Source organism: Pantoea sp. X-Soil-OKNW-556 (assembly GCF_059730695.1).
In genome coordinates this window covers 344,488-400,092 of sequence record NZ_AP035991.1, presented here as the reverse complement: position 1 = coordinate 400,092, position 55,605 = coordinate 344,488, and the positions used below count along the sequence as shown (strand labels likewise).

At 55.4% G+C, this 55,605-nt stretch carries 56 protein-coding genes (2 of these 56 cut by a window edge); 36 read left to right on the top strand and 20 right to left on the bottom strand.

The window, feature by feature from the left end:
- On the top strand, positions 1–467 hold the end of the coding sequence (locus AC6I8T_RS22520) for a YncE family protein (RefSeq protein WP_208725691.1). It extends 622 nt beyond the left edge of the window; 467 of the gene's 1,089 nt are visible here — the last part of the coding sequence; its start codon lies off the left edge, out of view; it ends in the stop codon at positions 465–467.
- 43 nt (positions 468–510) lie between these two features.
- Here the strand turns inward: AC6I8T_RS22520 and AC6I8T_RS22515 are convergent, their stop codons facing one another.
- Positions 511–4,203, bottom strand: coding sequence for a hypothetical protein (locus AC6I8T_RS22515; protein WP_497834436.1), 3,693 nt, complete (start codon positions 4,201–4,203; stop codon positions 511–513).
- 154 nt (positions 4,204–4,357) lie between these two features.
- On the opposite strand from AC6I8T_RS22515, the gene AC6I8T_RS22510 reads away from it, so the two are divergent.
- The 13 genes from AC6I8T_RS22510 (at position 4,358) to AC6I8T_RS22450 (ending at position 16,966) form a co-directional block, all read left to right on the top strand.
- Positions 4,358–5,101: a 2-phosphosulfolactate phosphatase gene (locus AC6I8T_RS22510; RefSeq protein ID WP_497834435.1), complete on the top strand. Its 744-nt coding sequence runs from the start codon at positions 4,358–4,360 to the stop codon at positions 5,099–5,101.
- A 326-nt stretch (positions 5,102–5,427) separates the two neighbouring features.
- A complete protein-coding gene (locus tag AC6I8T_RS22505) occupies positions 5,428–5,967 on the top strand; it encodes a sugar dehydrogenase complex small subunit (RefSeq protein WP_208725685.1) in 540 nt (179 codons plus the stop codon).
- A 19-nt stretch (positions 5,968–5,986) separates the two neighbouring features.
- A complete protein-coding gene (locus AC6I8T_RS22500) occupies positions 5,987–7,615 on the top strand; it encodes a GMC family oxidoreductase (protein WP_497834434.1) in 1,629 nt (542 codons plus the stop codon).
- Complete coding sequence (locus AC6I8T_RS22495) at positions 7,615–9,000, top strand: c-type cytochrome (protein WP_208725681.1); 1,386 nt, start codon at positions 7,615–7,617, stop codon at positions 8,998–9,000. Before AC6I8T_RS22500 ends, AC6I8T_RS22495 begins: the two co-directional genes overlap by 1 nt.
- Positions 9,001–9,022: 22 nt before the next feature.
- Positions 9,023–9,526 (top strand): sugar dehydrogenase complex small subunit, encoded by a 504-nt coding sequence (locus tag AC6I8T_RS22490; RefSeq protein ID WP_208725679.1) that lies wholly within the window; start codon positions 9,023–9,025, stop codon positions 9,524–9,526.
- A 21-nt stretch (positions 9,527–9,547) separates the two neighbouring features.
- Entirely contained in the window at positions 9,548–11,152 is a 1,605-nt protein-coding gene (locus tag AC6I8T_RS22485; RefSeq protein WP_497834433.1) for a GMC family oxidoreductase, read from the top strand.
- A complete protein-coding gene (locus tag AC6I8T_RS22480) occupies positions 11,145–12,470 on the top strand; it encodes a cytochrome c (RefSeq protein ID WP_497834432.1) in 1,326 nt (441 codons plus the stop codon). Before AC6I8T_RS22485 ends, AC6I8T_RS22480 begins: the two co-directional genes overlap by 8 nt.
- Before the next feature lie 186 nt (positions 12,471–12,656).
- Complete coding sequence (locus AC6I8T_RS22475; protein ID WP_208725671.1) at positions 12,657–12,803, top strand: hypothetical protein; 147 nt, start codon at positions 12,657–12,659, stop codon at positions 12,801–12,803.
- 102 nt (positions 12,804–12,905) lie between these two features.
- Entirely contained in the window at positions 12,906–13,463 is a 558-nt protein-coding gene (gene pagP, locus AC6I8T_RS22470) for a lipid IV(A) palmitoyltransferase PagP (RefSeq protein WP_208725668.1), read from the top strand.
- Positions 13,464–13,478: 15 nt separating this feature from the next.
- Positions 13,479–15,005: an alpha/beta hydrolase gene (locus AC6I8T_RS22465; protein ID WP_497834431.1), complete on the top strand. Its 1,527-nt coding sequence runs from the start codon at positions 13,479–13,481 to the stop codon at positions 15,003–15,005.
- Positions 15,006–15,095: 90 nt separating this feature from the next.
- Positions 15,096–15,632 carry a tetratricopeptide repeat protein gene (locus AC6I8T_RS22460; RefSeq protein ID WP_208726594.1) on the top strand — a complete coding sequence of 179 codons (537 nt, stop codon included), beginning with the start codon at positions 15,096–15,098 and terminating at the stop codon, positions 15,630–15,632.
- 12 nt (positions 15,633–15,644) lie between these two features.
- Positions 15,645–16,175 carry a sigma-70 family RNA polymerase sigma factor gene (locus AC6I8T_RS22455; RefSeq protein ID WP_208725666.1) on the top strand — a complete coding sequence of 177 codons (531 nt, stop codon included), beginning with the start codon at positions 15,645–15,647 and terminating at the stop codon, positions 16,173–16,175.
- On the top strand, positions 16,172–16,966 hold the full coding sequence (locus tag AC6I8T_RS22450; protein ID WP_497834430.1) for an anti-sigma factor family protein: 795 nt from the start codon (positions 16,172–16,174) through the stop codon (positions 16,964–16,966). Before AC6I8T_RS22455 ends, AC6I8T_RS22450 begins: the two co-directional genes overlap by 4 nt.
- Before the next feature lie 22 nt (positions 16,967–16,988).
- Here AC6I8T_RS22450 and AC6I8T_RS22445 read toward each other — a convergent pair whose 3' ends face one another.
- Complete coding sequence (locus AC6I8T_RS22445) at positions 16,989–17,750, bottom strand: dimethylarginine dimethylaminohydrolase family protein (protein ID WP_497834429.1); 762 nt, start codon at positions 17,748–17,750, stop codon at positions 16,989–16,991.
- Between the two features lie 128 nt (positions 17,751–17,878).
- On the opposite strand from AC6I8T_RS22445, the gene AC6I8T_RS22440 reads away from it, so the two are divergent.
- A complete protein-coding gene (locus AC6I8T_RS22440; RefSeq protein ID WP_497834428.1) occupies positions 17,879–18,826 on the top strand; it encodes a bifunctional helix-turn-helix transcriptional regulator/GNAT family N-acetyltransferase in 948 nt (315 codons plus the stop codon).
- Here the strand turns inward: AC6I8T_RS22440 and AC6I8T_RS22435 are convergent.
- Positions 18,813–19,562 (bottom strand): DeoR/GlpR family DNA-binding transcription regulator, encoded by a 750-nt coding sequence (locus tag AC6I8T_RS22435; RefSeq protein WP_497830757.1) that lies wholly within the window; start codon positions 19,560–19,562, stop codon positions 18,813–18,815. The two genes, AC6I8T_RS22440 and AC6I8T_RS22435, sit on opposite strands and share 14 nt — an antisense overlap.
- 82 nt (positions 19,563–19,644) lie before the next feature.
- Between AC6I8T_RS22435 and AC6I8T_RS22430 the strand changes: the two genes are divergently transcribed.
- Together AC6I8T_RS22430 and AC6I8T_RS22425 are read left to right on the top strand one after the other, a co-directional pair.
- Entirely contained in the window at positions 19,645–20,244 is a 600-nt protein-coding gene (locus AC6I8T_RS22430; RefSeq protein WP_208725661.1) for an NUDIX domain-containing protein, read from the top strand.
- A complete protein-coding gene (locus AC6I8T_RS22425; protein WP_497834427.1) occupies positions 20,238–20,597 on the top strand; it encodes an NUDIX hydrolase in 360 nt (119 codons plus the stop codon). Before AC6I8T_RS22430 ends, AC6I8T_RS22425 begins: the two co-directional genes overlap by 7 nt.
- Positions 20,598–20,680: 83 nt before the next feature.
- Here AC6I8T_RS22425 and AC6I8T_RS22420 read toward each other — a convergent pair whose 3' ends face one another.
- Positions 20,681–21,256, bottom strand: coding sequence for a cytochrome b/b6 domain-containing protein (locus tag AC6I8T_RS22420; protein ID WP_208725659.1), 576 nt, complete (start codon positions 21,254–21,256; stop codon positions 20,681–20,683).
- 202 nt (positions 21,257–21,458) lie between these two features.
- Between AC6I8T_RS22420 and AC6I8T_RS22415 the strand changes: the two genes are divergently transcribed.
- Positions 21,459–22,109: a LysE family translocator gene (locus tag AC6I8T_RS22415; RefSeq protein ID WP_208725658.1), complete on the top strand. Its 651-nt coding sequence runs from the start codon at positions 21,459–21,461 to the stop codon at positions 22,107–22,109.
- A gap of 23 nt (positions 22,110–22,132) precedes the next feature.
- Positions 22,133–22,954 carry a substrate-binding domain-containing protein gene (locus tag AC6I8T_RS22410; protein WP_497834426.1) on the top strand — a complete coding sequence of 274 codons (822 nt, stop codon included), beginning with the start codon at positions 22,133–22,135 and terminating at the stop codon, positions 22,952–22,954.
- Positions 22,955–23,033: 79 nt separating this feature from the next.
- Here AC6I8T_RS22410 and AC6I8T_RS22405 read toward each other — a convergent pair whose 3' ends face one another.
- On the bottom strand, positions 23,034–23,819 hold the full coding sequence (locus AC6I8T_RS22405) for an SDR family oxidoreductase (RefSeq protein ID WP_497834425.1): 786 nt from the start codon (positions 23,817–23,819) through the stop codon (positions 23,034–23,036).
- 53 nt (positions 23,820–23,872) lie between these two features.
- On the bottom strand, positions 23,873–24,769 hold the full coding sequence (locus AC6I8T_RS22400; RefSeq protein ID WP_497834424.1) for a GntR family transcriptional regulator: 897 nt from the start codon (positions 24,767–24,769) through the stop codon (positions 23,873–23,875).
- Between the two features lie 185 nt (positions 24,770–24,954).
- On the opposite strand from AC6I8T_RS22400, the gene AC6I8T_RS22395 reads away from it, so the two are divergent.
- From AC6I8T_RS22395 to AC6I8T_RS22365, 7 genes are read left to right on the top strand one after another with little or no spacing between them, the layout of a single operon-like run.
- A complete protein-coding gene (locus AC6I8T_RS22395; protein WP_208725654.1) occupies positions 24,955–25,767 on the top strand; it encodes an ABC transporter substrate-binding protein in 813 nt (270 codons plus the stop codon).
- Between the two features lie 30 nt (positions 25,768–25,797).
- The gene (locus AC6I8T_RS22390; RefSeq protein WP_208725653.1) at positions 25,798–26,523 is read left to right on the top strand and encodes an amino acid ABC transporter permease; all 726 of its coding nucleotides are present in this window, start codon (positions 25,798–25,800) and stop codon (positions 26,521–26,523) included.
- Entirely contained in the window at positions 26,520–27,266 is a 747-nt protein-coding gene (locus AC6I8T_RS22385; protein ID WP_302474916.1) for an amino acid ABC transporter ATP-binding protein, read from the top strand. The genes AC6I8T_RS22390 and AC6I8T_RS22385 overlap by 4 nt, the downstream gene beginning before the upstream one ends.
- 13 nt (positions 27,267–27,279) lie before the next feature.
- Complete coding sequence (locus AC6I8T_RS22380) at positions 27,280–28,455, top strand: M20 family metallopeptidase (protein ID WP_208725652.1); 1,176 nt, start codon at positions 27,280–27,282, stop codon at positions 28,453–28,455.
- Positions 28,452–29,552, top strand: a complete 1,101-nt coding sequence (locus AC6I8T_RS22375) for a mandelate racemase/muconate lactonizing enzyme family protein (RefSeq protein ID WP_208725651.1) — start codon at positions 28,452–28,454, stop codon at positions 29,550–29,552. Before AC6I8T_RS22380 ends, AC6I8T_RS22375 begins: the two co-directional genes overlap by 4 nt.
- Entirely contained in the window at positions 29,539–30,708 is a 1,170-nt protein-coding gene (locus tag AC6I8T_RS22370; protein WP_208725650.1) for a M24 family metallopeptidase, read from the top strand. Before AC6I8T_RS22375 ends, AC6I8T_RS22370 begins: the two co-directional genes overlap by 14 nt.
- 9 nt (positions 30,709–30,717) lie before the next feature.
- Positions 30,718–31,641: a dihydrodipicolinate synthase family protein gene (locus AC6I8T_RS22365; protein WP_208725649.1), complete on the top strand. Its 924-nt coding sequence runs from the start codon at positions 30,718–30,720 to the stop codon at positions 31,639–31,641.
- Here AC6I8T_RS22365 and AC6I8T_RS22360 read toward each other — a convergent pair.
- Positions 31,625–32,701 (bottom strand): glutamine amidotransferase-related protein, encoded by a 1,077-nt coding sequence (locus tag AC6I8T_RS22360; protein WP_208725648.1) that lies wholly within the window; start codon positions 32,699–32,701, stop codon positions 31,625–31,627. The genes AC6I8T_RS22365 and AC6I8T_RS22360 overlap by 17 nt on opposite strands.
- Before the next feature lie 67 nt (positions 32,702–32,768).
- Between AC6I8T_RS22360 and AC6I8T_RS22355 the strand changes: the two genes are divergently transcribed.
- Positions 32,769–33,977, top strand: a complete 1,209-nt coding sequence (locus AC6I8T_RS22355) for a pyridoxal phosphate-dependent aminotransferase (RefSeq protein WP_208725647.1) — start codon at positions 32,769–32,771, stop codon at positions 33,975–33,977.
- Positions 33,978–34,538: 561 nt separating this feature from the next.
- Positions 34,539–35,738 (top strand): formaldehyde dehydrogenase, glutathione-independent, encoded by a 1,200-nt coding sequence (gene fdhA / locus AC6I8T_RS22350; RefSeq protein ID WP_208725646.1) that lies wholly within the window; start codon positions 34,539–34,541, stop codon positions 35,736–35,738.
- 133 nt (positions 35,739–35,871) lie between these two features.
- Here the strand turns inward: fdhA and AC6I8T_RS22345 are convergent, their stop codons facing one another.
- Complete coding sequence (locus AC6I8T_RS22345) at positions 35,872–36,708, bottom strand: oxidoreductase (RefSeq protein ID WP_208725645.1); 837 nt, start codon at positions 36,706–36,708, stop codon at positions 35,872–35,874.
- A gap of 105 nt (positions 36,709–36,813) precedes the next feature.
- Here AC6I8T_RS22345 and AC6I8T_RS22340 point away from each other — a divergent pair, with 105 nt between their 5' ends.
- Together AC6I8T_RS22340 and AC6I8T_RS22335 are read left to right on the top strand one after the other, a co-directional pair.
- On the top strand, positions 36,814–37,749 hold the full coding sequence (locus AC6I8T_RS22340; protein WP_208725644.1) for an AraC family transcriptional regulator: 936 nt from the start codon (positions 36,814–36,816) through the stop codon (positions 37,747–37,749).
- A gap of 43 nt (positions 37,750–37,792) precedes the next feature.
- Positions 37,793–38,320: a GNAT family N-acetyltransferase gene (locus AC6I8T_RS22335; protein WP_497834423.1), complete on the top strand. Its 528-nt coding sequence runs from the start codon at positions 37,793–37,795 to the stop codon at positions 38,318–38,320.
- A 46-nt stretch (positions 38,321–38,366) separates the two neighbouring features.
- Here AC6I8T_RS22335 and AC6I8T_RS22330 read toward each other — a convergent pair whose 3' ends face one another.
- The 6 genes from AC6I8T_RS22330 to AC6I8T_RS22305 all read right to left on the bottom strand — a co-directional run bounded on the left by AC6I8T_RS22330 (position 38,367) and on the right by AC6I8T_RS22305 (position 44,481).
- On the bottom strand, positions 38,367–39,488 hold the full coding sequence (locus tag AC6I8T_RS22330; RefSeq protein WP_497834422.1) for a M20 family metallopeptidase: 1,122 nt from the start codon (positions 39,486–39,488) through the stop codon (positions 38,367–38,369).
- Positions 39,485–40,243 (bottom strand): glutamine amidotransferase, encoded by a 759-nt coding sequence (locus AC6I8T_RS22325; RefSeq protein WP_208725641.1) that lies wholly within the window; start codon positions 40,241–40,243, stop codon positions 39,485–39,487. Before AC6I8T_RS22325 ends, AC6I8T_RS22330 begins: the two co-directional genes overlap by 4 nt.
- Before the next feature lie 11 nt (positions 40,244–40,254).
- Entirely contained in the window at positions 40,255–41,334 is a 1,080-nt protein-coding gene (locus tag AC6I8T_RS22320; RefSeq protein ID WP_497834421.1) for a phosphotriesterase family protein, read from the bottom strand.
- 3 nt (positions 41,335–41,337) lie between these two features.
- Positions 41,338–42,348: an ABC transporter permease gene (locus AC6I8T_RS22315; RefSeq protein WP_208725639.1), complete on the bottom strand. Its 1,011-nt coding sequence runs from the start codon at positions 42,346–42,348 to the stop codon at positions 41,338–41,340.
- Between the two features lie 10 nt (positions 42,349–42,358).
- Positions 42,359–43,105, bottom strand: coding sequence for an ATP-binding cassette domain-containing protein (locus AC6I8T_RS22310; RefSeq protein ID WP_497834519.1), 747 nt, complete (start codon positions 43,103–43,105; stop codon positions 42,359–42,361).
- A gap of 353 nt (positions 43,106–43,458) precedes the next feature.
- On the bottom strand, positions 43,459–44,481 hold the full coding sequence (locus tag AC6I8T_RS22305; RefSeq protein WP_208725638.1) for a LacI family DNA-binding transcriptional regulator: 1,023 nt from the start codon (positions 44,479–44,481) through the stop codon (positions 43,459–43,461).
- A gap of 293 nt (positions 44,482–44,774) precedes the next feature.
- Here AC6I8T_RS22305 and AC6I8T_RS22300 point away from each other — a divergent pair, with 293 nt between their 5' ends.
- The gene (locus AC6I8T_RS22300) at positions 44,775–45,722 is read left to right on the top strand and encodes an ABC transporter substrate-binding protein (protein ID WP_208725637.1); all 948 of its coding nucleotides are present in this window, start codon (positions 44,775–44,777) and stop codon (positions 45,720–45,722) included.
- Between the two features lie 16 nt (positions 45,723–45,738).
- On the opposite strand, the gene AC6I8T_RS22295 is transcribed toward AC6I8T_RS22300, so the two are convergent.
- A complete protein-coding gene (locus tag AC6I8T_RS22295) occupies positions 45,739–46,617 on the bottom strand; it encodes a PfkB family carbohydrate kinase (RefSeq protein WP_497834420.1) in 879 nt (292 codons plus the stop codon).
- 24 nt (positions 46,618–46,641) lie between these two features.
- Between AC6I8T_RS22295 and AC6I8T_RS22290 the strand changes: the two genes are divergently transcribed.
- Both AC6I8T_RS22290 and AC6I8T_RS22285 read left to right on the top strand, forming a co-directional pair.
- Entirely contained in the window at positions 46,642–47,484 is an 843-nt protein-coding gene (locus AC6I8T_RS22290; protein ID WP_497834419.1) for a BtpA/SgcQ family protein, read from the top strand.
- 2 nt (positions 47,485–47,486) lie between these two features.
- Positions 47,487–48,128: a TenA family protein gene (locus tag AC6I8T_RS22285; RefSeq protein WP_497834418.1), complete on the top strand. Its 642-nt coding sequence runs from the start codon at positions 47,487–47,489 to the stop codon at positions 48,126–48,128.
- On the opposite strand, the gene AC6I8T_RS22280 is transcribed toward AC6I8T_RS22285, so the two are convergent.
- Positions 48,125–48,631 (bottom strand): phenolic acid decarboxylase, encoded by a 507-nt coding sequence (locus AC6I8T_RS22280; RefSeq protein ID WP_208725633.1) that lies wholly within the window; start codon positions 48,629–48,631, stop codon positions 48,125–48,127. The genes AC6I8T_RS22285 and AC6I8T_RS22280 overlap by 4 nt on opposite strands.
- 99 nt (positions 48,632–48,730) lie before the next feature.
- Here AC6I8T_RS22280 and AC6I8T_RS22275 point away from each other — a divergent pair, with 99 nt between their 5' ends.
- Positions 48,731–49,633, top strand: coding sequence for a LysR family transcriptional regulator (locus AC6I8T_RS22275; RefSeq protein WP_415174437.1), 903 nt, complete (start codon positions 48,731–48,733; stop codon positions 49,631–49,633).
- Here AC6I8T_RS22275 and AC6I8T_RS22270 read toward each other — a convergent pair.
- A complete protein-coding gene (locus AC6I8T_RS22270; RefSeq protein ID WP_208725631.1) occupies positions 49,604–50,119 on the bottom strand; it encodes a GNAT family N-acetyltransferase in 516 nt (171 codons plus the stop codon). The two genes, AC6I8T_RS22275 and AC6I8T_RS22270, sit on opposite strands and share 30 nt — an antisense overlap.
- A 98-nt stretch (positions 50,120–50,217) precedes the next feature.
- Here AC6I8T_RS22270 and AC6I8T_RS22265 point away from each other — a divergent pair, with 98 nt between their 5' ends.
- Positions 50,218–51,102 (top strand): LysR family transcriptional regulator, encoded by an 885-nt coding sequence (locus tag AC6I8T_RS22265; protein WP_208725630.1) that lies wholly within the window; start codon positions 50,218–50,220, stop codon positions 51,100–51,102.
- An 87-nt stretch (positions 51,103–51,189) separates the two neighbouring features.
- Here the strand turns inward: AC6I8T_RS22265 and AC6I8T_RS22260 are convergent, their stop codons facing one another.
- The 3 genes from AC6I8T_RS22260 to AC6I8T_RS22250 all read right to left on the bottom strand — a co-directional run bounded on the left by AC6I8T_RS22260 (position 51,190) and on the right by AC6I8T_RS22250 (position 55,394).
- Positions 51,190–53,289, bottom strand: a complete 2,100-nt coding sequence (locus AC6I8T_RS22260) for an FUSC family protein (protein WP_497834417.1) — start codon at positions 53,287–53,289, stop codon at positions 51,190–51,192.
- A 352-nt stretch (positions 53,290–53,641) separates the two neighbouring features.
- Complete coding sequence (locus AC6I8T_RS22255; protein WP_208725628.1) at positions 53,642–54,355, bottom strand: substrate-binding domain-containing protein; 714 nt, start codon at positions 54,353–54,355, stop codon at positions 53,642–53,644.
- Entirely contained in the window at positions 54,324–55,394 is a 1,071-nt protein-coding gene (locus AC6I8T_RS22250) for an ABC transporter substrate-binding protein (protein WP_497834416.1), read from the bottom strand. The genes AC6I8T_RS22255 and AC6I8T_RS22250 overlap by 32 nt, the downstream gene beginning before the upstream one ends.
- Before the next feature lie 173 nt (positions 55,395–55,567).
- Here AC6I8T_RS22250 and AC6I8T_RS22245 point away from each other — a divergent pair, with 173 nt between their 5' ends.
- Positions 55,568–55,605 carry the beginning of a TonB-dependent receptor gene (locus AC6I8T_RS22245; protein WP_208725626.1) on the top strand. 2,074 nt of this gene lie beyond the right edge of the window, so the window shows 38 of its 2,112 coding nt (coding positions 1–38); the start codon lies at positions 55,568–55,570; its stop codon lies off the right edge, out of view.

The window sequence follows — 55,605 nt, the reverse complement described above, 5'->3', positions numbered from 1 at the left end:
TTTATGCTGCCAATGGCGCAGGTGAGATTGTGGTGATTAATCCGCGTACGCATAAAATCGAGCAGCGCTGGACAGCGGGTGATGGCAAGGAATATCTGTTCCTGAATATGGCCGAAGATCCGGCCACCGGTCGTCTGTTCGTCACCGACGATTCCAAAGGCAAAACCACCCTGGTATTCGACGAACACAGCGGCAAAGTGATCAAACGTATTCCGGGCGATGCGCTGGGTATCAAATTCAACGCCAAACGCAATGAGATCTATATTTCTCAGCGTGAGTCGAAGAAAGTACTACAACTGGATGCCACCAGCTACGCAGTGAAAAACAGCTGGTCATTCGATACCAACCCGAACAGTTTGCTGGTTTCGGCTGATGGTCAAACGTTGTATGTCTCTCTGAAGCAGGCGTTTAATAAAGACAACTCCACGCAGGGCAAAGACAGCGTGGCGCGGATTGCGCTGAAGTAAATCTACCAAGGGAGGCTTGAGTGCCTCCCTCTTTTGCAAAATGCTAAAGCGGGGAAATTCTTCGCCAGATCACATTATCGACCAACCCGCTGGCATTCATTGCTGCTGAAACATCACTGCTAACCATTGCTGCACAAGGAAAAGTGGTTTTATTGGTGGGTAAAAGACGCTCCTGCCAGTCTTCAACACGTCCTCTGGTTTTTAATTGATCGTCTTCCCTATATTGTGCCAGGCCAAATGAGGCTACCAACTCAGGCCATAAATGACGCAGATCGCCAAGAAAAGCATGAGCCAGCGCACGGAAAGGGGTAGGTGATAAATATTCAGAACCACAATAATAGTTTGAAGCGAGTTTTATTAAGAAGTCAGCGATACTCAGGGATAAAATGGCCTTTTGTTGGGTAACACTCAATCTATCACCCGCGATGTTTAATGCTGGATGCTGACAGGCAGTTGCCAGAAGCGTATCTCGCCTTAAACGGGAGTTATCTTTATCGTCAACATCAAAATATAAGTGTAATGCTTTTTTTAACAGGATTTCATCCGCCAATGCCGTAAGTTCCATTTTTGTTGTTGGTTTATGGTGAACCAGGGCGTTGATATGTGAATGTATAACTGTAAGGCGGAGAATATCTGAGCTGGTGAGTGTTTCCGTTACTGTCATGGGAAGATTATCAATATTCAGGAGTGCGTCGAGAATATGATATGTTTCCTTATCAAGTTTAAAATGCCGAATCATAAACGGAAATCTTGCACAAATACTATCATTGAGGCTTTTTTCTGCCGGAAGATACAAAACGCGCATCTCTTCATCAACACCAATCGGAATGATGTGGCTGTAATCAAACGCGTCATGATGTTGCAATGAATGCACAGCATCAGACGACAAATAAAAGCCATTCACCCCGGTTTCTGAACGCCAGCGGGGATGGATGAAAACCCAATGAAAATCATCCGGTTCATCAATGCCAAGCGTACCAGAAATATATTCTCTTGCTGCCTGTATCTGTGGTATTTCGATGCTGAATTTTTGTTTGAGTTCAGGATGCTGCTTATACAATTGATAAGCCAGAAATTGATATTTAAGGCGATGATTGCTTTTTGCAGAAAGCTTCATCAGGTAATCAGCACAGACAGACCTGAAATGATCTGGGTAATCTGACAATAAACGATCTCTCAACGGATGCAACATAACTGAGATGAGATTATCGCAGAAATTACGAATGCATTCGACATCCTGATAGTCTGGTTGGGTCAGATGCTGAAGTAACCCATTTGCCACAGGCGACGGGATAATGGTTCTGCCATTGACGAAAAAATGTTCAATGAGTGCCTGGACCATTTGCTGAGCAAAATCTTTTTTAACTTTAATATTATTAATACTGTCAAACATCGCAGGGATATCTCCTTGCGCACCCTCTTGTCGACTATACATTCTCTCCCAATTGTTAAACTGTTGCTTATTAAGTTTTATATCGCCCGCCTCGTAATCATCATCAAAATAGGCGTCAGAAAAATCACAACGAATGGCGATAAAATCTTGAAATTTTGGTTTATAAAAAAAGGTTTTCTTAAATTCAATGTCAGCGAAGACCAGATGATCAGATGTAATATGATTGAATTCAATATTCATCATGGATTTTCGCATGTTGCGTAAAGAACTATCAATCATGCCGAAATTATTTTTTCTGACAATCTCTGCGGGTAACGAGGAAAAAAGCACAGAGTCCAGGTTGGAATGATTAAAGGAAACATCTGACATAACATCATTAGTAGGAAGAATAAAATCGACGCCGCGCCAGGTGTTTTTACTGGCATTGACATGCTTGAAAAGCGCAGGGGCGACTCTGATTGGCTGAGTTGATGAGCCGTCAAGCTGTAGGTTCTGCATCTGAAAATCTGAAAAAAAACCGGATATTTCAGCAGAATGCCTGGTGTTCGGGTAACTGATGCTGCAATCAGTCAATGTTGTCACCACGTTGCCAATGGCACCCGCCAAATTACAATTCATAAAACGGAACCCTCCTGACGCAAAACTATCACGGGGGAAATGTGCAATATGCCTGGCATTCATATTCTTACTATTGATTTGAATCTGATTAATGTCCTGCATTGGAACACAAGATTGCGGCCAGGTTTTCATCATGTCGGTGCAAAAATTCTTGTGACTGGCATTGGCTAAGTACATCGCCGTTGCATCAAGCATGTCTGCGAGGTTCAAATCTGGCGCGCCAGGGTTCCTGTATTGCTGGGCGGCATAGCTATACAAGATGTCATGGTCTTTTTTATCGGTAACCTGCGTTGCTAAATGGGTTAAATCAGTAATGTAAGGCGATAGTAACCTGTTTATAACTGTTGAAAATTCCGGGCGGCGTTTGGGGAGGGAATCAAGGCAGGATGTTATTTCTTCGCAATAGGGAAAGTCACAGACATTGATGTTTACCTCAAATATTTTTTCCCATATAACTCCCATGTTATATACGTCAGTTCTGGCGGTAAACTTTCCTCTCCTGAGCTCAGGGGAAAGGCACGTTATACTCAACATGCCGATTGAACTAAGATGGCTAACTGCCACATCATTATTTACTGTCAATTTTAGACGCTGAAGTAACTGCCAGATTATTGGTGTGGGATTTAGATGGATGTTAAGGTCGCATGTCCTTAACATGATATTATCAAGATTAAGATAACCATATGATTCTGTTTTTAATTCAGGTGTGAGGCGAAGTTTCTGACGAAATTCAGCGACTGCTGCCAGGATTTTGATAAAAATATTCTTTTTATTGACATAGGTAACAACGGCTGAAGGGAAGCCGCGCTTAATCCGGTTGTTCTCTTTTTCACACCATTCTCGCAGTGTGGTAAGTCCATCTGTTTCCATCAGCGTAATGATAACGGTGCGTGATATTCCGTTGTTGTCGGGGAGGTTCAGTCCGGCGACAGTTATTCTCTCGTCGTCTGCGTACAAAGTCTGAAAAGGGGTAACGATCGAACCGAGATCTTCATGTGATATAGACTTTTTTATATCAAATAATGTGGCTTCAAAACATCGGTGTCTTTCACCTGTCAGGTAATAGGTTTCAATCGGCAATCCGGCCTTGTAATTAAATATTCCAGTTTGAATCCCCCAGTGTTGACAGGAGGGAAATAATTGTTGCCCTATGAGTTCCAGTGCCAGCGATTTTTCGTTGCGTGCGTTAAAAATCCGTCTAAGGTGTTCTTCATGGTTATCCATAAAGGCTATGATCTGCGGGTAACGTGTTCTCTCCAGGGTGTTTTTGTCTTTAATAAAGGTGGATAATAACCCTTGTTTGTATTTGGGGTGTAACTGTTCAAAAACCGCCTCTATGGCAGGCTTCAGATAAAAAGATAACGATCCCGTTTCCGGTTTTTCTTTGTCGAGAGAGAAAAGCAAGGCTTCAAAATGAGAAAGATGATTCGAACCTCTGCTGACAAAGATATCAATAATTAGCAACAAAACATTGCCTGGTTGTTCGGGGCTTTCAGCAAACCACGCTTTCAGACATTTAATGATTTCCTGAATATCACTGGAACTATATTTCAACAGTCGGTGTAACATCTCACCTCTTTTCGAACCGTTAACATTGTTTGTGGTGCCAGAGGTCGAAGGGCGAATAGAGGTATTATGAAGTGCGGTAACCGGTAAGCCTGAAGTAGCAGCATCTTGCGGTGTGTGAGAGGCAGAGGTGCTGAGGGTATTTACAGAATTAAGCATAGTTATGTTTCGAACTCTTGATCCTAAATGATTCATTTTGAACATGTACAAAAAAATAATTATTAAAAAAAACTGATTTTTATATGAAACACGACATTTGGTTTCTGAATAAGAAAAAAATTATGATGGCGTTCATTGACGGAGGGTAAAGGTAATGCCGCAACACTATTTCTCTCAGCAAAACTTCGATATTCGCCTTGAATGGGGAAGCCTTGCTGCTGAATACCTGGCGCAACATGCAGAATGCGTCATTATCGTTGATGTCATGTCGTTCTCCACTTGTGTTAGCCTGGCGAATGATCAGGGGGCTTTGATTGCCCCGTGGCCGTGGAAGGATGAGTCTGCTCAACGCTATGCCGCTGAAATTGGCGCGCAAGCCGCCAGTGTTGATCGTCGTTTCTCTGAGCACACATTTACCTTATCTCCCGCATCGTTGTTAAAAATACCTTCTGGCTCAAGGCTGGTGCTGCCATCGCCCAATGGCTCAACTGTCGCATTCAAGGCACGAGAGAAGGGGGTAAAGGTGTTTAGCGCCGGGCTGCGCAATTGCCAGGCCACGGCCAATGCCTGTCGGCATTTTCACTCGATCCTGCTCATCCCCTGTGGTGAACGCTGGCCAGATGGCAGTTTACGTCCGGCGATTGAAGATTATGTCGCGGCGGGTGGCATTATTGCGGCCTTGGGTGAACGTTGTCGTTCACCGGAAGCGGAAATGTCGCTGGCGGCGTATCAATCTGCGCGGCAGCATGATTTTGCTGCTCTACGCCAATGCGCATCGGCACTGGAGTTGATTGAAAGAGGCTTTGCCACAGATGTTGACCTCTGTCTGGCACAGGATAAGAGCCAGGTTGCCTGCCAACTGATTGACAACTTTTTTATCCCTCAGCCAGTCCCGTAGCGGCGCGATTTATCGCGCGTCTTTACGTCGCAACATGACAACAAGTGCGCGATAAATCGCGCCGCTACGCCTGCAACGGTTTGTTAGGCTACGTGCCCACTTTCTGACCAATACCGCTCATCTCTGACGCAAAAAGTTCATCTCGTATGGAATTTGTTTAACTTTCATTTAATATATTAATAACTAGCGCAATTATGAGTCATTTAATTAATGTTGCGTTGTGTGATTGTTAATATTCGAAGCAAATCAATAACAGCGAATCATGATGTCTTTCGCCTCCGCACTGGCGGGGGTGTTGAGTAATGTGAAAAAGTCAGGGAAACAACATGTTGCAGTCAGACGATCTTTCCGTCGGGAAGATCCAACTCTCACGCCGGAAAGTGCTGCTTTCTGGCGCGGTGATCATTGCCGGTGGCCTGGTCACCTCCGCGCTGCCGTCATTTGCGATGGCGCAGCCGTCAAAAAGTTTTGTTCCTTTTATGCAAATTTCCCGCCTGCTGGTAAACCATCAACTGGATGACGCAGTGGGGCAACGCATGCTGGCGCTGCTGGAAAGCGAAGAGCAGGGGCTGCCGGATAACATCAAGCAATTGCTGACCATCGCCCGTGCGCACAATGCCTTCAAAGTAGAAGATTTCTTCCCGGCAATCCCGCAGGGCGCGTTGCAGGATCTGGCCCACAAAATCATCTTTGGCTGGTACACCGGCAGCCTTGCCCCCACGCGATCGGCCAAAACCTTCGCCTATGAACAGGCACTCACCTGGCATACCACGCTGGATGTGATCACCATTCCGTCTTACGGCATCAGTGGTCCCAACAACTGGCAGCGTGCTAACACCCCGGTCCTTCCCGTACCGCAATTCTGAATCTGATAAGAAGACAATTATGGCAGCCCCAAATCAGTCACCTGTGGTGATCGTCGGTACCGGCGTGGTCGGTGTGGTGATCGCAGAGCAACTGCTGGACGCCGGTATTCCGGTCCTGATGCTGGAAGCCGGTCCGCGCGTCTCGCGTGCCGAGATCGTGGAGAACTACCGTAATCTGCCGCTGGCAGCCAAAGGTAACCCAATAGAGTGTTATCCCTCGCGCGAATGGGCGCCGCACCCGGAACCGGCGGGTGCAGGCAAAGGCTATCTGCAACTCAGCGGTAATGATTCCTATGCGCAAAGTTATGTGCGTTATGCCGGTGGTTCAACCTGGCATTGGGCGGGTACCTGCTGGCGTCTTACGCCTGCGGATATGCAGCTACACAGTCGTTATGGCGTGGGCCGCGACTGGGCCTTCGACTACGACACGCTCGAACCTTACTACGTGCGCGCCGAGTACAAACTGGGGATCTGTGGCCCGGACGATCCGGCGCTGCAATGGCCGCCACAGCGCTCAAAACCCTATCCGATGCCAGCGCTGCCGTTTGGACCAGGCGAAGCGCGTTTTACTGACGTGGTGCGTGAGAAGCTGGGCCTGCATAACATCCCGACGGCGCAGGCACGTAACAGCGGCACCTCATACGATGATCGTCCAGCCTGCTGCGCCAATAATAACTGCGTGCCGGTGTGTCCGGTTGGGGCCAAATATGATGGCGCCACCGCGTTGTCGCGGCTGGAAGCCAAAGGCGCAACCATTCTCTCGAACGCCGTGGTGTGGCGCATTGAAACCAACGCAAAAAACCACATCGAAGCGGTGCATTACTATGACCAGCACAAGCAAACCCATCGCGTCAGCGGCAAGCTGTTTATCATCGCCTGTAACGGGCTGGAGACGCCCAAACTGCTGCTGATGTCGGCAGATGCCCGCAACCCGCACGGTATTGCCAACAGTTCGGATCAGGTCGGACGCAACATGATGGATCACCCGCAAATCACCATGACGGTGACGCTGGACGAACCTTACTGGGCGGGCGTGGGGCCGGTAGTGAACAGCGGCATTATGGAAACCTCGCAGGGCGATTTCCGTTCCGAGCACGCCGGAGCCTATTTCCGCTTCAACAACTTTGCCCGCAACCGTTTTGTCACCTTTGGCGCGTTACAGAAAGGGCTGGTGGGCAAAGCGCTGGATGAAGAGATCCGCCGCATGACCGCCTGCACCGCCGACATTGTGCTGGCGCATGAGATCCTGCCGGATGCCAACAACCGTCTGACGCTTTCCGACAAAAAGGACTGGCTCGGCTTGCCGAAACCGGCAATTCATTACGACGTTGGTGACTACGTCCGTCGTTCCTATAACGACTACTCAAAGCCGATTGCCGACCGTATCGCGGAGGCGATGGGCGCTATCGATAAGAAGTTTTCCAAACAGTTCAACCAGAGCAAACACATCATGGGCGGCACCATTATGGGCAACGACCCGGCCAATTCGGTGGTGGATAACGTCTGTCGTGCACACGATCACCACAACCTGTTCCTGCCGGGCGGCGGGGCAATGGCGAGCACCGCCTGCGGCAACAGCACCCTGACTATGGTGGCGCTGGCGTTCAGGGCCGCTGATGCCATCGTCAAACAGGCACAGGAGGCGTGATGATGCTGAAGTTCAAACTCAATGCGCTGGCGTTGATGCTGGCACTCGGCTGTGGCGCAGCCCATGCCGCCAGTGATGATGCGCTGATCAAGAAAGGTGAATATCTGGCGGTGGCTGCCGACTGTACCGCCTGCCATACCGCATCAAGTACACAGCCTTTTGCCGGGGGCAAGGCCATTGCTTCGCCGGTTGGCGCTATCATCGCCACCAATATCACGCCGTCGAAAACTGACGGGATCGGCGATTACAGCGAGCAACAGTTTGCCGATGCGCTGCGTAAAGGCATCCGCGCTGACGGTGCACATCTCTATCCGGCGATGCCTTACACCGCGTATGCCACGCTGACTGACGACGATATTCATGCGCTGTATGCGTATTTTATGTCGGGCGTGCAGGCGGTCGATCACCCCACGGCACAGACGCATCTGCCGTTCCCGCTGAACCTGCGGTTTTCCATGATGTTCTGGAATGCGTTGTTCCTGAAAGCGCCAGGTTATCAGCCGGACGCCGCACAAACCGCCAGCTGGAACCGGGGGCGTTACCTGGTGGAAGGGGCGGCGCACTGTAGCACCTGCCATACCCCGCGTGGTTTCCTGATGCAGGAGAAAACCGCTGATGCCTTTACCGGTGCACAGGTGGGTTCGTGGTATGCACCGAACATTACCGCTAATCCGGTCAGTGGCATTGGCCAGTGGTCGCAGCAAGAATTGGTGACATACCTGCGAACAGGTCGTCTGGCTGGCAAGGCGCAGGCGGCGGGTAGCATGGCGGAAGCCATTACCCACAGCTTCCAGCATCTGTCGGATGCCGATCTGACGGCGATCGCCGAGTATATGCAGAGCGTGCCGGATCATACCGCCTTCGCTTCCGGCCCTGCGCGATTCACCCAGGGAACCCCCGGCAACAACCTTGTCGCCTTCCGGGGGCAGGCTTTTACGCAACCGGTCAGTGATGAGGGAGCACGGCTTTTCTCGGGTAACTGCGCCTCCTGCCACGGCAGCAGTGGGCAGGGTACCAAAGATGGTTTCTATCCCAGCCTGTTCCATAACAGCGCCACGGCAGAGCGTAATTCTTCTAATCTTATTGCGACTATTCTGTTCGGTGTCGAGCGTGATACCGCGCAGGGCAACGTGTTTATGCCGCCCTTTGGTGCACAACCGAACGCACTTAACCACCTGAATGATCAACAAGTCGCCACCTTGTCGAACTGGATTCTGCATCGCTACGGCAATCAAGGCGTGACGGTGTCACCTGAGCAGGTGGCTGAAATCCGCGCTGGCGGTCCTTCGTCGCCGCTGGTACTGCTGGCACAGTTCGGGGTTGCTGGCGCTGTGCTGGCCGCGATCATCGTGCTGATTTGGCTGTTATGGCGTCGTAAACGTTAACCCCTTACCACTGGAAAATAGTATGAAGCTCTACTCACGCCGTCGTGTGCTGAAGATGGCCGGCCTGGTGGTCATCACCAGCGCCGCAGGTCATCTGTTGCCGCTCCCGCGTCTCAATGCCGCGCAATCGCTGGCCAATGCATCCGCGCAGGCGGATTTTATTCAGGTTTCTCAATGGCTGACGCAGCAGGAGAACCTCAACAGCGCCGTTGCTCATGCGTTGCTGATTGCCCTGAATCAAACCCAACAGAATTTCATGGCCGGACTGACGCAGCTTAAAGCCTTGCTGCAAAGCCAGCCGGAGCTGCTGCAACAGGAGCAACTGACCTTTGCCGCCAGTGATGCGGCCAGCGAGAAACTGGCGCAAGTGATTCTCGCTGGTTGGTACAACGGCGTGGTCGGCAAAGGCAAACATGCGCTGTACGTCACTTACGTAAATACGCTCGCCAACCAACTGGTGAATGACAAACTGGTGCCACCGAGTTTCTCGTATGGCAAATGTGGCAGCTGGGCGCAACAGCCCTGATTTTTAAGAGCAATGTCGTTAATGAATAATAAAAATTCTGCCGATGTGGTGGTGATTGGCGCGGGCGTCAATGGATCACTGCTGGCAACCCGACTGGCAAAAGCGGGTAAATCGGTCCTGTTGCTGGAATCGGGTCCGAAAGTGGGTCGTGACGAGCTGGTGGCGCGTTTTCGCGCCTCGGCGTTCAAATCCGATTTTATGTCGCCATATCCGTTTTCCGAGCTGGCACCGCAGCCGCGTTACACGCCGGAACCGAATGATTACCTGCATCAACTGGGGCCGCACCCGTTTGCCGCTCAGTACATCCGTATGTTTGGCGGGACCAGTTGGCACTGGGCAGCGCAGTTATGGCGCTTTGTTCCCAACGATTTCCGTCAGCAAACGCAATATGGCGTGGGTAAGGACTGGCCGTTTGGTTATGACGAGCTGGAACCTTACTACTATGAAGCGGAAGTCATTGCCGGAGTGGGTGGATCACCCGATAACGGCTCTCCGCGCAGCAAACCTTACCCGATGGAACGCGTACCGGCCTCCTGGCTGCAACAGCGCGTCACTGCGCGGCTGGCACCGGATTTTACCGTACTGGATGACAGCACCGGGCGTAACAGCCACAGCTATGATGGCCGTCCCGCCTGCTGCGGTAATAACAACTGTATGCCCGTGTGCCCGATTGATGCGCAGTATCACGGCGGTCTGGCGGCACAACAGGCACAGGACAGCGGCGTGCAGGTGATCACCGAAGCGGTGGTGTATCAACTGGAGCATGATGCACAGGGCAAGATTGTCGCCGCCAACTACTACGACTGGAATAAGGTCAGCCATCGCGTAACCGCAGAAACTTTCGTGCTGGCAGCCAACGCCATTGAAACGCCAAAGCTGCTGCTGATGTCGGCCAGCGACAGGTTTCCACAGGGAATTGCTAACGCGCGCGATAACGTGGGGCGCAACCTGTGTGATCACCCGGCCATTGGTGTCACCTTTGATGTGGATGAAGAAATCTGGCCTGGCCGTGGGCCGGTCAGCCCGTGCTCCATCGGTCAGTATCGCGATGGCGATTTCCGTCGCGAACATGCGCCATTCCGTATCGATATCTCCAACGCCTCCCAGGTCGCGGCAGTGACCAAAGAAGTGCTGGCGGAAGGCTTCTTCGGTAAGAAATTGCAGGAGGAGATCCGTTTTCGCGCGGCGCGTCGCCTGAGTATCAAAAATGCGATGGAGCAGCTTCCCGATCCAGAAAACCGTGTCACGTTGAGCAGCAACAAAGATGCGCTTGGCTTGCCGACACCGGCGCTGTACTGGAATGTCAGCGATTATGAGTTGAAGGGGACAGAAAAAACCCGCGCGTGCTATGACGCCATCGCGGCAAAGCTGGGGGCGACCAACATCAAACACAGCAAAAGCGGCAAATTTTCCAACCGTCAACATATCACCGGCACGCTGTCGATGGGGATCGATCCGGCGACCAGCGTCACCGATGCCTGGGGACGCGCGCATGATCATCACAACCTGTTTATGGTTGGCACCGGCGTAATGCCCACGGTCGGCACCTGTAACGTGACACTGACTGCGATGGCGCTGGCGCTGCGCACCGCCGATAAAATTTTGCAGGAGACGCAACATGGCTAAGCAATGGAAAGCATGGCTGGCTGCGGGTGTGCTGGCTGTGGTCGCAGTTCAGGCTCAGGCTGCCGATCAACAGGCGCAGATCAAACGTGGCGAATATCTGGCGATTGCCGGTGACTGCGGCGCCTGCCACAGCGAGGAAGGTAAAGCGCCGTTTAGCGGCGGGCATGCCATCGCCAGCCCGTTGGGCACTATCTTCAGCACCAATATCACGCCGTCGAAAACCGCCGGGATTGGGAATTACAGCGAAGCGCAGTTTGCGGCCGCGTTGCGTCAGGGGGTACGCGGTGACGGCAGCCAGCTCTATCCGGCGATGCCATACACCGCCTATGCGAAACTGAGCGATGAAGATGTGGCGGCGTTGTACGCGTATTTTATGCACGGCGTGCAGCCGGTGGATGAGCAGCCGCAGAAAACCGCGTTGCCATTCCCGTTCAATCTGCGTTTCAGTATGGCGGCGTGGAACTGGCTGTTCCTCGACAAACAGCCCTTCCAGCCTGACGCCACGCAATCGGACGAGTGGAATCGTGGTGCTTATCTGGTACAGGGGTTAACCCATTGCAGCACCTGCCACACGCCGCGTAATTTCCTGATGGCGGAGCAGTCGGCAAAAAATCTTCAGGGGGCTTCGCTGGGTACCTGGTTCGCGCCGGATATCACCGCCGCCACGTTGCAGGGCAAACCGCACTGGACGCGTGAGATGCTGGCTGACTACCTGGCGACCGGCCATGCCAGCAATGGCGCGACGGCGGGTGGACCGATGCTGGAAGCGATCGATAAAAGCTTCTCACGCATGACGCCGGAAGATCGCCAGGCGATCGCCACTTATCTGCTGCCGGCAGAGGCGGCAACCCAGGCGAGCGCGGCGAAACCGGGCCTGACGCCGGTGCAGGGCGATGACACGCCACAGGCCAGCCTCAGCAGTGGTGCCGTCCTGTATCGTAGCAACTGCGCCGCCTGTCATAACCTCGCGGGTCAGGGATTAAATGGTCTGCCCGCGCTGCAAAATCATCCGGTGCTGAATAAGCCAACGGCAGATAACGTAGCAATGGCGGTGTTGCAGGGTGTCTGGCCGGAAAAAGATCAGGGGATGATCGGTTTTGCCGCGTCGCTCAGTGACGCGCAGATTGCCGATATCACCAATTATGTGATGCAGGATATCGGGCACAGTCAGGTGCAGATCAGCGCCGATCGAGTGAAAACCCTGCGGGCGGGTGGAGCCGCATCCCCCTTAATGTGGATGGCGCGAGCGGGTATGGCGCTGGCAGGGGTGGTGATCGTGCTGGTGTTGTGGTGGTGGCGCAGAAAACGCGTGCATTAACAGCACGCACCCGGCAGGGGGCGCGAGCAATCGCGCCGCTATGCCGGGTGCACCTCTTCAAATATTTTGAATGCTTTCAGCAAAAGCCCCCGCTGTTACTCACCACGCGACAGATTTATTCTCCCTCATATCAGGTCACACGATGCCACAACGGCAAAAATATCGCGTCAATCAGAGGGGAATCATATGCATAATAATCATGAAGTCGCAGCTCAGGCGGCGGCATTTGTTCAGTCGCTCAAATCACATCGCCATGCCAATATGCCCGCGATTCGTTTCCGCCACTGGCCGCAATTTATCTCGACGGTGCGCGAATTAATGGAAAAAAATTAACACAACCTGACCAGTGACAATATTTCCTGCTTCTGTATTTGCAAATCCTTCAGAAACTTCCCAGACTTTAAGCTCTATTTAAATGTTTCTTAAGGATAAACCATGCGAAGTTTTCTGGCGGCTTTGTATGTGGTTCTGTTTTTCTCTGTGGCCCCCGTTCAGGCTGAAGGCACCCTCAGCAACGGATGGAACTGGTTAACCAATGATATTTCCCAGACCTGGGAACAACCGCAAAATTACGATCTCTATCTACCGTTTATCGCCTGGCATGCCCGTTTCGCCTACGACAAAGAAAAAACCGATAACTATAACGAAACGCCGTGGGGCGGTGGTTTCGGTGTCTCCCGTTATAATGACGAGGGTAATTGGAGCGCGCTCTACGCCATGATGTTTAAAGACTCGCATAATATGTGGCAGCCGATTGTCGGTTACGGGTGGGAAAAAGGTTGGTATCTCGATAATGCGCATGATTTTCGCCTCGGGCTTGGTCTGACGGCGGGTATCACCGCGCGTGACGACTTTGCGAATTACGTGCCGCTGCCGATTGTGCTGCCGCTGTTCTCGGCGGGTTATAAGCGCGCAACCGTGCAATTTACCTATATCCCCGGCACCTACAACAACGGCAATGTGCTGTTCGCGTGGCTACGTATCGGTTTTTAAATCACGGGAAATTATATGGCGATGTCGCGCGTGCAACAGTGGCTGAACCGGCCAGGGCCAACTCTGATCTCGTTGCTGAAACTTATCCTGGCGGGCATTGTGATCATCGCCGTCATTTTCCTGATTGCGCGTATTTATCAGTCTGAACGTGGTGCACCGCTTCAAAGCTGGCATACCTGGTCAGCGGATGAGATGAACGAAAAAGAGATCGACCACGCCACTTTCGCCGATTATCAGGCGCGGGAAGCGGCGATTTTCGCCGAGATGCAACGCGACATTACCAACACCCTGGACGATGCAGAAAAAACACCGCTCAATCGCTACTACGCACAAAGCCTGGTTTATCCGGCGCGCTTTCAACCAGACTGGAATCGTTCATTTATTCTGATGCCGCAAAGCACGCCGCGCGGCGCGGTGGTTCTGCTGCACGGTCTGACCGACTCCCCCTACAGCATGCGCTATCTGGCAGAAGATTATCGTCAACAAGGATTCGTGGCGGTGGTGCCACGTTTGCCGGGGCATGGCACGGCACCGGGCGCGTTAACCCGCGTCAACTGGGAGCAGTGGCTGGCGGTGACCCGACTGGCGGTGCGCGAAGCGACAAGGCGTGCCGGTACAGCGGTGCCGCTGCACCTGGTGGGATATTCCAACGGCGGAGCGCTGGCAATGAAGTATGCGCTGGATGCGCTCAACGATCCAGCGCTGCGCCAGCCGCAACAGATTGTACTGCTGTCGCCCATGATTGGTGTAACGACCTTCGCCCGTTTTGCTGGCCTGGCGGGCCTGCCTTCGGTGTTACCGGCTTTTGCCAAAGCGGCCTGGCTGAATGTGATGCCGGAGTTTAACCCCTATAAATACAACTCGTTTCCGGTCAAAGCGGCGCGCCAGTCGTGGCTGCTGACGCAGGCGCTACAACAACAAATTTTGTTGCAATCACACCATCAGGGGCTGGCTAGCCTGGCGCCGGTATTAACCTTCCAGTCAGTGATGGATTCCACCGTCAGCACCCGCGCAGTGGTGGCATCGTTGTACCGTCATCTGCAAAGTCGCGGCAATCAGTTGGTGATTTTCGATATTAATCAGGCCGCTGAACTGCGCGCCTTATTACGCCCCGATTTGAACAACGCCGTCAGCAACCTGTTACCGCCTGCACCGCGTCCCTATGCGACAACGGTGATCACCAATGCGACACCCGCCACCGCCGACACGGTGGCGCGCAACACGCCGGCCAATCAACGGACGGAAACGGTGCAGCTGCTACATATCGCCTGGCCGCCTGGGATGTACTCCTTGTCTCATGTGGCGGTGCCATTCCCGCTGACGGATTCGTTGTACGGGCTGCAACCTGCGGAGAAGAACCAATTTGGCATCAGCCTGGGCGCGATTTCATTACGTGGTGAGAGCAATACGCTGAGCGTCGGGCTGGATACCTTGATGCGCGCCAATTCGAATCCGTTTTTTGACTATATGATGGCGCGAATTAACCACCATATTGCCTGTAGTCACCAGCCTGATATCGCAACCTGTTTTGGCGAGCAGTAAAAAAAAGCAAAAATGTTCCGAATAGAAATGGCGGCTGCGCTGTTTACTCTCTGACAAGGTCACTTCGATGCCATTTCGTGAGGATACATGATGAAAACGAACAACAGGGTTCGCTGGTTAATCCTGCCTGCTTTGCTGATGGCGCTACATCTCCCTGCCGCGCTGGCTGCCGGGGACGATAGCAGCGAAAGCAAAACGCCAGATTGCCCGAAAGGCCAGGTGTGGGACAGCAAATCCAAAAGCTGTGTACCGGATAAAACCAGCTCGCTGAGCGATGAAGACAAAACCAATTACGCTTACCATCTGGCGAAAAAGGGGGAGTATCAGGCGGCAATCAACCTGCTGGATACGCTGAAAAATCCCAACACCAAAGAGGCCTGGAATTATCGTGGTTACGCCACGCGTAAGCTGGGACGTACCGACGAAGGGATGAGTTACTATCAACGTTCCATCGCCCTCGACCCGCACTACGCCAAAGTGCGTGAGTATCTGGGGGAAGCCTGGATGACCAAAGGCCGACCGGATCTGGCGAAGGAACAACTGTCCATTATCAAAACCCTGTGTGGCGTGAGCTGCGAGGAGTATCGCGATCTGCAAGCCGCCATTGAAGGGCATCCGGAATCGTGATGTTTCCGCTGCGTGGAGGAGCGAAAAATCACCAGCTCTGAGGTTCGTCAGCAGCTTGCGGCGCATTTGGTCCGTTTGTGGCGGTACGCGATGGTGTTATCGCGGAACCGCGACGTGGCCGAAGAGCTGGTGCAATCCACCTGCGTGCGGGCGCTGGAGCGCAGCGCCCAATTTACGCCGGGAACGCGCATCGACCGCTGGCTGTTTAGCGTGTTGCATTCGGTGTGGATCAATGAACTGCGCGCCCGGCGGGTGCGCATAGGGCAGGGATTTGTCGCCAGTGACGAGTTGATAGCGCCGGATCATCAGCAACATGATGAGGAACGTATGCAGTTTGTGCAGGTGATGCAGCGTGTCGGTCAGTTACCGGAAGCGCAACGCAACGCGGTGTTTCTGGTGTATGTCGAGGGTTTTACTTATCAGGAAGCGGCGGAAACGTTGGCGGTGCCCGTCGGGACCATTATGAGCCGTCTGGCTGCGGCGCGCGCCACGTTAGCAAACGCGGTTAATGGGCGGTCATCGACCCAGGAGAAACGGCTGTGACTGCGATCCGATTTAGTTTTCCTTATCCTGATGAAGCGATCGTGGCCTGGCTCGATGGCGAAATGCGACCGGATGATGCGCAGGCATTTGAAAAAGAACTGAAGCGCAATCCTGAACTCTCCGCCCGTACGGCGGAACTGATGAAAAGCAATCAACCGTTTGCCGAGGCGTTTGGTTTAATGCTGGCACAGGCCCCGGAACCGCGTATGCAGCAGCAGTTGGCTGGCTTGCTGGCACAGACGCCCCCCATCCCAGGGTCGCCCACTGCGCAGGTCAGTCGTCGTGCCTTGATTGCTGCGTCGCTCGGGTTTCTGCTGGTTGGGACGGGTGTCGGCTATCTGGCTCGCCCACGGGTAAAACCGGATGAAAGTGCCGTTATCCGCGAACTGGAGGCACAATATATGTCGCTCTACAGCCCGGAAACCCTGGCGGATGTCGATAACTCACCGCAGATGTTGCAGCACTCGCTGGCGCGCACCGCGCGCGACCTCGACATCCATCTGACGCTGGCGCAGTTAACCTTGCCGGAAGCGGAATTGAAAAGCGTCAGGATGCTGCGTTATGACGATGCGTTGATTTCTCAAATCGCGTGGAATCACAACGATTATGGCCCGATGGCGTTATGCATTTCACGCGAGGAGCAGGCGCAAACCAGCGCGCTGACCGAAGAAAAACGCCACGGGATGAATCTGGTCTGGTGGCGTAATGCGGGATACCAGTTTGTCCTGATTGGCCATAGTCCCAGTGCGCAGTTGATGCGCACTGCCACAAGGTTAAGCCATATCCTGTAACGGCGCGATGTATCGCGCGGGTTTAAAAACGCAGCGACAGGCAGGTCAATCCGCCATCCATCTTGCGAATTTCACTGGTATCCAGCGCGATGATGGGCATATTTAGGGTACGCAACTGCGCCAGCGTTGCCGGGTAACCGGTTGGGGTAATCAGCGTATCATTGATCAGCAGGGTATTTCCGGCGTACATTTCGTCGTCGGGAATAACCAGATGATTGTATTGCGCAAATTGCGGCAGGCGCGCAAATTTTTCTGTGGAAATCAGCGTGTTTTTTCCGACATAGTTTATCGCTGACTTCAGATGCAATCCCTCATCCACCTCAACAGAAGTGACACTGTAACCATAAGGTTCCACCAGACTGGCAAATTCGCGGATCCCGGTCTCATTGGTCCGTGTGGTCAGCCCGATATAAAACGCCTTATCGATCAGCATGACGTCGCCACCTTCCAGCGTGCCTTTGTCACTCATCATCTTCAGTGGGCGAAAATCCTTCAGCACCGCTTTCATCGACTCGACTTCACCCGCGCGGGCGGCGGCACCAGGATGGGTGATCACCGCCAGTTCCGGGATCACCACGGCGGTATCTTCAACAAAATGTGCATCGGGAAAATCCGCTTCGGCGGGTAACAGCGTCACCTTCAATCTGAGCGTTAACATGGCGTTGAGATAATCCCAGAACTGACGGCGGGTGAGTTCAGCGTCCGGTGCGCCCAGAGAGGCGGTGGTCAGGCCCGCCGCGCAGTTTTCAGCCGGGAGTCGAGCAATAATTTGCGTAAAAACCATCTGTTTATCCTTAAGTCGTGGGGTGTCTGACCACAAATCTATCCTTTTCAACTGGCTAAAGACAACTTGACAACGCGGTCCGTATAATGGTTGTATCATACAACCTTATTTAACCGACGTTGATTAACATGACAGAGACCACCCTTATTCAGACCATTCGTGCCGCATCACGCCTGATGGTGCGCGAACTGGGCTTTATGCAAACCACACTGGCGGCGACCAACTATTCCGCTTCGGCGGTGCATACCTTGCTCGAAGTCGCCAACCACCATGCAATCACGGCCGCCCAGCTGGTACACATCCTTGGTCTGGAGAAATCCACGGTCAGTCGGATGTTGGGGAAATTGATCAACGCCGGTGAGCTGGCCGAGTTGCCTTCTGATCAGGACGCCAGGGTGAAGCAACTGGTGTTGACTGAACAGGGCAAGGCCAGTGTCGCCAGAATCAATGTTTACGCCAGCGCGCAGGTGGAACAGGCGTTGGTGCAATTAAATCGGGAGCAGCAGCAGGCGGTCGCCCAGGGGCTATCCGCGTACGCGCAGGCATTACAGGCGCGCCGCGATCATCTACCCACCACGCCGGAGATCGTCATTACCACCGGTTATCAGCCTGGCTTGATTGGCCGGATCGCAGAAATGCACGGCAGCTACTACGCGCGGCAACACGGGTTTGGTCATTTTTTTGAGGGCAAAGTCGCCAGTGGTCTGGCTGAGTTTACCGGTCGCCTGACCTCACCGCGTAATCAAATCTGGGTCGCCAGTCAGCAGGGCCGTATTGTCGGTTCAGTGGCGATAGATGGTGAAGATTTAGGTAACAACGAGGCGCATTTGCGCTGGTTTATCCTCGACGATGGCTGCCGTGGCGCGGGAGTGGGGCGTCAGTTGCTCAATGCTGCCATGATATTTTGTGATGAGCAGGCGTTTGCTGCGGTTCAACTCTGGACCTTCCGTGGCCTGGATGCCGCCCGTCGGCTGTATGAATCCTTTGGTTTCACCCTGACAAACGAATGGCAGGGCGACCAGTGGGGGCAAAGCTTGCAGGAACAGCAGTTTACGCGTCTGGCTAAAGCACGGTAACGTGCTTTTTTGCCAACAGCTGTGCCATGTCAGCCTCCAGCGGTTGGTCCACGATCAGCGTACTGGCGAGGGAGAGATCGCCAATCGCGAAGGCCGAAGCCGAATTCATCTTTTCTTGCGAAACCATCACGACAGTATCAGCAGCCCTGGCGGCCAGTGCACGTTTCACTCCAGCCTCTTCATAATCGCCAGTTGTCAGACCGGCAGTTTTATGTACGCCTGTGACGCCCATAAAAAACAGGTCTGCGTTAATGCGGGCAATTGACTCCAGCATCGCTGCACCGACGGTAACAATGGAGTGCCGAAACAGGCGACCGCCAATAATGATGACTTCCACCCGTGGGTAATTCAGCAACCCCATCGCAATACTTGGGCTGTGTGTAACTGCGGTAAAGGCAAGATCCGCTGGCAGCAGTTTGATCATCTCTGCCGTTGTGGTGCCGCCATCAATAATCACCACCTGGCCCGGCTGAATTAGCTGCACCGCTTTCCGTGCAATCTGTTGCTTTGAACTTATCTGCACGTTTTTGCGTGTTTCGAACGGCGCAATCGCCGCTGAGACGGGCAAGGCTCCGCCATGTACCCGCTGCAACAAACCTTCTGCTGCCAGCTCTCTGAGATCACGACGGATAGAGTCTTCCGATACGGCAAAGCGTTGGCTCAGTTCACTGGATTGCACCTGTTTTTCCTGACTCAGAATGTCAAGAATTTGCTGTTTACGCTGACTGGATAACATGCGCCTTTTTTCCTGATTGTGCTTGTATGTGCACGATTATGCATGCTAGCGTAAAAAATGTCATCTTCAACAGGAATACATCATGAAAGAAACATCATCGCGTGTCAGGCATATCAGAGAACAACTGCTCTCGGATAATTGGTATACGTTGAAAAAATACACTTTCGAGTTTTTACGCGCCGATGGCTGTTGGCAGGAACAAAGCCGGGAAGCCTACGATCGCGGTAACGGGGCGGTGGTGTTGTTATTCAACCGTGAAAAAAACAGTGTCGTGCTGACCCGTCAGTTCCGTTTACCGATTTATCTCAACGGTCACGACGGTTTTCTGATTGAGGCGGCCGCAGGCCTGTTGGACGATGCGTCACCCGAAGAACGTATCATTGCTGAAGCCCAGGAAGAAACCGGCTTTCGCATTCAACGTATCGAAAAAGTGTTCGAAGCCTTTATGAGTCCGGGTTCGGTAACGGAAAAACTCTATTTCTTTCTCGCGGAATATCAGGAACAGGACCGTAACGGCCAGGGAGGCGGACTAGCCGAAGAAGGCGAGGATATAGAAGTTCTGGAATGGCCGCTTACTCTCGCACTTAAGGCGATTGAAACGGGTGAAATGATGGATGCCAAAACCATCATGCTGTTGCAACATCTGGCGTTGCGCCTGCAAGCGGAGAAAACGTCATGCTGATTTTACTGGCGGGACCGGTGCGCAGTGGCACAAATGGCGATCAGGCACTGATTCACGCTAACCTGCGCAAAATGGAACAGGTTGCACTGGCGGTGTATCACAAGGGACATACACCGGTGATCGGCGAGTGGCTGGCATTGCCGCTGGCGCAAATGGCAGGGTCGGAATCGATCGGTGATGAAATCAGCCAACAATTTCTTTATCCGGTCGCCCATCGCTTAATTCATTGCTGCGAGGCGATTCTGCGTCTGCCTGGTGCATCGGCGGGAGCGGATAATGATGTGCGGATTGGGCGGGAGGCGGGCTTGACTATCTTTACCCATATCGATTCTATCCCCACTATTCAGGTTTAATTATCCAGACACACAGAAACGAAGGGTTTTTGTGTGTCCAGTCGTGGTGTTTATCCTTTCCTGCCGATACGGCAATGGCGCTATTATTTTCCTGCTGAATAGCGATGATAACCCTCGAGAAAAATATGTAAAATGCCCATTGCGCCATGTGCATAAAAATAGATTTCAATAAAGGTAGTGAGAAATTTATGCCAGTGGAGCAGGGAATGCGCCAGCGTGGAAGATGCGCCCTGGCTATTATAAACGGCAAACCATAATCCGCCGATAATGGCTACCGCCAACAATGAAACAACACCCAGTCCCTGAATGGTAGCGGCAATTCCACCTGACTGCGCCTCCGGGAGTCGCCCTTTTGCTAACGTCAGTAAATCCTGACGGATAGCGCGAAAGTCGGCCCTTAACCAGGCAAAGTACCAGCTAAATCCGCGTTGGGAAAACATCCACGCCAGCATGACCGCGCCCAGCACAATCAATCCCAGACCAGAAACAATATGCAACCAGGTGATAACCGTTTCCAGCGAGTGGCCGTCTATTGCTTCTCGCTCGGTGAAATTGGAATTAATAATTTGTGCCAGAATCAGGGCGGCCACAATTATATGTAATATTCTAAAGAAAGGGGCATCTTCATGGGGCAGACTGCGCCAGAGATTGATTTTCATACCATAAACCTTTATCAGAGCGGGGAATATTGGCATGAATTCTTTCAGGTGAAGATTAATCGAACCTTAATAAAAAATAAAAACGCGCTAGCATTAGTGTAATTGATAATATTTATCATCCACACTTTCCCCATCCCCACAGGGACGATTCCTGTTATGATTTGGTTAAAATCGGTCGTTGGTTTTATTACAGGAGCGCTCCATGCTGGACATCATGCATTTCCCCCTTTTTCTCGCCTCGGTGTTTTTACTTTGTATTACGCCCGGCCCTGACCTGGCGTATGTGGTGGGGCAAAGCGTGGCGAATGGACGACGTTCCGGGGTGATCTCGGCGGCAGGCGTGGCGCTGGGTAGCTGTACCCATGCGATTGCCAGCGCCATCGGATTGACCGCGCTGATTGCCGCCTCGCCGCTGCTGTTTACGGTGATCAAATATATCGGTGCCGCGTATCTGATTTTTCTCGGCAGCAAAATGGTGTGGAGCACGCTGATGCGGCGACAGGCCGCTTCCGGCGCTGACGAACCGGTCGCTAAATCCACCGCCAGCACCCGCAGCCTGCTGTCGCGTGGCCTGATCACCTCCATTACCAATCCCAAGGTTTTACTGTTTTTTATCGCCTTCTTCCCACAATTTGTGGTGATTGACGGCGCGCATCATGCGCAATCTTTCCTGATTCTGGGCCTGACCTATGCGTTGATTGGTTTCGCCACCGATACCTGTTTTGCGCTGTTAGCCGGTGGGGCTGCCAGCGCGGTCGCGAAAAATGCTGCGATGCAGCGCCTGCTGGATCGGGTGGTGGGCATCACCTTTATTGGTCTGGGGATTCGTCTGGCGTTGACCCGTCGCGGCTAACCTTTTTTCTGGAGAGGCAATTCATGGCAACAGCGGTTATTGGCATCGTCAGTGACGAGTTCACCAATCCCAACAGCGTAAAGATGCTGAATGAAGTGACACGGCAATTGAACGCGCGGGGTTGTCTGAGCCTGCTGCTCAACGTCGATTCACGCGAGCATTACCTGACGTTACTCAATCAGGCTGGCGAGTTGGGGATCACGGGATTGATTTTCCTCACCGCCCTGTATGGCGAAGAGACGACGTCGATCCCGGCTATCTGGCTAAGTGGCGAGCGGGCGCTGCGCGTGGATGGCTACGCGGCGGGGGAAGAAATAGGTCGCCTGTTATTGGCTCAGGGGCATCAGCGCTTTGGTTTTATGCATGGACGTGAAACCCACACGCAACCGCGTCAGATGCAGGGCTTTGCCGCCAGTCTCGAGGCCGCAGATAAAACGCTGGATCAACAATTAGTGGCGGGTAACGACGACCGTGAGTTGGCGTACCAGGCGATGATGGCCTACCTGAAAAAAGCGCGTGCATCAGAACGTATCAATGCGTTGTTTTGCGAGAATGATGTGCTGGCTTTCGGTGCCATGCAGGCGGTGCGGGACTTCGGTCAGGGCGTGCATATCGGCGTGGTCGGTTTTGATGATGTTGACGAGGCGCGTTCCTCAGGCTGGCATCTCACCAGTTGGGCGCAGCGTCGCGATTTGCTGGTGGCGGAGGCGTTAAATCGCCTGCTGGACAAACGTGTCGACAACAGCGGGGCATGGCAACAGGGCGAATTGCAGGTGCGCCATTCGCATCACGGCAAACACGTTCATGGCGAAATGTCACAATGCGGTTGTGCCAGCCGCCATTAATCGGCAAAACCGCGCCGCAGGTTCCGTCGCGGCGCGATTGGAATTGCGTGATAAATCACGCCGCTACAGACCATGACGATTAAATCGCGTCAATCATCCCGCCATCCACCCGTAACACCGTGCCGGTGATATAACTGGCTGCCTGGCTGGCAAGAAACGCCGCCGTCGCGCCGTACTCTTCCGGCGTACCGTAACGACCTGCCGGGATCCCCTGGCGACTTTTTTCCGCTACCGCATCTGGCGTGCTGTTTTCGCGCTTCGCTTTGATGGCGTCCAGCTGGCTGACGCGATCGGTGGCGATACGTCCCGGCACCATCACATTCACCGTCACCCCATCCGCCGCCACTTCGGTTGCCAGCGTTTTTGACCAGCCGAGCAAACTCATACGCAGCGCATTGGACAGCGCCAGATTCGGGATGGGGGCAATCACCCCGGAGGAGGTTGAGGTGATAATGCGGCCCCAACCCTGCTCACGCATGGCGGGCAGCACTTTGTCCGTTAGCGCAATCAGTGAGGACACCATCAGGGCAAACTGCTGCTGCCAGACGGCGGCGGCAGTGCCCTGGGCGCTGGCGGGTGGTGGGCCGCCGGAGTTGTTCACCAGAATATCGACATCGCCCCAGTGCTGACGAATCGCATTCAGCACCGCATCAAAGCTGTCGGGTGCCGCCAAATCCAGTTGCCAGGCGTGTGCAGTGCCACCCTGTTGCTGGATCTGACTGACGGTTTCCGCCAGCTTTTCCAGATTGCGTCCGGTCACTGCAACCTTGACCCCTTCCTGCGCCAGTGACAGCGCCATCGCCCGGCCTAAACCGCTGCCCGCACCACAAACCAGCGCGACCCGATGTTGTATTTGCAAATCCATAAAACCACTCCTGATTGTATTTTCAGGATCGTGATGTGCAAAAATGATGCCGGTTATTTACGTGGCCGCTTAATATTCACCTGGTCATAGGCAAATTGCAGATGTTGCTGCATCAGGCTGGCGGCCAGTTCCTGCTTGTTTTCCCGCAATGCATCAATGATGGCGACATGTTCTTCGCACCACTCTTTCACGCGGCGTTTGTTGTGGTAGCTGCCGAACTCCATCAGGCGGCGTAGGCGGTTCTGCTGCTGAATCGCCTGCAATACAAACAAATTACCGCTGGCCTCCGCCAGCAACTCGTGGAACGAGGCATCGGTTTCGAAGATATCTTTCGCCGGAACCTGGGTGATATCCGGGTGGGTAATCAGCCACAGATGCTGGGCGCGCAGGCGTTTCAACAGCTGGCGATCAACCCGTAGCTGGGGCGTCAACAGGGCCGCGGGTTCAATCATCAGACGGAAGCCGTAACTGTTGCGCAACGCCACCTCGGAGTTGAGCGTTTGCAGGAAACGCCAGCCGTGCCCGGCGTTGCGTGCAATCAGGCCATCCTCTGACAGCTTCACCAGCGTGCGCGTCAATACGCCACGATCAACGTCATAGCGCTGGGTAATTTCGGTCTGGGTAAAGGATTCCGGCAGAGTACCGGCAATGCGATCCCGCACCAGCAATTCATACAGGGTTTGATCATTACTTTTGGTTTGTTCGATGTTGAGTTGTTGCAACGCATCGGCACTTTTTAGCAGGAAGAATCCCTGATTTGGCCGGGCTTCAACCGCCCCCAGCCGCGTCAGTTCTTTCAATCCGGCGCGAATTGGCGTGCGCGACACCCCCAGCGCATCGGCAAGATGTTGCTCACGTAAATGATGACCTGGATCGAATCTTGCTTCATATATCAGGTCAAGGATTTGCCGGGCGATCCGGCGACTGCTCGCAGTTGAGTCAGGCTGCATGGAGAGCTTGTACCTTAAGTGTATTGTTGTGATCTGAATATACAATAACACGGGAAAAGTTTTGCAGCGAAATAAAGCAGGAACTGCACGATAAGCGTGCAAGTGCACCAGGAAGGGACGTGTTCTTGTCATCATGATTGTATTTGTTGATTCACAAAATCCAATATATTAACCAGGAGACGACGATGCCCAGCTCTTATTTCACCTTAAACCGCCTGCGCGGAATGATGTTCAGCCTGGCGTTGCTGCCAGTGGTCAGCCATGCCGCGGTGGAAAGCGTCAGCCCCGGCAAACTGACCTATGGCACGGCAGCCACCTTTATGCCGTTCGAGTTCGTCAAAGACGGCAAGCTCACCGGCTTTGATATCGATTTAATCACCGCGCTGAGCAAACACCTTGATCTGACGCCCGCGCCGATGGCGATGGAGTTCAAAGGCCTGATCCCGGCGTTACAGGGTAAACGCCTCGACATCATTAACTCGGCGATGTACGTCAACCCGACCCGTGCCGCGCAGGTCGATTTTGTGCCTTATCTCAAAATCGGCAGTCGCGTGGTGGTACGTAAAGGCAATCCCGCCGGGATCACCGGTCGTGATATGTCGCTGTGCGGTAAAAACATCGCCGTCACCCTCGGCGGTATCGAAGAGAGCCAGGCGCGTGTGGATAACAAAAACTGCGTCGCGGCCAACAAAGCTGCCATCAATGTGCTGACTTTCCCGGCCGCGACAGACTCCGCCGTGGCGGTGGCACAGGGCCGCGCCGATGCCGAATTCCTCTCCACGCCGGGGACTCTGGCGCTGTTCAGCGAGAAACCCGATGTGTTCGAAGCGGTTGGCCCGGAGTTCGAGGCCGACACCCATATCGCGTTTGCGGTACGTAAAGGCGATGCCGAAACCAAAGCGCAACTGGAGAAGGGCCTGCAAAGCCTGGTGAAAGATGGCACCTACAAGCAACTGATTGAGAAATGGAACTTCCCGGATTCCGTTGCCATTTTCTGATGCGTTTCAAGCCGTTAACCGGAGATAGCTATGTCGATTGATTTAATGTGGCAGTACTTCCTTTCCCCTGAATTTCTTAAGGGCGCCTGGATGACACTGTTAATCACCCTCTGCTCACTGTTGTGTGGCGTGGTGCTGGGTCTGGTACTGGCCCTGCTACAGGAAGCGCCTTTCCGCGCCGGAAAGGGTCTGGCGTTTTTCTACCTGTGGCTGTTTCGTGGCACGCCAGTGCTGTTCCAGATCATCTTTGTCTACAACGTGCTGCCAGGCTTCGGCTTACGCTTCTCCGCGTTTACCTGTGCAGTGCTGGCGCTCTCGCTCAACGAGGGCGCGTATATGGCGGAAATCCTGCGCTCCGGCTTACAGGCGGTGAAAAGCGGGCAACGTACCGCAGGCATGGCGCTGGGGATGACCAACGCGCAGATCATGCGCAAGATCGTGTTGCCACAGGCGGCGCGCATTGTGCTGCCGCCGATGGGGAATCAGATGATCAGCATGCTCAAATCGAGCGCGCTGGTGTCCGTGATTGCGGTACAGGAGCTGCTGCTGGTGGCGAACCAGACCGCCAGCGCCAGCTTCCGTTACTTCGAAGCGCTGTGCGCCGCCGGTATCTACTATCTGCTGCTCACCACGCTGTTCATGATTTTCCAGTCATGGCTGGAACGCACGCTCGATCCGAAACAGCGCCGTCGTAAAAGCCAGAAAGCGCAATCCCACGACCTGAAACTGCCTAAACCCGCCCGGGAGGTGTCATGAACCATGAACGCAAACCGTTGCTGGAGATGATCGGCATCGACAAAACCTTTGGCCGTCAGACCGTACTGAAAAATTGTTCGCTTAGCGTCAATCGTGGCGAAACCGTGGTGCTGATCGGCCCCTCTGGCTCCGGCAAATCTACGCTGCTGCGCTGTGTCAATTTGCTGTCGCCTGCGGATAGCGGTGACGTGTTCTTTGCCCGTCAGAACATCAGCCGGGGAGAGGTGCCGCCGCATCAGCTTCGGCAGCGCATTGGCATGGTGTTCCAGAATTACGAGTTGTTTTCCCATCTCACGGCGGCGGAAAACATCATGCTGGCACCGATGACGGTGCTGGGCGTTAACCGTATCGAGGCACGTAAGCAGGCGGAAGCGTTGCTGGCGAAAGTGCGCATCAACGAACGTGCTGACCACTTCCCGGATGAGTTGTCCGGCGGTCAGCAGCAGCGCGTGGCGATCGCCCGTGCGCTGGCGATGAAACCGGAACTGATGTTGTACGACGAACCTACCTCGGCACTCGATCCGGAGATGATCCGTGAAGTGCTGGATGTGATGGCGGAACTCAGCGCCGAAGGCATGACCAGCATGGTGGTCACCCATGAGATGGGGTTTGCCCGCCGTGCCGCCAATCAAATTCTGTTTATGGAAGAGGGCGAAATTCTCGAACGCGCCAGCGCCCAGGACTTCTTTACCGGCCAGGTCAGCGAACGCGCCAAACGTTTCCTCGACCAGATCTTACATTAATAGCGGAGTACCTATGAGTCGTTACCAGGCAGACAGTGTGCGCATGAAGCGGGATCTTGCCGCACTGGTCGCCATCAATACCGAAAACCCGCCGGGCCATGAACGCGAGGCGGCAGAATGCGTCGCCGGCTGGTTACGTGAGGCGGGTTTTGATCTCTCCTTCAGTGAATACGCCCCGGGACGTACCAACGTCATCGCGTTGCTGAAAAACGGCGACGGTCCCTGCTTCGCCTTCAATACCCATCTCGACACCGTGCCCGCAGGCAGTGGCTGGTCGAGCGATCCCTTCACCCTGACCGAACGCGACGGGCGTTTATACGGTCGCGGTGCCTGCGACGCCAAAGGTCCGCTGGTGGCGATGGTTGAGGCACTGCGCATGTTGGCTGCCAACCGCCATAGCTGGTCCGGCACCCTGATGGGGGTGTTCACCGCCGACGAAGAGGTGGCTAGCGAAGGGGCGAAATTTTATGTGCGCGACCAACCGCCTGCCATCGACTTTGCGGTGATTGGCGAGCCGACCTCCAACGCGACGTTCTCGGCGCATAAAGGCAGCCTGCGTCCGCGCGTGCGGGTCAAAGGGGTGACGGCGCATTCCGGGACGCCGGAGCTGGGTATCAACGCCATTTACCAATCGGCGAAGCTGCTGGGGTTAATCGAAGAAGCCCATCATCAGCAGGTGCGTTGCCGCTGCCATGCGCTGGTCGGGAATGCCAGCCTGACGGTGACCCGTGTACACGGCGGCCATGCCGATAATGTGGTGCCGGACAGCTGTGAACTGCTGCTGGATCGCCGCATGGTGCCGGGGGAAGACGAGGTGGTGGTCAAAGCTGAGTTGCAACAACTGTTGGATCATGCCCACGCGCAATCCGGCGTTGAGGCGGAAATCATCGCCTGGCAGCCCACCACCGGCGCTGCCACCGAAACCGACAGCAGCGAAGCCATTGTGCAGCACAGCCTGGCGGCCTGCCGTCGCCACGGTCAGCCGGAGCCCGGCCCGTTTGGTTTTCAGGGCGGCTGCGATCTGGTGCATTTCCGCACCCTCGGTGCGAAAGGTGTGGTGATTGGTCCCGGTGCGCTGGCGGTGGCGCATAAGCCAGATGAATTTGTCCCGGTGGAAGAGTTTATCGCCGCAGCCAGCATCTACCTGGATATCGCGCTGGCGCTGCTGCCTGTGGAGGTCACCGCGTGAAGGCGCAACTGTGGCGCGGCGACCTGCATTACGCCGGGGTGACGTTGCATACCGCCGCGTCTGGCGCGGTACATGCGCTTGATACCTTGTGGTTGCAACTGAGTGACAACGTCACAACAGGGGTGGGCGAGGTGCGGCTCAATATCGCCTATCTGCACGGCTACAGCGAACAACAGGTGTTAGACAATTTGCTGTCGATGCTGACGCAGTGGGACTGGCGCGCCGATGCCCGCACCCTGCTGGCGGCCGTACATGCGGCTGACAGCCCGTTACTGGCACCGTCGCGCATGTTGCTGGATATGGCGCTGCACGATCTGCTGGCGCGTGAGCAGGGTGTCAGCCTGGCAGCCTGGCTGGGCGCACCGGCGACGATGCCGCGTTTCGCCACCAACCAGACGCTGTTCTGGGGCAGCGAAGCGCAGATGCTGACGCAGGCGCAGGACTATGTCGCTCGCGGTTTTACCCAGCTCAAGCTGCGCACCGGCGTGGCGGATTTCGCCACCGATCTGGCGCGTTTACAGGCGCTGCGTCACACCTTTGGCAATCGCATCTCACTGGCGATTGACGTCAACGGCCAATGGTCGCTGGCCGATGCGCATCACGCGTTGCCGCAGTTGCAAACCCTGGGGCTGAGCTATATCGAGCAACCGCTGGCCCCGGGTGACGACCGTCATCTGGCTGAGCTGGCGCAGTACGGCATCCCGATCATGCTGGATGAAAGCCTCAACAGCGCAGCGGCGATTGATCGGCTGATCGCGGCAAAAGGCGCGCTGTGGGGCCATCTCAAGCTGGTGAAGTTAGGTGGATTAGCCCCGACGCTGGCGGCAGCACGCCGTCTGCAAGATGCGGATATTCCCTTCATGATCGGCCAGATGAATGAAGGCCACGCTGCCACGGCGGCGGCATTGCAGCTGTGCCGCGTGCTGCAACCGGCGTTTGCCGAACTCTACGGCGCGGATGGTCTGATTGACGATCCAGTCAGCGGTCTTTCCTATACCTGCGGCTTGGTTGCCGTAAATGATTCTCCCGGCCTGGGCGTGCAGTTTGCTGCCGCTCGCGCCACTTTCCTCCAGGAGTTTAGTGATGCAACAGCTTAATAATGTGGTTCAGGGCAGTGAATCTGCGTTCAGCGCGGATGAGTACGCGCTGCGTATCCAGCGCACCCGCGAGCGTCTTAACGCCGCCGGTGTTGATGTGATGATCGTCACCGGGCCGGAAAACATTTTCTGGCTCACCGGTCAGCAGACTCCCGGTTATTACACCTTCCAGGCGCTGCTGCTACCGGTCGAAGGGGAACCGGTGTTTGTCATTCGCCAACTGGAATACTTCAACTTTATCGCCAACACCTTTATTTCTGACGCCGCTATTTATCAGGACGGTGATAACCCGGTGGATTTCCTCGTCGGCATGTTGCAACAAAAAGGCTGGTTGAAGAAACGTATCGGGCTGGATAAACGCGGCTGGTTCCTGCCAATCGCCGTGTATGAACTGCTGCAAAGCAAACTTGGCACCATCGCCGACACCGCCGGGGTGATAGAACCGCTGCGCGCAGTGAAATCCGCCGCTGAAGTGGAAAAAATTGCCACTGCCGCCCGCTACGTTGATGCCGGGATGCGTGCTGGCATGGCGGCGATCCGGAGCGGCAGCGACGAGAACGCGCTGGTGTCAGCGATGATGGGGGCGGCGATCGCCGCCGGTTCTGAATATGTCGGCATGGAGCCGCTGGTGTCCAGCGGTCCGCGCAGTGGTGTGCCGCACGGCACCTGGCGTCGTCGCGTGTTGCAGGATAACGAACCGGTGTTCCTCGAAATGGCCGCTGCGCACGATCGTTACCACGCCGCGCTGATGCGTTCGGCGTGGATTGGCCGCCCACCGGCGATTGCCATCGAGATGGAAAAGGTGTGTCAGGAGGCTTTACAGGCCGCGCTGGATGCCATCCGTCCGGGAGCCACCTGCGCTGAGCCGCATCTGGCCTGCCAGAAAGTGATTGATCGCGCAGGCTTTACCGACAACTTCAAAAAACGTACCGGCTACTCCATCGGTGTCTCGTTTGCACCTGACTGGGGCGAAGGCGGCATCCTTAGTCTGTACAGCGGTGTCACCACCGAATTGCAACCCGGTATGACCTTCCATATCCCGCCTGCGCTGCGAATTTACGGTGAATTCACCGTTGGCGTCAGTGAAACCGTGGTGGTGACGGAAACCGGTTATCGCCAGCTTGGCAGTCTCGCTCGTCCATTAACTTTGTTGTAAGGAATTCTCATGAAAGACATTAACGAATGCCGTGAACGCCTGCGTGGCATTTTCAACATCACCGTCACGCCGTTTGATGCCACAGGCGCGATCGACTTCGCTGCGCTGCACGAAAACATTGAGCGCGTCATTGGTCTGGGTTATGACGGCATTCTGATTGGTGGAACCTACGGTGAATTCCCGGTGATGTCGCTGGCGGAACGTCGTGAACTGTTCCATCAGGTGATGGACTGCGTACAGGACCGCATCCCGGTGATGCTGTGCAGCGCCAGTTCCGATCCGCGCGATGCGCGTGAGCTGACGACTCTGGCGGGTGACCTCGGTGGCTTGCCGATGGTCACCGCACCTTACGTCAGTGAAATCACCGATGCGCAAATTCTGGCTTATTTCAAAGAGATGGCCCCGTTATCCAAAACCGGCATCCTGGTGTACAACGCGCCGGGTATTGGCATCACGCTGTCGCCAGCCTTGCTGGAGCAACTGGCTGATGTGGCCGGTGTGGTGGGGATCAAGCAGGGCGATCTCAACCCGACAGCCATTGACCAGATCGCTAACCGTCTGCGCGGTCGCCTGCGCCTGTTCTGTGCTTCGGATCTGGCGTTCTTAGGCCCGATGATGGCCGGTTTTGATGGCATCAGCACCACCAACAGCGGCGCGCTGCCGGAGCTGGTGTTAGCCACCTTCCGTGCCGTGGAAAAAGGCGATGCGGCGACGGCGCGCGATCTTCATCAGCTGTGGTACGACTACCGCGCGCTGGCGCGTCAGCACGGTCAGCCGCAACTGGTCAAGGCAGCGATGGCGCTGCGGGGCTTTAACGGTGGTCGCGTCCGTGCGCCGCTGCTGCCGATCTCTGCCGATGCGCAGGCGCAACTTGCCAGCGTGATGCGTAAGCTGGCAAGCGATGCGCGTACCGGCGTCAGCCTCGCTGACTGAGTGCCGCCCGCAGGAACGCGGTAATCAGCGGGTGTGGGGCATCCGGGCGTGACGCCAGTTCAGGATGCCCCTGCACACCTTGCCAGAATGGATGATCGGGCAGGGTAATCGCCTCAACGATATCGTCGGTGTGGGCGTTAACCTGCACGCCGCTGGCCTTCAACTGCGGCAACAGCGCCGGATTGAAGCGATAACGGTGGTTGTAGTGCATCTCCCCGTCAGCAAACGGCATCACGCCGCAACGATGACGGTGATCGGCAAAGGCCACAAAGCTATGCAAGGCGGCATCGGGTGCCACTTCCGCGAGGATCGCTTCGGCATAACCCGGCTGCTGGCGGACTGCGGCAGTGCTCATGCTCTGCATACCCAGGCACAGGCCGAGGCTGGGGAGTGCGCGGCTTCGGGTCGCTTGCGCCACGCGGATTTGCCCCTGCACCGCCGCCATCGAGGAACCGCCCGGCAGCAGCACGCCATGCAGGCCTTCCAGTTCGTGCAGGTCAACGGATAAGGTGGCAGGCGGCAAAAAACGGATGTCGAGTGTCAGATGCAACGCCGCTGCGGCATCGCCCAGTGCCGCCAGCGTGGCGGGATAAGCCTGGCGGTGATCGGCTTCCCGGCCAATCAGACCAATGCGCAGCTCTGGGGGTGTTTCCACGGTTGGCGTGGCTGACCAGCGACCATAGTGGTCGGCGTGCAGCGTCAGCAGGGTTTGTGCGGCATCGCGCAGCACCAGCGTCTGACCGCTATCGTGGCTGAACAGGCGTTGACCGGGTAAATCGACGATCTCATCGCTGCGTGCGTTGGGTACGACGATCACCGCGTCAGCCGTGGGTAATGCGCTGACTGCGTTGACTTCCTGTCGCAGCGTATCGCTGCGATACAGGCCGCTGGTAACGCAGTAACCGGTTCGCGCCACATGTTGATGGCTATCGGGCACATCGCCGCAGAAGTCAGGGCGCAGGCTCCATAACGGCAGCCTGTGTTGGTTAGCCCAGTGGCTGGCGGTGACACCGTAACGAGCTGGTAAGGGTGAATCATCAAGAATGAATATGAGTGACACGGCAATTTCCTGCTGATGTTGGGTGAATAATTGTATTATTTGAATCATCAGATACAAAAGAGGATTTATGAATATCAGTCAAACGGCCCGGCGTATGCAGCGGGTACGACCTTCGCCCACCGCCACCATTTCTGACCAGGTGCGTGAACTGGAGGTCGCAGGAAAAGCGGTGATCAATTTAGGGGAAGGTGAGCTGGATTTCGCCACGCCAGCAGCCATCAGTTATGCCGGGATTGAAGCGATTATCCAGCAGCAAACCAAATACACCGCGGTGGCGGGTACGGCGGTATTAAAAGCAGCGATTGCCGGAAAGTTTGCCCGTGACAATCAACTGCAATTCGCTCCGGATGAAATCATTGCCGGGAGCGGTGCCAAACAGCTGATTTTCAATGCGTTGCTGGCAACGGTGGATGTCGGGCAGCAGGTGATCATCCCGGCCCCTTATTGGGTGTCCTATCCCGATATGGTGACGCTGGCGGAAGGTGAGCCGGTGATAGTGCCCTGTGATGAACAGCATGGCTGGAAACTGCAACCGGCCGCGCTTGCCGCGGCGCTGACGGCAGAGACGCGCTGGGTGATCCTCAATTCACCCGGCAATCCAACCGGCGCGATTTACAGCGCGCAGGAACTGCGCGCGCTGGCGGCGGTACTGTCCGATCATCCGCAGGTGTTGATTATGGCGGATGATATCTATGAACCGCTGCGTTATGACCAGACGCCATTTGCCACCTTTGCGGAAGTGGCTCCGCAACTGGCGCATCGCACGCTGACGGTGAACGGGGTTTCGAAAAGCCATGCCATGACCGGCTGGCGTCTGGGCTACGCCGCAGGACCACGCTGGCTGATTGCGGCAATGCAGGTGCTGCAATCGCAAAGCACCTCCAACCCCAGCAGCATCGCCCAGGCGGCCGCAGTCGCCGCGCTCAATCAACCGGCGGATTTTCTGGTGGGCTGGCTGGAAAAGCTGGATCAGCGCCGCCAGCAGGTACTGGCGATGGTGGCAGCAGTTGACGGCCTGAGCGCCAGCGCACCGCAGGGCGCATTTTATGTGTTCGCCAATTGCCAGGGGTTGCTCGGACGACAGACGCCGGACGGCGAGCGGATCGCTGACGATAAGGCGCTGGCGTCCTGGTTGCTGGCAGAAGCGCAAGTGGCGGTGCTACACGGTTCCGCATTTGGTACGCCGGGTTATCTGCGTATCGCTTATGCGGTAGATGATGCGCTGCTGGCCACCGCCTGCCAGCGACTGACGGCGGCGTGCGGCAAACTGCGTTAGGTGTATTGCGCGATAAATCGCGCCGCTACGGAATTCTGCACGTACCGTTGCGCAATTCTGCACGCACCGTAGCGGCGTGATTTATCACGCGCCGTTACGCAATTTTGCACGAACCGTAGCGGCGTGATTTATCACGCGCCGTTACGCAATTTTGCACGAACCGTAGCGGCGTGATTTATCACGCGCCGTTACGCAATTTTGCACGAACCGTAGCGGCGTGATTTATCACGCGCCGTTACGCAATTTTGCACGAACCGTAGCGGCGTGATTTATCACGCGCCGTTACGCAATTTTGCACGTACCGTAGCGGCGTGATTTATCACGCATAATTAATGACGGTATAATTAAATTCGGTCCTAATCAGTTTCTCGCTGAAATTATCCACAAGTTGAATGATGATTAATTTAATTGTGACGCCTTGCACACATCACAAATAATAACAGGATAAATATCGTTCGTTAGCGGGGGGAGTTATTAAGCTTAAGGGCGCAGAGTATGTCTCTATGCTCAACTGCGACATTCAAAACTTAATAACCAGCCAACTATCTGAAAGGTACTCACATGTCTGAAAATCGTGGAGTGGTCTACATAGGTAAAGGTAAAGTTGAAGTCCAGTCGATTGATTATCCAAAAATGCACGATCCCCGAGGGAAGAAAATAGAACACGGGGTGATCCTCAAAGTGTTATCCACCAATATCTGCGGTTCCGATCAACATATGGTGCGTGGGCGAACTACCGCCCAGGAAGGCCTGGTACTCGGCCATGAAATCACCGGCGAGGTGATTGAACTCGGGCGCGATGTCGAAAGGTTCGCTCTCGGTGATGTGGTGTCGGTGCCGTTCAACGTGGCCTGTGGCCGTTGCCGTTCCTGTAAAGAACAACATACCGGTGTCTGCCTGACGGTCAACCCGGCCCGGGCCGGGGGCGCGTATGGTTACGTGGATATGGGCGATTGGGTCGGCGGCCAGGCGAAGTATGTGCTGGTACCTTATGCCGATTTCAACTTACTCAAGCTGCCGGATCGTGAGCAGGCGTTAGAGAAAATCAAAGACTTAACCTGTCTTTCCGATATTCTGCCGACCGGCTTTCATGGCGCAGTCACCGCTGGTGTCGGCCCCGGCAGCACCGTCTATGTGGCCGGGGCCGGTCCGGTGGGGATGGCGGCTGCGGCGTCAGCCCGTCTGCTGGGGGCGGCGGTGGTGATTGTCGGTGATATGAATGAGGCGCGCATTAAACATGCGGCACAACAGGGTTTCGAAGTGGTTGATCTCAGTAAAGATACCCCGTTGCATGAGCAGATTGCTGATATCCTCGGCGAGCCAGAAGTGGATTGCGCCATCGATGCCGTTGGTTTTGAGGCGCGTGGACACGGCCATGAAGGCGCGCAGCATGAAGCCCCGGCCACGGTGCTTAACGCGCTGATGCAGGTGACACGGGTGGCAGGAAAAATCGGGGTGCCCGGTCTGTACGTCACCGAAGATCCGGGTGCGGTCGATCAGGCTGCCAAAATGGGTAGCCTGAGCATTCGTCTCGGACTGGGCTGGGCGAAATCACACGCCTTCCAGACCGGCCAGGCACCGGTGATGAAATATAATCGCCAACTGATGCAAGCTATTCTGTGGGATCGCATTCCGATTGCCAAAATAGTGGGTGTTGAAGTGATTTCTCTGGAAGATGCACCGCGCGGTTACAGTGAATTTGATTCTGGCGCACCGAAAAAATTTGTTATTGATCCGCATTTTTCTTTCTCGAAACCCTAGCCAGAGAACCTATTTATTGTGTGAGAATGTCATCGGGTAATTGTTAGAAAACTGCGCCAGTATTTAGCAGAGAAATAGGGTGCTGGCGCAGGGTGAGATTCAGGTTAAATAATTTACCTTTCCTGACAATTTATTATTCGCCATCGGTGGAACGGGTTAATTCTTCCCAGCGATCCATCTCCTCATGTAACGTTGCCAGCTTATTTCGCACCAGCGTCAGCGCATCACTGCCCAGTAACAAATGCGACGGCGGATTGTCGCTGGCGATAATGGCCAGCATCGCCTGTGCGGCTTTTTGCGGATCGCCCAATTGTTTGCCGCTTTTCTCCACGCGCGCCTGGCGGATAGGATCGAACAAGGTATCGTAATCAGGGATGCTGCGCGCGCTACGTACCATTGAACGTCCCGCCCAGTCGGTGCGGAATGAGCCGGGTGCCACGGCAGTGACGAAGATGCCAAAAGGCTGGAGTTCTTTGCCCAGCGCTTCGGAAATGCCTTCCAGCGCAAATTTGCTGCCGCAATAATACGTAATGCCGGGCATGGTGATAAATCCGCCCATCGATGTGATGTTGATAATGTGGCCGCGACGGCGCTGGCGCATATACGGCAGTACCGCTTTGATCACCGCCACGGCACCAAACACGTTGACGTCAAACTGACGGCGCATCTCCTCCAGCGAGGACTCCTCCATCACCCCTTCATGGCCGTAACCGGCATTGTTCACCAGCACATCAATCGCTCCCTGGTGGGACTCCACGGCATTGATGCAATCTTCAATGGCGGAGAAATCGGTCACATCCAGCAGGCAGGCGCTGGCATAGCCAGGTTTCAGCGCTTCAAACGCCTGCTTTGCCTCCTGATTGCGTACGGTGCCAATCACCCGATGGCCCTGGCTCAATGCCTGTTGTGCCAGCGCACGACCAAAGCCGCTGCTGACGCCGGTGATAAACAAGGTTTTGGTTGATGACATAAGATTCGCTCCCTATAAACGTGAAAATGCATAATATTCTCAACCATGACTTGTATTGAGGCCGTATCTTCTGTTTTTATTGCCTAATCTTATGAGGGGTGGGTTATGAGCGATAATACCCAGGCGCAGATGGTGACGTTACTGCGGGCGCTGGCTCCGCAGGAAGGCTATAACCTGACCGCGCTGGAGCAGGTACGTATCCTGCGTTCTGACCGTCCGCTGGCGCGCACGCCGGTGCTGTACGATCCGGGCATCGTGATTGTTTGCCAGGGCAGCAAACGCGGTTATCTGGGCCATCAGGTTTATCTTTATGACGAGCAGCAATACCTGGCGGTATCCGTACCGGTGCCTTTTGTGATGGAAACGACGGCGTCAGCCGAACGGCCATTGCTCGCCATCTACCTGCATCTGGATTTCGCGGTGGCGGCGGAGCTGATGCTGCAACTTGATCAGCAGGGCGGTACGCAGCCGATCCCTGCGCCGCAAAGTATGATGTCCAGCCCGATGGATGCCGTAATGAAAAGCACCGTGTTGCGTTTTTTGCAGGCGCTGCATGACCCGCGTGATGCGGTGATCCTCGGGCCAGCATTGATGCGTGAGTTGTATTATCGCGTATTGACCGGCGCGCAGGGCAGCGTATTGCGCGCTGCGTTAAGTCAGCAGGGGCAATTTGGTAAAGTCAGTAAAGCGTTGCGCCATATCCACGCCTGCTATGCGCTGCCGCTGCAACTGGCGCAACTGGCCGCCGCCGCGGGGATGAGTGTGCCAACTTTCCACAGCCATTTTAAAGCGATAACCGGCGTTGCCCCCATGCAGTACGTGAAGTCAGTGCGGCTGCATCAGGCGCGGATGTTGATGGTGCGCCAGACGCTGACCGCGGCAGCGGCCAGTTTCGCCGTGGGATATGAAAGCCCGTCGCAGTTTAACCGTGAATTTAAACGCCTGTTTGGCCTGCCGCCCGCCGAGGAGAGCCGCAGGATGCAGCAACATTTTGCCGTGCCGCCGGAACAGCCGGACGCGATATTTATTTCATCGCATTAACCACGCTACGGGGCATCATCGTTTAAAAAGGGACTCAGAGGATATGTCGTTGAACGAAAACGTGTCTGAAAACTATCTCATCCGGCAGGCCACCATTCAGGATGTTCCCCGGATACTGGAACTGCATTTTGCCGGTTTAAAAGAGACAAACTCCTGTTCTACCGATACCTCCTTAGATGCTGATCTTTATCATTTTGCCGAACACTATCAACGCGTTGATACACGCTTTGTGGTCGCTGTTTCCCGGCTGGAGGCGATCGTTGGCATGGGGGCGCTGGTCAGCCTTTCTTCTGACCACTATGAGATCAAAAGAATGCGGGTAGCGAGTCACTGCCGTCGACAGGGAATTGCGCAGCAAATACTGGATGAGCTGCTGACATTTGCGGCCAGACAACATCCCCAACGGGATATCCTGCTCGACAGTTCGCAAACACAAACTGCTGCTCACCGGCTGTATGAAAACAACGGTTTTGTTTGTTACGGCGAAGCGCTGATTGGTGGGGATATCCCCAGTTATTTGTTCAGGAGGCCCGGCAAGGCGGCTAACTGCCTGGAGCGTGAAGCGCGATAAATCGCGCTGCGCCGCTACGGACCGGTTTGCGTAGCGGCGTAATTTATCACGCCCCGTCCGTCATCCACTGCACAATAATCTCCCCGTATAACGCCTCCGCTTCCGCCAGCCGTGACAGCAGGCAATATTCATCGGTCTGATGCGCCAGGGTCGGTTCACCCGGCCCCAGGATCACGCAGGGCGGTGAACCGAGTGCCGGCAGCAGCAGCGAGGCATCGGTAAAGTAAGGCACAATGCGTGGCGTAAGGGGGTCGTCGTGCAGCGGCTGACATAACTGGAAAATCTGCTGTATCCAGCGTTGCTGTGCGGCACTCAGCACCGCAGGCAGATCCACCAGGGTGGTGATAAACACCGTTTCACCCAGGGTGGTGGCCAGGCGCTGGCGGATCTCAGCATGTTGCAGATTCGGCGCGGTGCGGATATCCACATCAAAGGCGGTGCGGTCCGGTACCGAGTTGATATTTAATCCCCCCTGAATGCGGCCGACGTTGAGCGTCGGTTGCTTCATCAACGGATGTGGCGCACCCGGTGAGAAATGCTGAATCTTGCCCAGCGCCTCGGCTGCGAGGTAGATGGCGTTGATACCAAGATGCGGCATCGCGCCATGAGCGGTTTTGCCGCGCGTTTCACAACGTAGCCACAACGCACCCTTATGCCCGATCACCGGATAGTTGGCGGTCGGTTCACCGACAATCAACGCCCCCGGCTGGGGCAGCGTTTGGCTGGCAATCAAGGCGCGAGCGCCGTCACAACCGGTTTCTTCGCCGCCGGTGAGGTACAACACCACGCCGCTGCCCGCCATGATGGCATCTTTATGTCGGACGCAGGCGAGGATAAACGCGGCAATCGCCGCTTTCATATCGCTGCTGCCTCGACCATACAGGCGGTCATCGCGCACATCGGTACCAAAAGGATCGAACTGCCATTCGGCGTTACCGAGTGGGACGGTATCCAGATGGCCGGTAAAACCGAGTGGCGCTCCACCCGCTGCACCGGGCAGGGTGGCGATGAGATTGGCGCGCCGATCGCCGAAGCTGTGGCGCTGCACGGTAAATCCTGCCTGTTCGAGGTAATCTGCCAGCCAGGCCATGCAGGCGGCCTCGTCACCCGGTGGATTGATGGTGTTAAAACCCAGCAATTGCTGGGTTAAAGCGACAACTGCGCTCATGCATGTGCCCCGGTGAGCCAGTCGAGACAGTTGATCCACAACTGACGAAAACCGGACCATTGGGCAAACTCTGGTGGCAGCCAGTGGGCCGACATATCGCTGGTCCACACCAGGGTGCGTCCCTGTTGGTACTCACGCACCGCCAGCAGCGGATGGGCGGTGCCCGCCACCGTCGCCAGCAACTGACCTTCCGGCTGCATCTCCACTTCGTTGTAGCCCAGCAACCACGGCATATCGCCCGGCAGATTCTCCAGCACCGCATGGGGGGTGGTCTGCTCCAGATAACAACCTTCCGGTCGCTCCACCCGGTCATCCCAGGCGAGACAACGTACCGGCAAGGTCTGCTCCACCGCGGTGTTGCGATAACGCGCGCCACCGTTAATGCCCTGGAAGCTGTAATAACCACCAATCATCATCAGTGCGCCGCCCTGTGCGACATAATCATGCAGCAGCGTCAGGCGATTGGCGGTGCGCTGGCTTTTCAGCCAGGTGGCCGGATGCAGCAACAGGGTATTGGCCCCGATATCCGACAGAATAATCACATCCCACGCCTGCAAAGCTTCCAGCGTCAGCGGAAACTGCTCCGGCGCTTCATGTACCGGCATATGGGTGATCTGATAAGCGCTATCCGCTAACGCGGCAAGAAAATCTACCGCGCCGTTGTGCCAGGTGGCGGTAGCAAACTGATCAAAGCCTTTGATATGTGTCGCGGTGCTGGTCCAGGATTCACCTACCAGCAAAACCTTTTTCGTCATGATTTTCTCCATTACGCGCCAAATACCCGCTGCGGGTTGGCGATCATCAACGTTTCTAACTGCTCGCCGCTGACGCCATGACGGCGCAAACGCGGTACGAAGTTTTTCAGGATATGACCGTAGCCGTGCCCGCCGTAACGGGTCAGCATGGTTTTCAGGAACACATCCTGCGATAACAGGATCTGATTGATGTAACCGTCGTCGATCAGGGCACAGATGGCGAGGGCGTTCTCTTCATCCGATGGCGATTGCGCCTCTTCATCGGCGTAGTAATAGCCCATGCCAATCATGTCGTACTCGAGATACGCACCGCGATCCGCCAGCTCACGCTGATAGGTTTTATCGGCGTGGCTGGGGTTCATATGGCACAACACGGTATGCCGCAGATCGGCCCCTTCCTGTTCCAGTATGTCCAGCACCTTGTGGCCCAACCGTTCCCAGCCGGGCAGATGCACCTCAATGGGCACGCCGGTCGCCGCGCTGGCGCGCCCGGCAGCACGCAGGGATTTCTCCTCGTCTCCCGTGAAGCGGCTGGACACGCCAATCTCGCCAATCAACCCGGCCAGCACTTCGGGTTTCTCCGCCAGGCCACCCAGGTCATAAATCAGTTTCTCGGTGAGTTGTTCCACGCTGGTGGTTTTCACCCACTCCGGGTGCGAGGGTTGCAGATACAACCCGGTGCCCATCACGATATTCAGGCCGGTCAGACGCGCGATGCGTTGCAGGGCTTTGGGATCGCGTCCAATGCCGATATTGGTGGGGTCGACCACGGTTTCCCCGCCCAGCGCGCGGAACTTCATCAGCTCCTCGATCGCCACGTCGACGTCAAACAGCTGGCAGTTATCTCGGCTCATTAGCGGATTCAGTGACAGATCACCGAGATTTTCGATGCGAACCGGCATCTCGGCGATATGGCGATCGCTGCAACAGCAGGGCGGTACCCACTTGCCCGAGGCATCGAGCAAAATATGTTCATGCATCAAGGTGACGCCCATCTGATCCAACGGCAACGGGCCGAGGACGGTCATCACGTAACCACTTTGCACGCCGAGCGGCAGGGGGTCGGGATGACGGAAAATCGAACCTTTCATCAGCTATCCTTTGGCGGTGGCGCGGGCAGGGTTGAGAATGCGCGTGTTAATCCAGATGGCGAGCAGGATGATCGCGCCGGTGGCGATTTGCGTGTAGAACGGCGAGATATGCGACAGGATCAACCCGTTCTGGATAATGGCGATGGAAAGTGCACCGAGCAGCGTGCCGATCACCGTACCAAAACCGCCAAACAGGCTAGTGCTGCCCAGCACCACCGCCGCAATCACCTGCAATTCAAAGCCTTCGCCCTGGTTGGAGGAACCGCTACCGAGGCGGGCTGTGATGATCATCCCGGCCAGCGCGGCGGCCATACCGCTGATGATGTACACCCGCATCACCACCGCTTTGGTATTGATACCGCTGCGACGCGCCCCTTCCGCATTCGCGCCGATGGCGGTGACGTAGCGGCCAAAACGCATATGGTTCAGCACCACATGACCGACAATCAGCACCACAATGCCAATCAGCGCTGGCATCGGAATACCCACCACCCACGCACGCCCCATAAAGGTGAAGGGGCTGTCGCCAGGAACCGGAATCGAATAACCCTGCGTGATCAACAGCGCCACACCACGTACCACCGCCAGGGTAGCGAGGGTGACGATAAATGCCGGGATCCCTTCATACGCGATAAAGAATCCATTGATCGCCCCGACCAGCGCGCCCATTGCCAGCCCGCCGATCAACACGCAATACCACGGCCAGCCCCAGCTGTTGAGGGCAATGGCGGATAACGCGCCCACCAGCGCCAGCGTCGAACCGACCGAGAGATCAATACCGCCGGTGGTGATCACCAGCGTCATTGCGGTGGCGACAATCAGTAACGGCGCGCTCTGGCGAATGATGTTGAGCCAGTTAGGCGTAGTAAGAAAATTGCTGGTGATCAGCGAAAACACCACGCAGCAGAAAACGAAAAACAGCGCAATGCTGACCACGCCCGAATGGTTATGTAGCAGGCGTTTGGGTAGCGAATGCTGAATCATGCGTGTACCGGAGAGGTTAACCATACTCATACTCGTTCCCTTAGTGGGCGTGGGCAGACGGCGCGCTGAACTTCTCACCGACGATCAGGTTGACGATTTCACTCAGGCTGGTGTCGGTCACCCGACGATCCGCCACGTTGGTGCCTTCGTACATCACCATGATGCGATCGCACACCAGGAACAGATCCTGTAACCGGTGGGTGATCAGGATGACGCTGACGCCACGCGCGCTGACGCGTTTGATTAGCGCCAATACTGCCTCCACTTCGGCCACTGCCAGCGCGGCGGTCGGCTCATCCATGATCAACACTTTGGGGTTGAAGGCGGCTGCACGAGCAATGGCGATCGCCTGGCGCTGTCCTCCGGAGAGATTACGCACCAACAGCCGGGTATCGGGAATCGAGATCCCCAAACCCTTCAGCATTTCGCGTGCATCGGCGTGCATTTTTTGTTGATCGAGAAAGGGCACACCCAACAGGCGTTTCATGGGTTCACGCCCCATAAACAGGTTACCCGCCACGTCTACCGTGTCGCACAGTGACAAATCCTGATAAACCATTTCGATATGGCAACGACGGGCATCGGCCGGATTGGCAAAACGCTGCTCCTCGCCATCGATGCGAATGGCACCACTGGTGGGGACCACCGCGCCAGAAAGCACCTTGGTCAGCGTGGATTTACCGGCACCGTTGTCGCCTACCAGACCCAGCACTTCGCCGGGGGCTAGCTCGAGATTGACGCCGCGTAGCGAGCGAATCGAGCCGTAGGTTTTGGTGATATTGACCATCTCAACCCGTGCCGGGGCGGCACGTTGCTGCTGTTGCATCTCAACACTCCCCTTGTGAATCAAACGGAGACGTTGCATCAGCGGGCGTATCACGCGGTAAAGGTTCACATCTTGTAAACCGGTTTACCCGATGCGCGTAATACGTGCCGCTGACCAACGCATGTCTTGCAGAGATATTTGTTCGCCAGGAGAAAGATAGCAGAGACTGTGCCAGGTGAAAAAATCACCTCATTAAATGCTGTCTAACCGATTGTTTAGATGGATGAAAAATTTTTATTTTTTGAGTAAACCGGTTTACTAAACAGCACGGATTTTGCTGATGCTGAGCCAGCAGGGTGCAGCGATGCGCCATTTTAGCGCACAGGGTTTAACCGGCTGATGGAGTCACGGGCGATCCATTCCACCGGAAAGCGGGTTTCCTGTGCAGCGGGAAGATCGCCGTGCAAGAGCGCCAGCATCTGCTCCACGGCGGCACGCCCCATTTCGCGTGCGGGCTGGCGGATGGTGGAGATGCGCGGTTGCGTGAATTCGGCATAGCTGGCGTCATCGAAACCCACCAGCGACAATGCGTCCGGGGCGCGTAAGCCCTGTTCACGTAACCCATCCAGCAGGCCAAGCACCAGGTAGTCACTGGCGGCAAACACCGCAGTGGGACGCTGTTCGGCGGCAAAGAAGTGGTGCAGCGCCTGGGCACCAAAACTGCGTTCATATTTGCCAAACAATACCCACTCCGGCACCACTTCCAGCCCGGCTTGCTGCATGGCGGCGCAAAAACCCTGGTAGCGTTCGCGCACGCTCATCAGCGCATCCGGCCCACCGACAAAGGCGATATGACGATGGCCGGCTGCGATCAGTTGTTCGGTTGCCAGCTTGCCGCCCTGCACGTTGTCGGCGAACACTTTGGGTACGCTGCTGCCAGGGATATCTTCGTCGAGTAACACAATTCGCTGCTGACGCTGCACCTCTTTGCGCAGCAGGCCGTTATCCGGGCGGTTGGTGGTAAACAGCAGGCCATCCACCTGGCAGGTATCCAGCCAGCGAATAAACTGGCACTCCTTGTCGGGATTGTTGCGGGTGATGCACAGCACCAGGCTGTAGCCATGCTGTGAGGCGGCTTCTTCGGCGGCATCCGCCAGTTCAGCAAAGAAGGGGTTGGTAATATCGGGCAGCACCAGGCCCAGGGTTTCGCTGCCGCCTTTGCTCAGGCGACGCGCCAGTGAGTTGCCACGATAATCGAGCTGGCGGATCGCATTTTCGATACGTGTGACGGTATCCTGCGGCAGCACCAGCGAATGATTAAGATAACGCGACACGGTGGCTTTGGATAAGCCGGCCAGTTGCGCGACATCGGAAAGTAATACGCGTTTTTTTGTCATGAATGCACACCTTTTATCGGCACAGCATTAACACATTTTTCCCTGCCAGCGACAGCGTTTTAATACAAAATATTTACTTGACATTGTTTGGTGTTCAGAGAATGTTATTAGCCAGTTTACCCGATGTCGTTTTTCCTTTAGCGCTTTTCACTCGCTCACTGAACGGAGTTCATGACGGAAAAGTAATAAAGGCCGCCTGTGCAGGCAGCAAAGTTATTCTTTGCTGTTAAAGATATTTGTCCCGCAAAAAACTTACCCACTTGGGGTGCAGACTCTTTTTGACGAGGGCAACGATGATGTTATTTAACACCAGCAAGAAAAATGTGTTTTCCTGTGTTGTGCTTCTCTCTTCATTAATCACCACTTCCGCGCTGGCGGCATCAGCAGATTATGCGTTGGTGCAAATCAACCAGCAGGCGCTATTTTTTAATCTGATGAATAAAGGTGCGCAGGAAGCGGCCAAGGCCAGCGGTAAAAATGTCGTTATCTTTAATGCCAACGATAATCCGGTTTCACAAAATGATGCCATAGAAAACTATATCGAGCAGGGCGTAAAAGGCATTATGGTGGACGCCATCGATGTCAATGGCATTATGCCAGCGATTAAAGAAGCGGCGGCGAAAAATATTCCGGTGATTGCCATCGATGCGGTATTACCGGCAGGCCCGCAAGCGGCGCAGGTCGGGGTGGATAACGTCGAAGGCGGTAAGATCCTCGGTAAATATTTCCTCGGTTATGTCGACAAAAGTATGGGCGGCAAAGCACGAGTCGGCGTGGTTGGCGCGTTGAACTCCGCCATCCAGAACGCTCGCCAGAAAGGCTTTGAAGATACGATTAAAAGTAATAAAAACATCAGCGTGGCGGATGTGGTCGATGGCCGCAACATCCAGGATGACGCGATGACGGCAGCGGAAAACCTGATCACCGGCAACCCGGATCTGACCGCCATTTACGCCACCGGTGAACCGGCGCTGCTGGGCGCGATTGCGGCGGTAGAGAACCAGGGCCGCCAGAAGGATATCAAGGTGTTTGGCTGGGATTTGACCGCGCGCGCGATCAACGGCATCGACCAGGGTTATGTGGTGGCGGTGCTGCAACAAGACCCGGAAAAAATGGGTGAGGAAGCGGTGAAGGCGCTCAATACCCTGACGTCGGGTAAGACGGTAGCCAAACAGATCCAGGTTCCGGCGACGGTCGTCACCAAAGAGAACGTTGGCAGCTACCGCTCAATGTTTAAATAAGATCTGAATCGCGCCGTTACGGTTGCGGGATACGAGAAAGAAGGGTTTGCAGTTCTGCGCGTGTCGGGAAGGCACGCCAGGTGCCGCGTCGGCTGACGGTAATGGCGGCGGCGGCAGTCGCGTGGTGTAACGCCAGGCTATCCGGCGCGGTTTGCCGCAGCAGGCTGGAAGCAAGCAGCACGGCGAGGAAGGTATCACCTGCGCCGGTGGTATCAACAACCTCAGCCTGAATGGCAGGCACCTGCCAGTGCTGTTGGTCACGTTGTAATTCGGCACCGGATGCACCAAGGGTGATGATCAGACTGCCGTGTGGTGGCAGCCTGGGTTTCAGCAACGCCGCTTCGCCCTGGTTAACCACGGCGATATCGACCCACGGCCAGCAATCCACAAACGCCGGGTTGACCGGGGAGGGGTTGAATACCGTGGTCATGCCACGCGATTTTGCCAACTGGAATAGCGCCAGCGTGGTGGGTGCGCTGAGATTGCCCTGTTGCAGAAAAATATCGCCGGGTTGTGCGGCCTTTAACCAGTCGCTGACCCGTTCCGGCGTCAGGCTATTTGCCGCGGCGTTGCTGGTCATAATGGCGTTATCACCGTTAGCGGTGGTGAAAATAACCGAGTTATCACTGAAGGGAACACTGGCAACGGCAGGTAATAACAGCAGATTTTCATCACTGGCGCGCTGGCGTAACCATTCACCCTGCGAATCTTCGCCGGTCGCGGTGATTAATGACGTCGTAAGACCACAGCGGGATAATATCATGGCCTGATTGGCACCTTTACCGCCAACATCGCTATGAACTTTATTTCCCAGGGCGGATTCGCCCTCGGCAGGAAAATGATCAACCTGCCAGAATTCATCGACGGTAATATTACCGCATACGTAAATATGCATGGTTTTCTCGAAAAGGTGATTAAGATGGCAGTTATCTCAGCAGAAAAGGGTAATGCAATACAAGCGATATTTTTGCGTCAAAAAGCAGTGATTGGCGTTATTCATTGCGATGCTTTTCCCGGCACGCCAAAATATCGTGGATCGTCAGTGGGTGATATTATTGATCGCGCGTTGCGTGATGCAGATAATTATCTCTCCGGCGGCGTGCATGGTTTGATTGTTGAGAATCATGGCGATATTCCGTTTTCTAAGCCCGAAGATATTGGCCCGGAAACCTCGGCGCTGATGGCGGTGATTACTGAAAAGATTCGCAGCCGCTTTGGCGTGCCGTTGGGTATTAACGTGCTGGCGAATGCCGCCATCCCGGCGCTGGCAACGGCACTGGCGGGCGGGGCCGATTTTATCCGGGTTAACCAGTGGGCCAATGCCTATGTGGCCAACGAAGGATTGATCGAAGGGGCTGCCGCGAAAGCGCTACGTTATCGTAGCCAGTTACGTGCCGAGCATATCCGGGTGTTTGCTGACAGCCATGTCAAACACGGCAGCCACGCCATTGTTGCCGATCGTTCCATCCCCGAGCTTACCCGTGACGTGGAATTTTTTGAGGCGGATGCGGTGATTGCTACCGGGCAACGCACCGGCGATAGTGCCACCCTGAGCGAGATCGACGAAATTCGCAGCGCCACCTCGCTGCCGCTGCTGGTGGGGTCGGGCGTGACACCGGGTAATGTGTGCGAAATCCTCGGACGTACTCAGGGGGTGATTGTCGCCAGTGCGCTGAAGCGGGACGGCGTATGGTGGAACGAAGTGGAACTGGCGCGCGTGAAGCATTTTATGGGCATTGCGAAAGCGGCATTGGGGGAATAACCATGTCATTCACTGACCGCTTATTACAGGAGCATCAGGGGTTATGGCAGGCGATGCAGCAGCATCGCTTTGTGCTGGATATTGAACAGGATCAGCTGGATAGCGCGGTATTCAATCGTTATCTGGTGTTTGAAGGCAACTTTGTCGCCACCGCGATTGCCATCTTTGCGCTGGGTATCAGTAAAGCCCCGGATATCCGTCAGCAGCGCTGGTTGATCACCGTGTTAAACGCACTGGTGGATACGCAGATTGCCTGGTTCGAAGAGGTGTATACCCGGCGCGCTATTGATCCCGCCAGCGTACCCGCAGACGTACCGGGGGTGAAACGCTTTGACGCCGGGATGTTACACACAGCGCAGCAGGGAAGTTATGCCGAGATCATCACCATCATGTTTGGCGCGGAGTGGATGTATTACCACTGGTGCGCACGGGTGGCGCAACAACATCAACGCGATACGGATATCCGCCGCTGGGTCGAACTGCATGCGGAAGAGGCGTTTTACCAACAGGCCAGTTGGTTGAAAGCGGAACTGGATGCCTGTGCGCTGACATTGTCGGAAAGCGAACTACAGCGACTGTCGTCGCTGTATGCCGAGGTGCTGCGCTGGGAAATCGATTTTCACAGCGCCGCCTATGGTGATTAACCGAGGTTAGCCGGGAAGTCGGCGGGCAGCTCGCTCGCCGCACAGGCAATCACGCTGTCGTCATCAGGACCGCAGTCGCGCACAAAGGTAATGGTGGCAAACTCGTCAATGACGGTGGTGGGATAAACCGGTCCCTGTTCGCGATACGCCGCCATTTCTTGCAAATGGTCGTTCTGGAAACAGACGGTTTTTTCCGGATTCAGCATCACCCATTGCGGGAAGAAAATGGTGCCGTGGAACACGCGGTCAGCAAGGTTGGCAATCAGGCTGACGTCGGTGCCGGTCGGTTCCGTCCAGGAAATTTTATACACGTCAGCCGCCACCCGCACGATATACGCCTGCTGGCCTTTCACCCAACGGTTACCCACCAGCCCGCTGTGAATGCGGTAATCCAGTGTGGTGGCATTTTTCACGTAGATCTCATAGTTCCAGCCATTGTCGTAGGTGTAGACCAGATGTTTACCGATAAAACCGCTCAAATCTTCTTTATTGAAATTGCTCATTGTTGATCTCCTTCAGTTGATGCACCTACGATATCGCTGTAAAAATTGAATGAATAACGCTAATTTTGGATGAGTTTCATCTAAAAATTGGATGTGTTTATGTTCAGAACCACGCTGGAGCAGTGGGCAATCCTCGATAAGGTGGTGGAACTGGGGGGATTTAATCAGGCGGCAGAGGCGATGAACCGCAGCCAGTCCTCCGTCAGCTACAATCTTTCGCTGTTGCAGGAGCGTCTGGGCATTGCGCTGTTGCGTATCGAAGGGCGCCGGGCATTGCTCACCGCACAAGGCGAAACCTTACTGGCGCAGGTGCGCCCGTTGCTCAATGCTTTTCACGCGCTGGAAGTGCGCGCGGCCAGCCTGCATAACGGAGCGCGTACCCAACTGGAACTGGTGGTGGATAATATTTTCCCGCGCCAGACGTTGTTCCGGGTGTTGCAGCAGTTCCAGCAGTGCTATCCGGCCACACAAATTCAGCTTACCGAAGTGCTGGAATATGACGATCCCCTGCATCCCGCCGTTCCCGATGCGGATGTGATGGTGATGACGCGACGTGAAGATGTCTCCGGGCGGGGACAATGGCTGATGAACGTCGATTTTCTGGCGGTGATCCACCGCGATCACCCGCTGCTGTCGCTGCCGCAGCCGCTCACCGAGTATGATCTGTCGCGCTATCCGCAAATTCGCATCGGTACTTCGCGTTCGCAGGCACCGCATGCCTCGGTGGGGCAATCCGAGCAGTGGTTTTTTTCCACGGTGGATACCGCCATTGAGGCGGTGATGCATCAGGTGGGGTACGGCTGGCTACCACAGGGGCGCATCGCCGAGGCGTTGCAGCTTGGCGTGCTGCAACCGTTGCCGCTCAATCACGGGGGCCGCCGGAGTACGCCAATGCATCTTATTGTAAAAAAGGAGCTGATTCCGCTGGATGATCAGGTGATCGCCTTGGTTAACCTGTTCACTCGTTATTGTTCAGGGCAGGGTGCTGTCACCGGCACCTAAGGCACGTTGCATAATCACCGTGTCCAGCCAGCGGCCATGTTTGAAGCCGACCGAGTGTAAGGTGCCGGTCACGGTAAAGCCGGCAGAGCGGTGCAGGGCGATAGAGGCGCTGTTCTCGCTGTTGCCGATCACGCCAACCATCTGACGATACCCCTGTTGCTCGGCCCATTGCAGTGCCCGCGCCAGCAGCTGACGGCCAATGCCGCGTCCGGTGAAGCGCTGGTCGATATACACCGAATCTTCCAGACTGAAGCGATAGGCAAAGCGTTCACGCCAGCGCGACAGGTAGCAGTAGCCGAGTACCACGCCATCTTCCTCCGCCACCAACCACGGCAGTCCGGCGGCCGTGATGTTGTGCAGGCGCGCCAGCATGGTGGCATCATCGGGGGGATCGGTTTCAAAAGTGGCGCAACCATGCAGGACATGGTGGGCATAAATTTGTTGGATGCCGGGGATATGTTGTTCTTCTGCCTGCAAAATTTCCATCGTTACCGCTCTCGTTTGTTATCTGCTTTCAGGCTACCCTGTTGGCTTACTCAATGGCAGCGCGACCTGCTTATGCGCGCTATAAGGAATTTTTAGAGATGGCCAGTCTCAATCTTGATCATCTGGACACCTTCCGGTTAGTGATTAGCCGGGGAAGTTTTTCCGGTGCCGCCGATGTGCTCGGCCTGTCGCAACCGGCGGTCAGTCTGCAAATTCGTCAACTGGAGCAATCGCTACAAACCCGGCTGATTGAACGCACCGGGCGCGGGGTGCGCGCTACGGCGGCGGGGCTGGCGTTGCTCGAACATGGCGAACATATTGCCAGCGCTATCGCTGCCGCGCTGGCGGCGGTGACGCAGCAGGCGGAGGAAATCAGCGGGACGGTGATCATCGGGACGGGCGCGACCGCCTGCATTCATCTGCTGCCGCCCTTGCTGCAACAACTGCGCCAGCAGCACCCGCAGTTAAAAGTGGATGTGCGCACCGGCAACACCGCGGCCATTATACGTGCGGTGGAGGAAAATCAGGTGGATATTGGCCTGGTGACGCTGCCGGTCGCCAGCCAGAGCGTGCATGTCAGCGCGTTGTACGATGAAAAGTTCCGACTAATTATGGCGCGCGACAGTGCAGCGGCGGTCGAGCCTGCGGAACTGGCCCCGTTGCCCCTGATTGTGTTCGAACCGGGTAGCGGTACACGCGCAGTGATTGATGGCTGGTTTCGCGAGGCCGGGGTGCGCGCCACGCCGGTGATGGAGTTGGGTAGCATTGAGGCGATCAAGCGGATGGTTCGAGCCGGGCTGGGTTACAGCCTGGTGCCGGCTATGGCGCTGGCACAACCGGAGGATCGGGCGGGATTGTGCGTGCTGGAACCGCAGCCCGCCTTACAGCGTACGCTGGGTACGGTGATGCGCCAGGACCGCATTGTCAACCGTGGCATGACGGCGGTGCTGGAGCTGTTACGTCATGCATGTACAGGCCCGTAGCGGCGCGATTTATCGCGCAATCACCTGCGCGCTGACGTTCAAACCCGCGCGATAAATCGCGCCGCTACCGAATTCTGCGTCCAGCGCTTAACGCAGGGGCAGTCGGTACATCTTCTGTTGCATCAACTCTGCCTGGCGGCTGTTCATCACCGGCCACGCCTGGTGGGGGAACAGATACAGACGTACGCTGGCGAGATGGAACAGCGGCGTCAGCAGGCTTTCATCCCACATTGCCAACCGTTCCAGCATCAGCAGCAGGATATCGATTTCATCCAGCAGGTCCGGGTGCGGCGGAGTCTGTAGCGATTTGAGGCGGCGTTTCAAAAACAGCCCCAGTTCGTGAAACATCTGTCCACTATCGAGCTGATATTTTGCCAGCAGATCCTTATGGCGCGCGTAGTAGTCAAAACTGTTTACCCCCAGCCACACCTCGGTCAATAACATGCCGGCAGCGGTCATATCCGGTTGCGGATCGAGGCGCAGACGCGGCAGCACCACGTTCAGCTTATCCAGCATCAGGCCGATATAGCGCTGACGTCCGAGCAGAGAAGAACCATTTCGCTCCGTCTCTTTGATAAAGCGCAGCAGCTCACGCAAACCGATACGTACCGCACGACGCGCGGTCCAGGACGGGCGCTTGTTACGCATAATCGCCGTCAGGATCACCGCAAACAACACCCCGGTCATTGAGGCGATGGCGGTGTTAAACAGCGCCACCAGGTCGGGGCGCAGATGGTGACCGAGGCCGATAAAACCGGGGATCTGGATGGCGACGCTCAGGCCGATCATATTGGTGGTGGGACGGGCAATCATCATTCCCAGCAGAATAAGGCCGGGCGCCAGACAAATCATCAGCGCCTCAAATGAGGTGGCCTGGGGCAGCAGAATTGCCACATACACCACGCTGATAATGATGGCGACGATCACGCCACGCACAAACAGCTTCATCGAGGTGAGTGGGGTATCGAGACTGGCAAAAAAGGAGCTGAGGATTGCCGCCATTACTGGCGCGGAGGCACCATCACGCCAGCCAGTTGCCATCCACAGCAGACAGGAGCCGAAGGTGGCGCAAAACGCGGTTAACGCCGAGAGGCGAATTAAACCCTTATCATAAAAGCGATGGGTGCGTTTGCCGCGTGCCAGCGAGGTGTCGCCGGACAGGTCGCTGACCAGCCCTCCCACACTTTGATACGCCCCGGCAATGCGAACAAAATCCGTCAACCTCTCCAGCACGCCGGTCAGCAACAGACAGGATTCGGTGGGTAATTCCCCTTGTCGCCAGGCTTGGTTGAGTTCCGCCTGACAGGCGGCCAGCGCTTGCTGAATGTCGTGGGTGTCGCCCACCGCTTCTCCATCATGCAACCACAGCAAAAACTGGCGAAAGGTTTGCGCCACATTTTCCGGGAAGATGATGTTCAGTTCTGCTAAGCGTTGCAGGCGAATCTCGATGGCGATCAGTGTCGGGATCAGATACGACAGATGTTGGTACTGCACGCTGACGAGGCGAATCAACTGGCGTGCGGCATTCCCTTCATACACGCAGTGGGTGATCAAAATCTCCACCTGCTGCGGGTTGGTCGCCATGCGGATCAGAATATCGTCACGTTCCGGTGATTTCGCAGTCGGGATACCGGAGAGCAGGTCGCCGCACAGCTTACGGGCGTTGAGATACCACTGGCTGACGCTTTGTTCCAGCAGGCTGCGCATCGACACCGGAAACAACAAACCATGCACCAGGCTGCTACAGACGATGCCGAGGGTAATCTCCTCAATACGTGACAACACCGTGCTGGTGATCCCCAGCGGGGTGGTGACTTCCGGGAACCCCATGATCGCCGCGCTGTAACCGGCCAGCATAAAGACATAGCTTTTCGGGGTGCGGTCGTGCAGCGACAGATACAGGCAGACGCTCACCCACAGCGAGACGCACAGGCTGAACAGCAACGGGTGTTCAACCGTCAGCGGAAAGATAAAAAAGATAAACACCCCACCCAGCAGTGTACCGAGCAGACGGAACACCGATTTGGAGATGGTCGAGGCGGAATAGAGTTGCGACGCAACAAACACGGTGGTCAGTGCCCAGGCCGGTTTGTCCAGATTCAGTTCCAGTGCAAAATACAATGCCAGAAAGGCGGCCAGACAGGTTTTTACAGCAAAAAAAACGGCGTTTTTTGAAAACCACGGCATGACAGTAATAAGACCAGGAGACGCTAAGTGCGGCGTATCCTGCCAGAATAAAAAAACTGCTCACCTCGATAAATACGACAAATTGTTTCGTAATAAAAAAAGATGTTTTTACGGGGTGATCTATTGAGGGCTAATTATTAAATTTCCCTAATGCGGGATGGAGCATAAAAGGCAGGGGAATGGGCCGATTAGACGCTATTTTGTCCATCTTGCAGCCTTTGTGGGGTTTTAAGCCCCCTCGGTCATCAGTGTGGTAAATGTGATCTGGATCATGTTTTTCCGTAAAAGCGCCTTCAGCGCGCAATAACCATAAAATAATTTCGCGCTGAAGGCGGCGTTTCCCTGCGCCAGATCAAGCCATTACGGGCAAAAATCCGTTTTGACTTAAAATCTGTTGAGCGACAGGGGATTGCAGAAAATCTGCCAGTGACTGTGCTGACGGCTGACAAAGCGCCCAGGCGTATTCGGCCCGAATGTTACAGGCTGGCGGAATGGTGAAGATGTGCAGCTCAGGACATACGGCCAGGCGCGGTGCGTAGCTGGTGTAACCGATAAACATATCCGCATGATCCTGAGCCAGCAGCCATCGGGCAGCCAACTCGCCGGGTGGCACGATCAGGCTTTGTGGCCCACCGACCAGGCAACGGGCTTTGTTCTCCAGTAAGCGACCCATGCCGTGCTGCCGCTGTTCAATGGCGGCAAACAATTGCCAGGTATAGTCGCCGGAAGGATCGCTATGCGGCGTGGAGGTGGCGAGTCGCAGGTCAGGGCGAGTCAGCACGGTTAACCAATCCTCTCCCGGTCTGACCCGATCGCGCTTCACGGTCAGGCACAGGCTATTGGCGGCAAAGCGGCCGGTTTGTTGCGCCAGCCCGCATTGCCGCAAGTGCTCCGCGTGGGCGGTGTTCGCAGAGGCGAACAGGTCACAGCTTTCCCCGGCCAGAATACGTTCACGCAGCAAACCCGCCGGGCCGAAATCAGTGTTGACCGGTGATCCCCAGGCCGCCACTAACGCTGGCCAGACGGGCCGCAGGCTACCTGCTGCCAGGACGCGCAGCGGTGTCATGATAATGTGTCCGGTAAAATTGTTGATACCAACGATCGGCTTCCTTCTGCATGTTGATGTCGCGGAATTTTTCCGGGTAGAGTTTCTTCGCCATCCACAATTCACCCAGCCCGATGGCTTCCGGCATCGGATAACCCCAGGCTTTGGCATATTCCGGCATCAGCCAGACACGATGGTGCTTCACCGCATCGATGCTCTGCCATTGCGCGCTGTGCGTGATCTCATCCACCACCTGTGGGTAGCGGTCCTGCACAAAAATGACCTGCGGATTCCAGGCAATCACCTGCTCCATGCTCACCTGTTTGAAACCCAGAATGGTGGCAGCGGCGACATTCAACGCCCCGGCGTGAGACATCATTAGCCCGGTATATTTTCCGGCACCGTAGGTGGTGAGATCCGGGTTCGCCAAATAAGCCCGTACCCGTTGTTGCTCAGGCACGGAACGCAGACGATCGGTGACCTTCTGACGACCGGCGAACGCGGCGGCAATCAAGGCTTTGGCCTGCGCTTGTCTGTTGACCACGTCGCCAATCAGCGTGATGCCTTCCTTAATCCCCAGATTGTAGGCCTGTTCCTCATCCTGCATGGCAGGGTTGATTTTGCCTTGCTGACCGGCGTCATCATGGCGCAGCGAGATGGCGATCACCGGAATGCCCAGCGCGGAAATTTTATCGATCATCTCCTTCGGCGCGTAGTTGGTGACAAACACCACCTGCGGGTGCAGCGCCACCAGGCTCTCCATATCAACGTGAGTGAGATCGCCGAGCATCGCTTTGTGATTCAGTTCCGGCACCAGCGTGGCGTAGCCATCGCCAAGTTGTTGTTTCCAGTTGGCGAGAATACCGACGATTTTGTCGGTGGCATTGAGTTGCACCAGCAAATTGAGGGTTTGATGTTGCAGTACCACCACGCGGTCAACCTGATCGGGAATGGTCACCTGACGGCCAATCTGGTCCGTGACGACCCGGCTGGCAAAACTGGATAAAGAGGTAAGCAATAACACGCCCGCCAGGGCGTAACGGTAAAAAGGGCGATTCATAATAACTCCTGGTTTCGATATGTGCGGAAGTATATAGCGATGGAGGTGGAGGGGATATACAGCATTGCCCTTTTAATTTTTATCGATATATAATAATTTACACAACGATAATAATAACCTTACAAAACAATACCATAAGTAAATATTTTATTAATCCAGGCAATGGCAAGGTAATGGAAATTAAATCGCGTAACACCCCGCTTATCAGTCT

What these genes read in the sequence shown, in the direction of transcription:
- AC6I8T_RS22515 (WP_497834436.1), bottom strand. Translation starts at nt 4,203, where the DNA reads ATGCTTAATTCTGTAAATACCCTCAGCACCTCTGCCTCTCACACACCG.
- AC6I8T_RS22510 (WP_497834435.1), top strand. Translation starts at nt 4,358, where the DNA reads ATGCCGCAACACTATTTCTCTCAGCAAAACTTCGATATTCGCCTTGAA.
- AC6I8T_RS22505 (WP_208725685.1), top strand. Translation starts at nt 5,428, where the DNA reads ATGTTGCAGTCAGACGATCTTTCCGTCGGGAAGATCCAACTCTCACGC.
- AC6I8T_RS22500 (WP_497834434.1), top strand. Translation starts at nt 5,987, where the DNA reads ATGGCAGCCCCAAATCAGTCACCTGTGGTGATCGTCGGTACCGGCGTG.
- AC6I8T_RS22495 (WP_208725681.1), top strand. Translation starts at nt 7,615, where the DNA reads ATGATGCTGAAGTTCAAACTCAATGCGCTGGCGTTGATGCTGGCACTC.
- AC6I8T_RS22490 (WP_208725679.1), top strand. Translation starts at nt 9,023, where the DNA reads ATGAAGCTCTACTCACGCCGTCGTGTGCTGAAGATGGCCGGCCTGGTG.
- AC6I8T_RS22485 (WP_497834433.1), top strand. Translation starts at nt 9,548, where the DNA reads ATGAATAATAAAAATTCTGCCGATGTGGTGGTGATTGGCGCGGGCGTC.
- AC6I8T_RS22480 (WP_497834432.1), top strand. Translation starts at nt 11,145, where the DNA reads ATGGCTAAGCAATGGAAAGCATGGCTGGCTGCGGGTGTGCTGGCTGTG.
- AC6I8T_RS22475 (WP_208725671.1), top strand. Translation starts at nt 12,657, where the DNA reads ATGCATAATAATCATGAAGTCGCAGCTCAGGCGGCGGCATTTGTTCAG.
- pagP (WP_208725668.1), top strand. Translation starts at nt 12,906, where the DNA reads ATGCGAAGTTTTCTGGCGGCTTTGTATGTGGTTCTGTTTTTCTCTGTG.
- AC6I8T_RS22465 (WP_497834431.1), top strand. Translation starts at nt 13,479, where the DNA reads ATGGCGATGTCGCGCGTGCAACAGTGGCTGAACCGGCCAGGGCCAACT.
- AC6I8T_RS22460 (WP_208726594.1), top strand. Translation starts at nt 15,096, where the DNA reads ATGAAAACGAACAACAGGGTTCGCTGGTTAATCCTGCCTGCTTTGCTG.
- AC6I8T_RS22445 (WP_497834429.1), bottom strand. Translation starts at nt 17,750, where the DNA reads ATGGTTTTTACGCAAATTATTGCTCGACTCCCGGCTGAAAACTGCGCG.
- AC6I8T_RS22440 (WP_497834428.1), top strand. Translation starts at nt 17,879, where the DNA reads ATGACAGAGACCACCCTTATTCAGACCATTCGTGCCGCATCACGCCTG.
- AC6I8T_RS22435 (WP_497830757.1), bottom strand. Translation starts at nt 19,562, where the DNA reads ATGTTATCCAGTCAGCGTAAACAGCAAATTCTTGACATTCTGAGTCAG.
- AC6I8T_RS22430 (WP_208725661.1), top strand. Translation starts at nt 19,645, where the DNA reads ATGAAAGAAACATCATCGCGTGTCAGGCATATCAGAGAACAACTGCTC.
- AC6I8T_RS22425 (WP_497834427.1), top strand. Translation starts at nt 20,238, where the DNA reads ATGCTGATTTTACTGGCGGGACCGGTGCGCAGTGGCACAAATGGCGAT.
- AC6I8T_RS22420 (WP_208725659.1), bottom strand. Translation starts at nt 21,256, where the DNA reads ATGAAAATCAATCTCTGGCGCAGTCTGCCCCATGAAGATGCCCCTTTC.
- AC6I8T_RS22415 (WP_208725658.1), top strand. Translation starts at nt 21,459, where the DNA reads ATGCTGGACATCATGCATTTCCCCCTTTTTCTCGCCTCGGTGTTTTTA.
- AC6I8T_RS22410 (WP_497834426.1), top strand. Translation starts at nt 22,133, where the DNA reads ATGGCAACAGCGGTTATTGGCATCGTCAGTGACGAGTTCACCAATCCC.
- AC6I8T_RS22405 (WP_497834425.1), bottom strand. Translation starts at nt 23,819, where the DNA reads ATGGATTTGCAAATACAACATCGGGTCGCGCTGGTTTGTGGTGCGGGC.
- AC6I8T_RS22400 (WP_497834424.1), bottom strand. Translation starts at nt 24,769, where the DNA reads ATGCAGCCTGACTCAACTGCGAGCAGTCGCCGGATCGCCCGGCAAATC.
- AC6I8T_RS22395 (WP_208725654.1), top strand. Translation starts at nt 24,955, where the DNA reads ATGCCCAGCTCTTATTTCACCTTAAACCGCCTGCGCGGAATGATGTTC.
- AC6I8T_RS22390 (WP_208725653.1), top strand. Translation starts at nt 25,798, where the DNA reads ATGTCGATTGATTTAATGTGGCAGTACTTCCTTTCCCCTGAATTTCTT.
- AC6I8T_RS22385 (WP_302474916.1), top strand. Translation starts at nt 26,520, where the DNA reads ATGAACCATGAACGCAAACCGTTGCTGGAGATGATCGGCATCGACAAA.
- AC6I8T_RS22380 (WP_208725652.1), top strand. Translation starts at nt 27,280, where the DNA reads ATGAGTCGTTACCAGGCAGACAGTGTGCGCATGAAGCGGGATCTTGCC.
- AC6I8T_RS22370 (WP_208725650.1), top strand. Translation starts at nt 29,539, where the DNA reads ATGCAACAGCTTAATAATGTGGTTCAGGGCAGTGAATCTGCGTTCAGC.
- AC6I8T_RS22365 (WP_208725649.1), top strand. Translation starts at nt 30,718, where the DNA reads ATGAAAGACATTAACGAATGCCGTGAACGCCTGCGTGGCATTTTCAAC.
- AC6I8T_RS22355 (WP_208725647.1), top strand. Translation starts at nt 32,769, where the DNA reads ATGAATATCAGTCAAACGGCCCGGCGTATGCAGCGGGTACGACCTTCG.
- fdhA (WP_208725646.1), top strand. Translation starts at nt 34,539, where the DNA reads ATGTCTGAAAATCGTGGAGTGGTCTACATAGGTAAAGGTAAAGTTGAA.
- AC6I8T_RS22345 (WP_208725645.1), bottom strand. Translation starts at nt 36,708, where the DNA reads ATGTCATCAACCAAAACCTTGTTTATCACCGGCGTCAGCAGCGGCTTT.
- AC6I8T_RS22340 (WP_208725644.1), top strand. Translation starts at nt 36,814, where the DNA reads ATGAGCGATAATACCCAGGCGCAGATGGTGACGTTACTGCGGGCGCTG.
- AC6I8T_RS22335 (WP_497834423.1), top strand. Translation starts at nt 37,793, where the DNA reads ATGTCGTTGAACGAAAACGTGTCTGAAAACTATCTCATCCGGCAGGCC.
- AC6I8T_RS22330 (WP_497834422.1), bottom strand. Translation starts at nt 39,488, where the DNA reads ATGAGCGCAGTTGTCGCTTTAACCCAGCAATTGCTGGGTTTTAACACC.
- AC6I8T_RS22325 (WP_208725641.1), bottom strand. Translation starts at nt 40,243, where the DNA reads ATGACGAAAAAGGTTTTGCTGGTAGGTGAATCCTGGACCAGCACCGCG.
- AC6I8T_RS22320 (WP_497834421.1), bottom strand. Translation starts at nt 41,334, where the DNA reads ATGAAAGGTTCGATTTTCCGTCATCCCGACCCCCTGCCGCTCGGCGTG.
- AC6I8T_RS22315 (WP_208725639.1), bottom strand. Translation starts at nt 42,348, where the DNA reads ATGAGTATGGTTAACCTCTCCGGTACACGCATGATTCAGCATTCGCTA.
- AC6I8T_RS22310 (WP_497834519.1), bottom strand. Translation starts at nt 43,105, where the DNA reads ATGGTCAATATCACCAAAACCTACGGCTCGATTCGCTCGCTACGCGGC.
- AC6I8T_RS22305 (WP_208725638.1), bottom strand. Translation starts at nt 44,481, where the DNA reads ATGACAAAAAAACGCGTATTACTTTCCGATGTCGCGCAACTGGCCGGC.
- AC6I8T_RS22300 (WP_208725637.1), top strand. Translation starts at nt 44,775, where the DNA reads ATGATGTTATTTAACACCAGCAAGAAAAATGTGTTTTCCTGTGTTGTG.
- AC6I8T_RS22295 (WP_497834420.1), bottom strand. Translation starts at nt 46,617, where the DNA reads ATGCATATTTACGTATGCGGTAATATTACCGTCGATGAATTCTGGCAG.
- AC6I8T_RS22290 (WP_497834419.1), top strand. Translation starts at nt 46,642, where the DNA reads ATGGCAGTTATCTCAGCAGAAAAGGGTAATGCAATACAAGCGATATTT.
- AC6I8T_RS22285 (WP_497834418.1), top strand. Translation starts at nt 47,487, where the DNA reads ATGTCATTCACTGACCGCTTATTACAGGAGCATCAGGGGTTATGGCAG.
- AC6I8T_RS22280 (WP_208725633.1), bottom strand. Translation starts at nt 48,631, where the DNA reads ATGAGCAATTTCAATAAAGAAGATTTGAGCGGTTTTATCGGTAAACAT.
- AC6I8T_RS22275 (WP_415174437.1), top strand. Translation starts at nt 48,731, where the DNA reads ATGTTCAGAACCACGCTGGAGCAGTGGGCAATCCTCGATAAGGTGGTG.
- AC6I8T_RS22270 (WP_208725631.1), bottom strand. Translation starts at nt 50,119, where the DNA reads ATGGAAATTTTGCAGGCAGAAGAACAACATATCCCCGGCATCCAACAA.
- AC6I8T_RS22265 (WP_208725630.1), top strand. Translation starts at nt 50,218, where the DNA reads ATGGCCAGTCTCAATCTTGATCATCTGGACACCTTCCGGTTAGTGATT.
- AC6I8T_RS22260 (WP_497834417.1), bottom strand. Translation starts at nt 53,289, where the DNA reads ATGCCGTGGTTTTCAAAAAACGCCGTTTTTTTTGCTGTAAAAACCTGT.
- AC6I8T_RS22255 (WP_208725628.1), bottom strand. Translation starts at nt 54,355, where the DNA reads ATGACACCGCTGCGCGTCCTGGCAGCAGGTAGCCTGCGGCCCGTCTGG.
- AC6I8T_RS22250 (WP_497834416.1), bottom strand. Translation starts at nt 55,394, where the DNA reads ATGAATCGCCCTTTTTACCGTTACGCCCTGGCGGGCGTGTTATTGCTT.